Annotated in this window: 56 protein-coding genes, 1 pseudogene and 1 riboswitch (2 of these 58 running past the window's edge); of the genes and pseudogenes, 35 read left to right on the forward strand and 22 right to left on the reverse strand. The window is 68.7% G+C overall.

Annotated elements, in window-relative coordinates; all coding sequences use genetic code 11:
• The 3 genes in view from K8O92_10935 to K8O92_10945 are tightly spaced (each overlapping or abutting the next) and all read right to left on the reverse strand, a layout consistent with a single transcriptional unit that may run on beyond the window.
• Positions 1-202, reverse strand: the 5' end (the start) of a protein-coding gene (locus K8O92_10935; GenBank protein ID UAK34324.1) for a cyclase family protein. Its footprint begins 515 nt before the window's first position; the window shows 202 of its 717 coding nt (coding positions 1-202); its start codon is at positions 200-202; the stop codon falls past the left edge of the window.
• Positions 199-2,928: a protein kinase gene (locus K8O92_10940; protein UAK34325.1), complete on the reverse strand. Its 2,730-nt coding sequence runs from the start codon at positions 2,926-2,928 to the stop codon at positions 199-201. Before K8O92_10940 ends, K8O92_10935 begins: the two co-directional genes overlap by 4 nt.
• Positions 2,925-5,468, reverse strand: a complete 2,544-nt coding sequence (locus tag K8O92_10945) for a serine/threonine protein kinase (protein UAK34326.1) — start codon at positions 5,466-5,468, stop codon at positions 2,925-2,927. The genes K8O92_10940 and K8O92_10945 overlap by 4 nt, the downstream gene beginning before the upstream one ends.
• A gap of 180 nt (positions 5,469-5,648) precedes the next feature.
• On the opposite strand from K8O92_10945, the gene K8O92_10950 reads away from it, so the two are divergent.
• Positions 5,649-7,142 (forward strand): amidase, encoded by a 1,494-nt coding sequence (locus K8O92_10950; protein ID UAK34327.1) that lies wholly within the window; start codon positions 5,649-5,651, stop codon positions 7,140-7,142.
• On the opposite strand, the gene K8O92_10955 is transcribed toward K8O92_10950, so the two are convergent.
• The 3 genes from K8O92_10955 to K8O92_10965 all read right to left on the reverse strand — a co-directional run bounded on the left by K8O92_10955 (position 7,132) and on the right by K8O92_10965 (position 10,872).
• Entirely contained in the window at positions 7,132-8,019 is an 888-nt protein-coding gene (locus tag K8O92_10955) for a LysR family transcriptional regulator (protein UAK34328.1), read from the reverse strand. The two genes, K8O92_10950 and K8O92_10955, sit on opposite strands and share 11 nt — an antisense overlap.
• A 418-nt stretch (positions 8,020-8,437) precedes the next feature.
• Positions 8,438-9,271, reverse strand: a complete 834-nt coding sequence (locus tag K8O92_10960) for an SDR family oxidoreductase (GenBank protein ID UAK34329.1) — start codon at positions 9,269-9,271, stop codon at positions 8,438-8,440.
• Positions 9,268-10,872: an aldehyde dehydrogenase family protein gene (locus K8O92_10965; protein ID UAK34330.1), complete on the reverse strand. Its 1,605-nt coding sequence runs from the start codon at positions 10,870-10,872 to the stop codon at positions 9,268-9,270. The genes K8O92_10960 and K8O92_10965 overlap by 4 nt, the downstream gene beginning before the upstream one ends.
• A gap of 184 nt (positions 10,873-11,056) precedes the next feature.
• Here K8O92_10965 and K8O92_10970 point away from each other — a divergent pair, with 184 nt between their 5' ends.
• Positions 11,057-12,367, forward strand: coding sequence for a helix-turn-helix domain-containing protein (locus tag K8O92_10970; protein ID UAK34331.1), 1,311 nt, complete (start codon positions 11,057-11,059; stop codon positions 12,365-12,367).
• 8 nt (positions 12,368-12,375) lie between these two features.
• On the opposite strand, the gene K8O92_10975 is transcribed toward K8O92_10970, so the two are convergent.
• On the reverse strand, positions 12,376-12,642 hold the full coding sequence (locus tag K8O92_10975) for a DUF2277 domain-containing protein (GenBank protein ID UAK34332.1): 267 nt from the start codon (positions 12,640-12,642) through the stop codon (positions 12,376-12,378).
• A gap of 113 nt (positions 12,643-12,755) precedes the next feature.
• On the opposite strand from K8O92_10975, the gene K8O92_10980 reads away from it, so the two are divergent.
• A complete protein-coding gene (locus K8O92_10980; protein ID UAK34333.1) occupies positions 12,756-13,589 on the forward strand; it encodes a DUF1266 domain-containing protein in 834 nt (277 codons plus the stop codon).
• Here the strand turns inward: K8O92_10980 and K8O92_10985 are convergent.
• Complete coding sequence (locus K8O92_10985; GenBank protein ID UAK34334.1) at positions 13,569-14,513, reverse strand: hypothetical protein; 945 nt, start codon at positions 14,511-14,513, stop codon at positions 13,569-13,571. The two genes, K8O92_10980 and K8O92_10985, sit on opposite strands and share 21 nt — an antisense overlap.
• Positions 14,514-14,872: 359 nt before the next feature.
• Between K8O92_10985 and ftsH the strand changes: the two genes are divergently transcribed.
• The 20 genes from ftsH to K8O92_11085 all read left to right on the forward strand — a co-directional run bounded on the left by ftsH (position 14,873) and on the right by K8O92_11085 (position 34,989).
• On the forward strand, positions 14,873-17,260 hold the full coding sequence (gene ftsH, locus K8O92_10990) for an ATP-dependent zinc metalloprotease FtsH (GenBank protein UAK34335.1): 2,388 nt from the start codon (positions 14,873-14,875) through the stop codon (positions 17,258-17,260).
• A gap of 155 nt (positions 17,261-17,415) precedes the next feature.
• Positions 17,416-18,021 (forward strand): GTP cyclohydrolase I FolE, encoded by a 606-nt coding sequence (gene folE, locus K8O92_10995; protein UAK35613.1) that lies wholly within the window; start codon positions 17,416-17,418, stop codon positions 18,019-18,021.
• 152 nt (positions 18,022-18,173) lie between these two features.
• Entirely contained in the window at positions 18,174-19,031 is an 858-nt protein-coding gene (folP, locus tag K8O92_11000) for a dihydropteroate synthase (GenBank protein UAK35614.1), read from the forward strand.
• Positions 19,028-19,465, forward strand: coding sequence for a dihydroneopterin aldolase (folB, locus tag K8O92_11005; GenBank protein ID UAK34336.1), 438 nt, complete (start codon positions 19,028-19,030; stop codon positions 19,463-19,465). Before folP ends, folB begins: the two co-directional genes overlap by 4 nt.
• Positions 19,466-19,526: 61 nt before the next feature.
• Entirely contained in the window at positions 19,527-20,063 is a 537-nt protein-coding gene (gene folK / locus K8O92_11010) for a 2-amino-4-hydroxy-6-hydroxymethyldihydropteridine diphosphokinase (protein UAK34337.1), read from the forward strand.
• Complete coding sequence (locus tag K8O92_11015; protein UAK34338.1) at positions 20,060-20,536, forward strand: DUF3180 domain-containing protein; 477 nt, start codon at positions 20,060-20,062, stop codon at positions 20,534-20,536. The genes folK and K8O92_11015 overlap by 4 nt, the downstream gene beginning before the upstream one ends.
• 70 nt (positions 20,537-20,606) lie before the next feature.
• Positions 20,607-21,557, forward strand: coding sequence for a hypothetical protein (locus tag K8O92_11020; protein UAK34339.1), 951 nt, complete (start codon positions 20,607-20,609; stop codon positions 21,555-21,557).
• A 154-nt stretch (positions 21,558-21,711) separates the two neighbouring features.
• Positions 21,712-22,641 carry a DUF2520 domain-containing protein gene (locus K8O92_11025; protein UAK34340.1) on the forward strand — a complete coding sequence of 310 codons (930 nt, stop codon included), beginning with the start codon at positions 21,712-21,714 and terminating at the stop codon, positions 22,639-22,641.
• A complete protein-coding gene (panC, locus tag K8O92_11030) occupies positions 22,641-23,621 on the forward strand; it encodes a pantoate--beta-alanine ligase (protein UAK34341.1) in 981 nt (326 codons plus the stop codon). The genes K8O92_11025 and panC overlap by 1 nt, the downstream gene beginning before the upstream one ends.
• Before the next feature lie 13 nt (positions 23,622-23,634).
• Positions 23,635-24,054, forward strand: coding sequence for an aspartate 1-decarboxylase (locus K8O92_11035; GenBank protein ID UAK34342.1), 420 nt, complete (start codon positions 23,635-23,637; stop codon positions 24,052-24,054).
• A 17-nt stretch (positions 24,055-24,071) separates the two neighbouring features.
• The gene (locus K8O92_11040; GenBank protein ID UAK34343.1) at positions 24,072-24,869 is read left to right on the forward strand and encodes a type III pantothenate kinase; all 798 of its coding nucleotides are present in this window, start codon (positions 24,072-24,074) and stop codon (positions 24,867-24,869) included.
• Between the two features lie 262 nt (positions 24,870-25,131).
• Positions 25,132-25,656 carry a cysteine dioxygenase family protein gene (locus tag K8O92_11045; GenBank protein ID UAK35615.1) on the forward strand — a complete coding sequence of 175 codons (525 nt, stop codon included), beginning with the start codon at positions 25,132-25,134 and terminating at the stop codon, positions 25,654-25,656.
• 8 nt (positions 25,657-25,664) lie between these two features.
• Positions 25,665-26,087, forward strand: coding sequence for a sulfurtransferase (locus K8O92_11050; protein UAK35616.1), 423 nt, complete (start codon positions 25,665-25,667; stop codon positions 26,085-26,087).
• 261 nt (positions 26,088-26,348) lie between these two features.
• Positions 26,349-27,848 (forward strand): lysine--tRNA ligase, encoded by a 1,500-nt coding sequence (gene lysS, locus K8O92_11055; protein UAK35617.1) that lies wholly within the window; start codon positions 26,349-26,351, stop codon positions 27,846-27,848.
• 116 nt (positions 27,849-27,964) lie between these two features.
• Positions 27,965-28,324, forward strand: a complete 360-nt coding sequence (locus K8O92_11060) for an Lsr2 family protein (GenBank protein UAK34344.1) — start codon at positions 27,965-27,967, stop codon at positions 28,322-28,324.
• A 204-nt stretch (positions 28,325-28,528) separates the two neighbouring features.
• On the forward strand, positions 28,529-29,152 hold the full coding sequence (locus K8O92_11065) for an FHA domain-containing protein (protein UAK34345.1): 624 nt from the start codon (positions 28,529-28,531) through the stop codon (positions 29,150-29,152).
• A gap of 134 nt (positions 29,153-29,286) precedes the next feature.
• Positions 29,287-29,880: a DUF1772 domain-containing protein gene (locus tag K8O92_11070; GenBank protein ID UAK34346.1), complete on the forward strand. Its 594-nt coding sequence runs from the start codon at positions 29,287-29,289 to the stop codon at positions 29,878-29,880.
• A gap of 87 nt (positions 29,881-29,967) precedes the next feature.
• Positions 29,968-31,101, forward strand: a complete 1,134-nt coding sequence (locus tag K8O92_11075) for an IS630 family transposase (protein ID UAK34347.1) — start codon at positions 29,968-29,970, stop codon at positions 31,099-31,101.
• Between the two features lie 100 nt (positions 31,102-31,201).
• A complete protein-coding gene (locus tag K8O92_11080) occupies positions 31,202-32,122 on the forward strand; it encodes an alpha/beta fold hydrolase (protein UAK34348.1) in 921 nt (306 codons plus the stop codon).
• 311 nt (positions 32,123-32,433) lie between these two features.
• Complete coding sequence (locus K8O92_11085) at positions 32,434-34,989, forward strand: ATP-dependent Clp protease ATP-binding subunit (GenBank protein ID UAK34349.1); 2,556 nt, start codon at positions 32,434-32,436, stop codon at positions 34,987-34,989.
• Between the two features lie 589 nt (positions 34,990-35,578).
• Here K8O92_11085 and K8O92_11090 read toward each other — a convergent pair.
• Both K8O92_11090 and K8O92_11095 read right to left on the reverse strand, forming a co-directional pair.
• Entirely contained in the window at positions 35,579-37,234 is a 1,656-nt protein-coding gene (locus K8O92_11090) for a sensor histidine kinase (GenBank protein ID UAK35618.1), read from the reverse strand.
• A gap of 280 nt (positions 37,235-37,514) precedes the next feature.
• Entirely contained in the window at positions 37,515-38,135 is a 621-nt protein-coding gene (locus K8O92_11095; GenBank protein ID UAK34350.1) for a TetR/AcrR family transcriptional regulator, read from the reverse strand.
• A 107-nt stretch (positions 38,136-38,242) separates the two neighbouring features.
• Between K8O92_11095 and K8O92_11100 the strand changes: the two genes are divergently transcribed.
• The 3 genes from K8O92_11100 to K8O92_11110 all read left to right on the forward strand — a co-directional run bounded on the left by K8O92_11100 (position 38,243) and on the right by K8O92_11110 (position 39,803).
• Positions 38,243-38,890 carry an NAD(P)H-dependent oxidoreductase gene (locus K8O92_11100; protein UAK34351.1) on the forward strand — a complete coding sequence of 216 codons (648 nt, stop codon included), beginning with the start codon at positions 38,243-38,245 and terminating at the stop codon, positions 38,888-38,890.
• A 1-nt stretch (position 38,891) separates the two neighbouring features.
• Positions 38,892-39,212: a multidrug efflux SMR transporter gene (locus K8O92_11105; GenBank protein ID UAK34352.1), complete on the forward strand. Its 321-nt coding sequence runs from the start codon at positions 38,892-38,894 to the stop codon at positions 39,210-39,212.
• A 150-nt stretch (positions 39,213-39,362) separates the two neighbouring features.
• A complete protein-coding gene (locus K8O92_11110) occupies positions 39,363-39,803 on the forward strand; it encodes an OsmC family peroxiredoxin (GenBank protein UAK34353.1) in 441 nt (146 codons plus the stop codon).
• Positions 39,804-39,871: 68 nt separating this feature from the next.
• Here the strand turns inward: K8O92_11110 and K8O92_11115 are convergent, their stop codons facing one another.
• The 4 genes from K8O92_11115 to mhuD all read right to left on the reverse strand — a co-directional run bounded on the left by K8O92_11115 (position 39,872) and on the right by mhuD (position 41,944).
• Positions 39,872-40,354: a hypothetical protein gene (locus K8O92_11115; protein UAK34354.1), complete on the reverse strand. Its 483-nt coding sequence runs from the start codon at positions 40,352-40,354 to the stop codon at positions 39,872-39,874.
• A 35-nt stretch (positions 40,355-40,389) separates the two neighbouring features.
• Positions 40,390-41,181: a CbtA family protein gene (locus tag K8O92_11120; GenBank protein ID UAK34355.1), complete on the reverse strand. Its 792-nt coding sequence runs from the start codon at positions 41,179-41,181 to the stop codon at positions 40,390-40,392.
• Positions 41,172-41,366 carry a CbtB-domain containing protein gene (locus K8O92_11125; protein UAK34356.1) on the reverse strand — a complete coding sequence of 65 codons (195 nt, stop codon included), beginning with the start codon at positions 41,364-41,366 and terminating at the stop codon, positions 41,172-41,174. The genes K8O92_11120 and K8O92_11125 overlap by 10 nt, the downstream gene beginning before the upstream one ends.
• A 30-nt stretch (positions 41,367-41,396) precedes the next feature.
• Positions 41,397-41,549, reverse strand: a riboswitch (cobalamin riboswitch).
• 80 nt (positions 41,550-41,629) lie between these two features.
• Positions 41,630-41,944: a mycobilin-forming heme oxygenase MhuD gene (gene mhuD / locus K8O92_11130; protein ID UAK34357.1), complete on the reverse strand. Its 315-nt coding sequence runs from the start codon at positions 41,942-41,944 to the stop codon at positions 41,630-41,632.
• A gap of 58 nt (positions 41,945-42,002) precedes the next feature.
• Between mhuD and K8O92_11135 the strand changes: the two genes are divergently transcribed.
• Positions 42,003-42,749 (forward strand): alpha/beta fold hydrolase, encoded by a 747-nt coding sequence (locus tag K8O92_11135; protein ID UAK34358.1) that lies wholly within the window; start codon positions 42,003-42,005, stop codon positions 42,747-42,749.
• A gap of 71 nt (positions 42,750-42,820) precedes the next feature.
• On the opposite strand, the gene K8O92_11140 is transcribed toward K8O92_11135, so the two are convergent.
• Entirely contained in the window at positions 42,821-43,705 is an 885-nt protein-coding gene (locus K8O92_11140; protein ID UAK35619.1) for an A/G-specific adenine glycosylase, read from the reverse strand.
• Between the two features lie 123 nt (positions 43,706-43,828).
• Between K8O92_11140 and K8O92_11145 the strand changes: the two genes are divergently transcribed.
• Both K8O92_11145 and K8O92_11150 read left to right on the forward strand, forming a co-directional pair.
• Positions 43,829-44,452 carry a carbonic anhydrase gene (locus K8O92_11145; protein UAK34359.1) on the forward strand — a complete coding sequence of 208 codons (624 nt, stop codon included), beginning with the start codon at positions 43,829-43,831 and terminating at the stop codon, positions 44,450-44,452.
• A 123-nt stretch (positions 44,453-44,575) separates the two neighbouring features.
• The gene (locus tag K8O92_11150; protein ID UAK34360.1) at positions 44,576-45,226 is read left to right on the forward strand and encodes a hypothetical protein; all 651 of its coding nucleotides are present in this window, start codon (positions 44,576-44,578) and stop codon (positions 45,224-45,226) included.
• Positions 45,227-45,304: 78 nt separating this feature from the next.
• On the opposite strand, the gene radA is transcribed toward K8O92_11150, so the two are convergent.
• Complete coding sequence (radA, locus tag K8O92_11155; GenBank protein UAK34361.1) at positions 45,305-46,702, reverse strand: DNA repair protein RadA; 1,398 nt, start codon at positions 46,700-46,702, stop codon at positions 45,305-45,307.
• A gap of 58 nt (positions 46,703-46,760) precedes the next feature.
• Entirely contained in the window at positions 46,761-47,477 is a 717-nt protein-coding gene (locus tag K8O92_11160; GenBank protein UAK35620.1) for a hypothetical protein, read from the reverse strand.
• A 511-nt stretch (positions 47,478-47,988) separates the two neighbouring features.
• Here K8O92_11160 and carD point away from each other — a divergent pair.
• From carD to K8O92_11190, 6 genes are all read left to right on the forward strand, one after another.
• On the forward strand, positions 47,989-48,477 hold the full coding sequence (gene carD / locus K8O92_11165) for an RNA polymerase-binding transcription factor CarD (protein UAK35621.1): 489 nt from the start codon (positions 47,989-47,991) through the stop codon (positions 48,475-48,477).
• A 2-nt stretch (positions 48,478-48,479) separates the two neighbouring features.
• Positions 48,480-49,205, forward strand: a complete 726-nt coding sequence (gene ispD, locus K8O92_11170) for a 2-C-methyl-D-erythritol 4-phosphate cytidylyltransferase (GenBank protein UAK34362.1) — start codon at positions 48,480-48,482, stop codon at positions 49,203-49,205.
• Between the two features lie 2 nt (positions 49,206-49,207).
• On the forward strand, positions 49,208-49,675 hold the full coding sequence (gene ispF / locus K8O92_11175; protein UAK35622.1) for a 2-C-methyl-D-erythritol 2,4-cyclodiphosphate synthase: 468 nt from the start codon (positions 49,208-49,210) through the stop codon (positions 49,673-49,675).
• 64 nt (positions 49,676-49,739) lie between these two features.
• Positions 49,740-51,146 carry a cysteine--tRNA ligase gene (gene cysS / locus K8O92_11180; protein ID UAK34363.1) on the forward strand — a complete coding sequence of 469 codons (1,407 nt, stop codon included), beginning with the start codon at positions 49,740-49,742 and terminating at the stop codon, positions 51,144-51,146.
• The gene (gene rlmB / locus K8O92_11185) at positions 51,146-52,120 is read left to right on the forward strand and encodes a 23S rRNA (guanosine(2251)-2'-O)-methyltransferase RlmB (protein ID UAK35623.1); all 975 of its coding nucleotides are present in this window, start codon (positions 51,146-51,148) and stop codon (positions 52,118-52,120) included. The genes cysS and rlmB overlap by 1 nt, the downstream gene beginning before the upstream one ends.
• Before the next feature lie 275 nt (positions 52,121-52,395).
• Complete coding sequence (locus K8O92_11190) at positions 52,396-52,674, forward strand: DUF4190 domain-containing protein (protein ID UAK34364.1); 279 nt, start codon at positions 52,396-52,398, stop codon at positions 52,672-52,674.
• Between the two features lie 99 nt (positions 52,675-52,773).
• Here the strand turns inward: K8O92_11190 and K8O92_11195 are convergent, their stop codons facing one another.
• The 5 genes and pseudogenes from K8O92_11195 to K8O92_11215 form a co-directional block, all read right to left on the reverse strand.
• Positions 52,774-53,568 (reverse strand): enoyl-CoA hydratase/isomerase family protein, encoded by a 795-nt coding sequence (locus tag K8O92_11195; protein ID UAK34365.1) that lies wholly within the window; start codon positions 53,566-53,568, stop codon positions 52,774-52,776.
• A gap of 55 nt (positions 53,569-53,623) precedes the next feature.
• Positions 53,624-54,796: an acyl-CoA dehydrogenase family protein gene (locus K8O92_11200; protein ID UAK34366.1), complete on the reverse strand. Its 1,173-nt coding sequence runs from the start codon at positions 54,794-54,796 to the stop codon at positions 53,624-53,626.
• A gap of 231 nt (positions 54,797-55,027) precedes the next feature.
• Positions 55,028-55,897 (reverse strand): metal ABC transporter permease, encoded by an 870-nt coding sequence (locus K8O92_11205; GenBank protein ID UAK34367.1) that lies wholly within the window; start codon positions 55,895-55,897, stop codon positions 55,028-55,030.
• Between the two features lie 260 nt (positions 55,898-56,157).
• Positions 56,158-57,021, reverse strand: a pseudogene (locus tag K8O92_11210) (metal ABC transporter ATP-binding protein).
• A 4-nt stretch (positions 57,022-57,025) separates the two neighbouring features.
• Positions 57,026-57,321, reverse strand: partial view of a zinc ABC transporter substrate-binding protein gene (locus K8O92_11215; protein UAK35624.1) — the final stretch only. The gene runs 568 nt beyond the window's last position; the window shows 296 of its 864 coding nt (coding positions 569-864); its start codon lies beyond the right edge, outside the window — the gene reads right to left on this strand; the stop codon is at positions 57,026-57,028.

Here is a 57,321-nt window from a genome sequence, read left to right on the forward strand (position 1 = left end):
CGGCACGGAAATGGATCGGTGCGCCCCAATGTGTTCCGGTGTGTTCGCCTTGCTGGATGTAGCGCAGGTGATAGCCGTCGTTCGCGATCGTGGCCACGATGTCGGTGCGGAATTCCGGATCGTCCGGATACAGCGGAGTGGTGACCGGATCGTGGACGTGCGACAGGCTCACCAGCCGCCCCAGCGGCCGCGGTGTGGTCATCGCGCCCGCTGCGGAATCGCCCTGGCCAAAGCGAGCAGATCTGCTTCGAGGAGCCGGAACAGCCGATAGGTCAGCACGAATGCCAGGATGCCACCCACGCTGAGCACGCGCACCGGAACGATCACCAGCTGCAGGTCGGCGGGGTCGACGAAGGTCGCGGTCGCCACTCCCAGCAGGGGAACCGACGCCGCCACACCGAGGTAGAAATTGCCGCGCTTGGCCAGCGCGCGCAGCTGGCGTTCGTCGTCAGGGCCGATGCCACCGCGCAGGAGCAGTTGTGGATAGATCGAGCGCACCGAGTAGACCATGATCGGAAAGAACGGATAGGCCAGGGCTATCGCCGCGCACACCACCTGCGCCGCGAAGAAATGCAAGAAGGTCCCGCTCGGCAGGCTTACACCGGAGAAGGCCACTCCCAGCGGCCAGATGATGCCGGCGATCAGCCAGAAACCGAAGGGGATCCACACTGCCCAATCGCCCATCAGCAGGGTGTCGCGACGCGCTTTCGCGAGCATGCGCGCGGAGTATCCCCGGCCGTGGCCGAGCCGGTAGGCGATGGCGAGCGGCCGCCGGGTGATGAACAGCAAAAGCAGCGCGGCGACCGGAAACGCGATGAGATTGTTGATCAATACGACCGCCGCGAACTTCTCCTGGTCGGCGGCCGACATCCGGTCGATGATCAGAGTCTGGTTCAGCTGGATGTTGTAGAAGCTGGCCAGCACGTTCGGCACGCCGGCGCACAGCGCCGCTACCGGGAGCAGCCAGCCGCGGGCTCGGTGGGCGAGGCTGTCGGGCGGGGGATCGACCAGGTCGCGCGCGCGGGTGTCGAGGCACAGGTCGAGTTGTCCCGCGAGCTCCGCGCCGCTGCGCAAGCGCCGCTGGGGCTCCGCGTGTAAGCAGTCCAGCAGCACGCGGCGCAGCGTGGCCGGAGTGTCTTCGGGCAGGAGTGACAGGGCCGCCGCCGAGACGCCGCCACGGCGCACCGCGAGCATCCGCGCGTAAGTCTCGGGGACGTCGTCGGTGGGCGGCGGATCGTCGAACGGGGTTGCCCCCGTCAGCATTTCCCACAGCAGCACGCCGAGGGAGTAGATGTCGCTGCCGTTACCCGGGGCGGGCGCATCGGGATCGAGATAATGGGCCAGCTGCTCCGGGGAGCGATAGACCAGTGCGTCGGTCGCGCCGGGATGGTGCGGAGCGGGTGTGCGCGGCGCCGCCTCGCCGAGAGCGAAATCCGCGAGCTTCGGGATGCCCTCCGCGGTGAACAGGACGTTCGCCGGTTTGATGTCGTGGTGCAGCACGCCGTGGTGCTCGGCGTAATCCAGCGCGTCGGCCAGCCGCCTGCCCACCCACGCCACGGTTTCCGGCCAGGTGAGCCGCGCGATCTCGGTGCGCACGCTCGAATCCGCCGGACGGATCTCGCCTTTGTCCTCCATGGCGGTGTCCACCGCCCGCAGCAGCAGGGTGCCGCCGTCGGTCACCGGGCCGAGACGGCGTTGCTCGAGCAGCCCGACCGCGGTGCCGCCGGGGAGGTACTGCATGTAGACCAGGCGTGGGAGTGCGGGCAAGCGGGAGTCCGGGGCCAGTTGTGGGCCGGGCGCGGCGTCGGCCTGGTCCGGCGGGGCCGGGAGCGTGGCGTCCAGGTCGGTCGATTCGGCCTGCGTCGGATAGGCGAGGACCACGGCGCCGTCGGCCGATCCGGCGTATTGCCCGGCCTCGTGCTCGGGGATCGGCGTGCCGTCGCGGCGCGCAGGACGCGTGCGAGGCGCACTGACGGTGGTGTCGTCACTGCTGCTACCCGCGGCGGCGCTCGTTCCGGCGGCGACCGTCGCGTCGTCCGCGGTGGATCGTCGGCCGCCGGCTACGTCGGCTCGTCCCATGCCCGGAGCACCGGGCTCGGCGACTGCCGGATCGTCGCCGGTGTGGCTCGCGGTCGGGCGGGCCGGCGTGGCCGCGACCGTGGCGTCGGGATCGAACGGCTCGGAAACCGTGGCGTCGAGGTCACGCACCGCGATGGTCGCGTTCGGTTCAGCGGCCGTGGTGGTGCGGCCGCCGTTCGCGAGCGGACCAGCGACGGTCAGGGTGCGCGCGGCGTCGGCGCTGAGCACCCGCTGGTCGAAGACGCGCACGATATGGGAGTGGTCGAGCTGGGCCATCGTGTGCGGCGCGCCCGCGCGTCCCGCCGAGAACCGGACGGCGACCAGCCGCTGCATCGAACGTTGCCTGGCCAGGAAGACGCGGCCGAGCAGGCCCGAGCCCAAGTCGGTGAGCAGGTCGAAGTCATCTATCCGCAGACCGGGCGCGAGGTCGGCCAGCGCCGCGGCGGCTGCACGAGACTCGGCCGCGATGAGGTCGGCGTCGGCGGCGAGGACGGCGAGACGTTCGCGGATCGAGTCGGCGAGGTCCGGATACTCGGCGAGGAAGTCCTCCGGCGGCAGCGGTTCCCGTTCCCGGCGTGCGCGGAATTCCTCGCACACCAGATCGACCAGCTCGGGGCTGTCTTCCACCTCGGGGAATTCCGATCGGTATTCCGCGATCCGTTTACCGAGCCCTTCGCGCTCCCAGCGCCGCCATAGATCCACCCGGATCAGGTCGACGAGTACGGCCAAGCGCACCCGCGCGCCGTCGGGCACATAGTCGGAGATTCGGGGCGGCAACCGATCGTTGTGGAGGCTGCGCTGCCAGTCGGTGGCGAACCGGGCGACGGCATCGGTGCGCGAGGAGGTCACGTGCTGGTCTCCACTGTGGCCGTCGACACTCGTACAGGCTGGCCCGCGGGGGCCCCCATCGCGGCGGATTCGGGATCGACGACCCGCTCCAGCGCATGCAGATCCGCTTCCAGCGCACGGAACAGCAAGTAGGTGCCCACGAACGCGATTATGCCGCCCACACACAGCAGCCGGACCGCGAAGATCACCGACGGGATGTCGGGCGGGGGCAGGAAAGTGACTCCGGCCACCGCGAGCAGCGGCACCGAGGCGGCCACCGCGAGGTAGCGGTTGCAGCGCCGGTCCAGGCCACGCAACCACACCGCGTCCTCGGGGCTGATGTCGCCGTGCCGGAGGAACAGCGGATAGATGCACCGGACCATGTAGAAGGTCAGCAGGAAGAAGGGATAGGCGACCGCGATCGCACCGCACACCACCAGGGAAGAGAAGAAGTGCACCATGGCTGGTGTCGAAATGTCTCCGGTCGAGACCTGTAATGCGAGCGGGAAGATCAACCCGGCCAGTACCCACAGCGAGAATGCCACGGCCACGGCACGATCGCCCATCAGTAGCGCGTCCTTTCTGGCGCGCTGTAGGGTCTCCGGGTCGTATCGTCGTCCTTTGCGCAGACCGCGGGGCACCGTGAGCACGTATCTGGCCATGTACAGCACCAGCGCGATACCAGCCGGGAAGAAGATCGCGTTCACGGTGCCGGTGATGACGAGGAAGGTCCGCTGGGCATCCTCGGTCATGCGGCTGATGATCAGGTTTTCGTTGTGCTGGATGTTGTACAGCGAGGCGAGCACATTCGGCAGTGCCACCGCCACCAGCGCGACCGGCACTATGTACGGGCGCAGCCGCCGCCGCCAGCTGTTCGGCGCGGGATCGACCAGTTCGCGTGCGCGCTCGTCGAGGCACATCTCCAGCTGCCTGGCCAAAATGGTGCCGCTGGACCAGCGGTCGGCCCGCTCCGGCGCCAGGCAGGTCAGCAGCACACGGCGCAACGCGGCGGGGCAGTCGGGCGGGACCGCCTCCAGCGCGGCCGTGTCCACACCGGCGCTGCGCCGCTCCAGCATGGCTTCCAAGGTGGTGTCGTCGCCTTGGCCGCCCACGCCCGCCGTGCTGTCGTCGAACGGCTTGGCGCCGGTGAGCAGCTCCCACAGCACCACCCCGAGCGAATAGATGTCGGCGCGAGTGTCCAGGTCGGCGGCGCTACGGTCGAAACCGGGATGACAGGCCTCCAGTTGTTCCGGCGACATGTAGGCCAGCGAGCCGCCGAAGTAGGCCACTGGACTTGTGCCCTCCACGTTGCGGCTGAAGCTGATGTTGAAGTCGGCCAGTTTCGGCACGCCCTCGGCGGTGAGCAGGACGTTGGCCGGTTTGACATCGCGGTGCAGCACTCCGTGCGAGGACGCGTATTCCAGCGCCTCGGCCAGCCTGCGGCCCAGCCAGGCCACCGTCTCCGGCCAGCTCAGCGTCGCGATCTCGGCGCGCACGCTGGAGTCGGTCGGCCGGATCTCGCCCTTCTCCTCCATCGCCGCGTCCACGGCGTCGAGCAGGAGCCGGCCGCTGCGCTCGGCGGGCGGGGTGGCCCGCACCCGGCGCAGCAGGCCGAGCAGCGTGCCACCGGGAAGGAACTGCATGTAGAGCAGCCGCAGCCGGCGCGCGGCGCCCTCGGCGTCGTCGAGCAGGCGCTGGTCGAACACTCGCACGATGTAGTCGTGGTCGAGCTGGGCCAGGGTCTGCGGCTCGGTGCCGTGGTCGGCGGAGATCTTGACCGCCACCAGCCGTTGCAGCGTGCGCTGCCGCGCGAGGAAGACACGGGCGAACGCGCCACTGCCCAAACCGGTCAGCAGATCGAAATCATCGATCCGTTGCCCGACCTCGATGCGGTCGAGCGCGTTGTATCGGCCCGGTCCGGTGCCGATCGTCGTAGGCACGGCGGTGGCCGTTCCGGTCGGATCCGCTGCGGTCGTTCTGGTCATCTCCGAATCACGATCGGACTCGGCGGTTCGGTTCAACGCGGTGTCGGCGAGGAGGCCCTGGGGGCGCGCCACGACGGTCCGGGTGGAATCGTCCGGGGTCGCGCGGTGGGTGCTCTGGTCGATCTCGTCGGCGTTCAACAACTCGCGCAGTTCCTCGGCCTGTCGCGGATATTCGCGCAGGCATTCGCGCGGATCGACCCGCTCCCCGCTCTGGCGGCGGATGACGAACTCCTCGTACACCAGACCGGCAGGAAAATCATCGGATGTGAGTTCGGGAAATTCTGCGCAGTAATCGGCCAAGCGCAGGCGCGCGGCGGGTTCCGGCGCCGTGCTCGCGCGGGAACGGCGCAGCCAGCGATGACGCAAGTCGACGCGGATCAGCTCCAGCAATGCGGCGCGGCGCAAGGTGGCGGCGTCGGGCAGGTATTCGGCGATCGGCGGTGGGCGCCGGGTGGATTCCCAGGCCGCGGAGAATGCCGATACCGCGTCGGATTCGGCACGCGACAGGTCGCCACTCCTCGCACGGGTGGAAACACCTGTGTCGCGCTCGGAACTTCTCTCAGAGTTCGCACTCATGCTCGGACCTAGTGGCTCGGCGGACGCCGCGGAATCCGCAACGGTGGTTGGTCGGATGCGCCGAAAATTTCCCGCCACACCCAACACCATCATCCCCCGCGCCGTATCCGAAATGATAACTTGCGGCTCGACAGTGGATCACCCGATTTCGACAACGACGCGACGGGGGATGACCAGCACATGTCTGACGAGGCCGCGGTAGTGGCGAACGGCTCGATGTCGGCGAGAAACGCCGCACCGCAAACAACCATTCCGAATGCGAAGACCACCGAAACGGCGTTCGCGCGATTACTCGGGGCCGCTGCCGACGCGCGACCGGAGCGCATCGCAGAAGCCGAGTACGGCCTCGAACGCGGCCCGGCAGCCACCATCGCGGCGTGCGTGCGAGACGGACTGTTGCACCCCGGCCAGGTGGCCGCGGACGCCGGGACGCGGATCTCGGCCGCGGAGCGGGATGTCGACGCGTTCAGCGTCCTTCGCGCCGAGCAGGCCATGGCCGAGTCGGTCGGCCTGATGGAGCGCGACGACCTCGACGTGCTGCCGCTGGCCGGTGTTCCGGTCGCGGTCGAACACGGCGTCGCGATCGCGGGCGAGCCGGTGCCATGGGGTACGGCAGCCGCCGCGGATCATCCGGTGGTGGCCAGGCTGCGCGCCGCGGGCGCGGTGGTCCTGGGGCTCGTCGCGGCGCCCGAACTGGGCCGGTGGGTGACCACCGCGGACGGCGAGCGCGTCGTCCGCAATCCATGGAACCCCACACGCAACGCGGGAAGTGCGGCCGGCGCCGCGATCGCGGCCGGGCTGGTTCCGGTGGCGCACGGCTGCGACGGCTTGGGGTCGGTGCGGGTCGCCGCCGCATGCTGCGGGATCTTCGGGATCAAGCCGGGGCAGTACACGGTCCCCGGTGCGGGCGCCTGGTCCGGCTTGGTCGAAAGCGGTGTGCTCGCGACGAGTGTTGACGACGCCGCGCTGGCGCTGTCGGTGCTGGCGGCGCGGCCCGACCTAGCCGAGGTGGATCCACCCCCCCGACTACGCATCGGTCTGGCCGTGGATCCACCCTCTGGCCTGATGCGTGTCGACCGGCACTGGACGGCGGCGGCCCGCAGAGCGGCTTCGGTGGCCGCGGCGGCGGGCCATCTGGTCGAACCGACCGCGCTACCGTATGGGAACGCTCTGTTCGCGGCATCCCTACGCTGGCTGGCCCTCGGCGCACGCGATGCCCCCGAACTACCCGAGCCCGACCAGCTATCGCGTAGAGCCCGCCGTCGACTGGCCCTCGGCCGGACAGTGCATCGACTGCGGCTCGCGCGCCCCGCCCAGATCGACCGGGTCGAGGCGCGACTACTGGAGTTCTTCGAGCGTTACGACGTGGTGATCACTCCCACGCTCGCCGCCCCGCCACCCACGGCGCGGGCCTGGCACTTCCGCAATCGACCGGCCACTCTGCTCGCCGGCGCGCGGTTCGCACCCTTCACCCCGATGTGGAATCTGGTGGGCTGGCCCGCTGCCTCCGTCCCCATGGGCATGCACCCTCGGTCGGGCACACCGGTGGCCGCCCAGCTCGCGGGACCGCCGGGCAGCGAATCCACTCTGCTGCGACTGTCCGCGCAGTTGGAGGCACGCCACCCGTGGCGGCGCACCGCGCCCGCGGCCCCGCCGGGCCGATTCAGACGCTGACCGGCGACTGCTGCGCGGCGAACCCGCCCTCCACGGCCCGCCCGGCGAACTCGAGGATGGTCGGCCGGTTGTCGTCGGCCCGCCATGCCACGGCGAGCTCGCACGGCGCGAGTCCCGACACGGGGCGCGCGGTCAGGCCGGGCCAGCGGTACATCGGCACGTTGTTCTCGGCGAGCAGGCACACGCCCAGGCCGAGACTCACGGCTTCCAGCTTGTCCTCGGCGGTCGCGGCCTCCGCGCCGATCTTCGGCGGACGGCCGCCGCGTCCGTCGTTGCCGAGCCAGAAGTCGCGCACCGCACCTGCCTCGGTGGGCAGGGCGACGAAGGGCTCGTCGAGCAGATCGGTGAACTCGATGGTCTCCGAGACGGCCAGCGGGTGGTTCTCCGGGAGCAGCACCCAACGCGGCTCGGTGCGCAGCACCTGCCACCGGTAGCGGCTCTGATCGGGCAGCGGCAACCAGACGAGCGCGAGGTCGGCCTGACGGCCGGCGAGCCCGCTGGAGGGATCGGTCCACGAGGCCGCGTGCAGCGCGAGGCGGTGTCCGCTCGCGCTCTCCAGGTCGCTGAGCAGGCCGCGGCCGAGAGCGGACTGGATGCCGACGCGCAGCACCTCGCCCGCCTCCTGCAGCGAGACGTTGGTGACCTCCCACAGCTCCAGGATCTTGCGGGCGCCTTCGAGCAGCTCCTTGCCCGCGACGGTCAGCGCGACACTGCGCTGGTTGCGGTCGAACAGGACCACGTCGAGCTGGCGTTCCAGCTGACGGATCTGACGCGACAGGGTGGGTTGAGCGATGTGCAGCCGCTGAGCGGCGTTGGTGAAGTGAAGTTCCTCAGCGACGGCGACGAAATACCGCAGATCGCGCAAGTGCGGGTCCATAGCCCCTTGCTATCAGAATCGGTCCGGAATTTCCAGCCTTATCAGGCCGAAAAGTTCGGATACTGGCGCCGAAACAGTCGGCAGGTTTGTTAGAGACAGCATATTGCTTCCGGTGGTGCTCCGCACTAGGCGGTTGGCGAATTTCCGGCATGCATCGAGCGTTTCCGGCCGCATCCCCGCAATTGGGCGGTTGACCAGCATGGATGAGGGCCGGTCGGGAGTGCGGGTGGCGGATAGTGGACGCCGCCGCGATTGCCGCCTGCGGGCTGAAAATTTGCCGCTGACCGGCTACGCGGTGTAAGCGACAGCTCGCGTGATTTTCCTCACAAGTTGTTCGTCACGTAGCCGGAGCGGCCGCACGGCGAAGCGCCGCGGCCGAAAGGAATCCCGGCCGCGGCGCCCTGGCTCGGCGCCGAGTTCACACCCCGCGGGCGCGCTCCTCGTACGCTTTGCGCTTCTCGGCGTCGACGTCGTCGAGGAAAGCCCGCCCGGACCCGAGCGCCCGGCCGATACCGTCGCCGAGCTTTTCCGGCAGCAAGCCGACGAACTGTGAGATGAAGCCGGCCACCGCGGTCACCCGCACCTTCGACTTCGGCCTGACGATCAGCTCGGCGACGGCGTCGGCGATCTCCTCCGGCTCGGCGGGGCGCAGCAGCTTGGGCGCGGTGACACCGGAGCCCAGCTCGGTGTTGGTCAACGTGGGCAGCACCGAGGAGAAGCGCACGCCGGTGCCGCGGTACTCCTCCCGCAGCGTGTCGGTGAACCCGAGCACCGCGTGTTTGCTGGCGTTGTAGGTGGCCAGCCCGGGGATGTGGGTCTCGCCGGCCAGCGAGGCGATGTTGATGATGTGGCCGCTGCCGCGCGGCAGCATCCGGCGCAATACCAGTTTGCACCCCAGGATCACGCCGTAGACGTTGATGTCCAAGATGCGCCGGGTCAGCGGGTCCGGCTCGTCGACCAGCTTGCCGGTCGGCATGATGCCCGCGTTGTTGATCAGCACATCGATCGGGCCGAGGGTGCGTTCCACCTCGTCGAGGAAGCCGTCGAACGAATCCTGGTCGGTCACGTCGAGCCTGCCGTAGAGCTCGAAATCACGCGCCGTCCCCGACTCCTTGACCGTGGTTTCGTCGATGTCGCCGATCGCGATCCGCGCGCCGAGGGCTTGCAGCGCGGTCGCGGTTGCGAGCCCGATGCCGCGGGCGCCACCGGTGATGACGACGACCTTGCCGCGAATCTGCTTCGCTTCGGTCACTTGTCGCCTCCTCTGAGCTTCAGCAGGGCCGGAACGTCGAGACGACGCAGGCCGCGCGCGCCCGCCGCGCGCATGGCGCCGAGTGCGAACAGCAGCTTCGGCATCGAATACGGGTACCAGAACAGTTCCTTCTGCTGGGTCGGCAGAATCGGCGTGGTGATCGCCTGCTGACGGCAGTACTTGCGCACACCGTTGGCTCCGCCCCAGCGGGCGCCGACACCGGAGAGGCCCCAGCCGCCCATCGGCAACGCGTAACTGAACAGGTTGGCGAAGACGTCGTTGATGTTGACCGCGCCCGCGTTCAGTTGCCGGGCGATCCGCTCCCCGCGCTCCTTGTCGCCGGTCCACACCGAGGCCGACAGGCCGTAGATGGAGTCGTTGGCCAGTCGAACCGCCTCGGACTCGTCGGCCACCTTCATCACCGGCAACGTCGGGCCGAAGGTCTCCTCGGTGACGCAGGACATGGTGTGGTCGACGTCGACGAGGACGGTCGGCTCGAAGGCGGTGCCGAACCCGGCCCGCTTGCCGCCGGTGAGCACCTTGGCGCCGGCCGCGACGGCCTCCTCGACGTGGCGCTGCACGATGGCCACTTGGTTCTCGTTGGCCAGCGCCCCGACGTCGTACTTCGAGTCGCGCCCGTCCAGCCCTTGGCGCAGCGCCTTGACGTTGGCGGTCAACTTGGCGACGAACTCGTCGTACACGGGCGCCTCGACATATACCCGCTCCACCGAGATGCAGACCTGGCCGGAGTTGAACATGCCGCCGAAGGCGATGCCGTGCGCGGCCCGGTCGAGGTCGGCGTCGGCCAGGACGATGGCCGGGTCCTTGCCACCCAGTTCGAGGCTGTAGGGCACCATCCGCTCCACACACGCGGCGGCGATCTTGCGGCCGGTAGCGGTGGAGCCGGTGAACTGGATGTAGTCGGCGTTGCCGACCACGGCCGCTCCGGTCGCGCCCGCGCCGGTGACCACGGAGAAGACCGGCGGCGCGCCGATCTCGGCCCAGCCCTTCGCCAGTTCGAGCGCGGACAGCGGAGTCACCTCGGACGGCTTGAGGATGACGGCCGCCCCGGCGGCGAGCGCGGGGAACACATCCATCACGGGCATGGCCAGCGGGAAGTTCCACGGCGTGATGACGCCGACCACCGGATAGGGCCGGTACACCGTGGTCAGTCGCTTGACCCGAGCCAGCGGACTGTGCGGCGACGGGTGGTCGTCGGCCAGGAACTCGGCCGCGCGGCGCGCGTAGTAGCCGATCAGGTCGGTCGCGAACCCCGGGTCGATCAGGGCATCCACCCGAGGTTTGGCGGTTTCCGACTGCAGCACGGTGGCCAGCCGGTCGGTATTGTCGATCAACCAGTCCTGGAACTTCAGCAGCCAGACTTTGCGACCTTCGGGACCGATCGCCTCCCACTCCGGCTGGTACAGCCGCAGTTCACGAACCTTGGCGGCGACCGCGTCGGCGGTCTCGTCCGGCACCGTGCCGACGACCTGACCGGTGCCGGGATTGCGCACCTCGATGACGGCGGGGCCGTCCTTCCGCGCGGTCGTTTCGTCTGCCCGCGCTTTCTCGTTCGCGGGCGCTGGTTCGGTGTTGGTCACTGCTGTTCTCCCACTGACGTCGTGTTGAACCGCGGTCTGCTGACTGCTGTGAGGCAGGCCACTGAACTATGATCGTGACACAATCCGAACAGACTTTCTTGGCCCATTCGGTCAAGTAGGACGGGCGAATTTGTTCCCTCGGAACAAACAGTGACGCGCATCCGCCGAGCCGAAGGAGGTGGCGATGAACGTTCGGCCATCTCCGGGCGCCGCCCGGCCGAGCCCCGCTCCCGACGAAGTGCGCGACTGGCTCGCCGAGTACGTCTACGAGACGATGCGCGCGGACACCCTCGAGCAAATTGTCGGCCGGCTCGACGACGTGATCATCGCGCGCATCCCCGAACTCGCCGATCGCGATATGCGCCGTGACCTCGCGGCCAGCACCCGCGCGCACGCGAGGATCGTGCTCAGTCGCCTGACCAGCGACACCTTCGAATTCTCGCTGCCGGAGGAGGCGCACGCCTTCGCACGCAGCGTGGCCAGGCGCGGATTCGAGCTGCGGTTGCTGCTGCGGGTCTATCACGTGGGCATGGAGGCGGTGCTGGACTACATGACCGAGGTCGTCGAGCAGCGGCAGGCGACGCCCGCACTCGAGCGAGTGGTGCTGCTGCGGCTGTTCGAGCGGGCCACCAAGTGGATGAACACCTCGGTCGAATTGCTCACCGACACCTACATGGAGGAGCGCGAGCAGGTCCTGCGCGCGGCGCTCAACCGACGCGCCGAGACCGTGCGCGCCCTGCTGGACGGGGACGACGTCGACATCGAGCAGGCATCGATGCGGCTGGGCTACCGGCTCTCCCAGCAACATCTGGCCTTCGTGCTGTGGACCGACGAGCCGACCGGAGAACCCACCGGTGCGGAGGCGGAGGCGACCGGACTGCTGGATCGGGTCGCGGCGCGGCTGGCCGCGGCGCTCGGCAGCGCGCGCGTGCTCACCGTTGCCTCCGGCGCCAGCGCGATGTGGGCGTGGTCGGGTTGGGACGAGGCGGAACGCGGCGCCGAGATCGCGGCGCCGGGACAAGTGGAGCGGCTGGCAGCGGCGCACGTCCAAGCCCCGGTGCGGGTCGCCTTCGGTGTGCCGGCCGGGGGGATCGCGGGCTTCCGCCGGAGTCATCACGAGGCGGTGGCCGCGCGGCAGGTCGCCGAGCGCGCACCCGTCGGCGGCCGACGGGTCACCGGGTATCGAGCGGTGGAGATCGCTTATCTCGCCGGCGCGGACGAAGCGGCCATGCGCGGATTGGTCGAGCGCGAACTGGGCGCGCTGGCGGGCCGGGATGCGAACGCCGCGCGATTGCGCGAGACGCTGCACGCCTATCTGCGCAGTCACCGCAGCCCGGAGGCGACGGCAAAAGTGCTGGGTGTGCACAAGAACACGGTCCGCTACCGGGTGCAGCGGATCGAACAACTCCTGGGATATCCGATCGAAGAGCGTGGCTTGCCGCTGGAGATCGCGCTGGTGTGCGTCGCCGTCTACGGCGTGGACGCCCTGCCCTGAATGCCCGGCTACTCGCCCGCCACGGCTTCGCGGGCGGCGATGCGGCGCAGCGGCGGCTCGGTGGGCGGCGCCACCCTGCGGTCGGGTAACTCGGCGAGCAAGGTGGTGGTCGCCTCGGCGATGGCCGCGACGGCCTTGTCGACGGCCGATTTGGTGGTCGAGCTCAGGCCGGACACGCCACCGACCTTGCGCACGTACTGCAGTGCGGCGGCATAGATCTCCTGCTCGGTTGCGGCAGGTTCCAGACCACGCAGGACGGTGATGTTTCTACACATGCGAGCACACTAGCCCCAGATCACGACCTGCGTCAGGGTAAGAAGTCATCGAACATTCGCCGCCATCGGTGAATACCGCGCGTTCGCCGGGACCGATGGGGAACAATCGGGGCATGTCCTCGCGCGGTGTACCCACCTTGACCACGTTTCCGTACGCGGAGCTGGACGAACGGGAGCAAGACCATTGGTCCGGCGCCGCGATCTCCGACGACGAACTGCGAGCGCTGGCCCTCGGCGCCTTCTACTCGGCGCGCTGGGACGCCTTCCACGACGCGCTGCTGCTCGGCCCCGAGCGCGCGCATCCCCTCGGTGACCGACGTGAGCTGGCCATAGACACCCTCACCGGAGCGTGGGGCATCACCGACGGTACCGAGGCGCAAGCATCGATGGAGCAGTTGCTGGGTGGCATGCACGCCCCGCTCTACGCGCTGGTGCACCCGCTGGTGACGGCGTCCATCAACGCCAGTGAGCGCGACCGTTTCGGTGAGCGGGCCGACCGGCATCGGGCGTTCCTTCGGCAGGTCGGCGCGTTCCGCGGGATGGACAACCCCGAGGCGCTGGTTCGTGACTACGACATCTGGTCGCAGGCGATCAAGATCGGATTCACCGACCATCTGGCCCGGCCGCTGCCCAGTGACATCCATGCCTGGGATCTGGCCAGGGTGGTCGCGGTGGCCAGGATGGCCTACACCGCCGGGTACCTCGATGCCGAGGTGGCTTGGAGCTATCTGGCGCGCGCCCTGCCGCTGGCCCAGAGCAAGTACCGCAACTGGCGTCAGTTCGGCGACGCCTACCTCACCGGCTGGACCTACTGGCAGGCCTGCGAGGACTTGGCGGAACTGAAGAACGGCGGCGTCGACCGCCGCAAGGAGTTGCTGCGGCTGTGGCTGCGCCCGACCAGCCCGTGGCGGCGGGTCGCGCTGAACTCAGTTCCCGTCGGGGAGTGAGCGCAGGATGCCGCGGCCGTAGCGCTGGAACTGCGCGTCGTCCACCATGCCGAGGGAGTGCCGCTCGACCAGCAGTTCCCACTCCGAATACAGCTGGGCCACACCAGGGTCGGCGAAACCCGCGGCGCCGTCGGCGGATTCCCGGCGCACCGCGAAGTTGACCGCGCAGGTGACCCGTTCGGTGTCGGCGTGGTCGGCGCCGGAGAAGTGCAGCGTCCGGCTGCCGTCGTGCACCTCGATGCCTGTCGCGCCGCGCCCGGGACCGATCTCGCCGCGCCCGGCGGTGGGCGTATCCGTGGTGCGCGCCCACAAGACCACGGGAATCGGGAGTTCGTGCGCGTACCGGTCGTCGCCGATCGAGATGAACAGCAGTCGCGCCGTCGTCGCGGCGAGCAGGCCGGAGCCGGTCCCCGCGGGCGGATGCGCGACCGCGATCGCGGTTTCCAGAACGTACTCTTCCGGCGTCACGTAACGATGCAGAGCCGCTATCGCCTGCTTCGCCTCGCGGCGCGGGGACATCCTGCGCGTCGCCCGATCGACGTCCGCGCGAGTGGGACCGCCGCGGCCCCAGGTGGGGGCGGGTGGCTGCAGATCCGGCGCCGCGATATCGATGCGCTGGGTGGCCAGGATGTGCGCGTTGATCCGGTCGATGATCTCGGTCGCCGCCGGTACGTCGTGCTCGGCGATCAGGACCGGCAGCGGGGTGCGGTCCGCGGGCACGCCGGTGAGCACGGGCGTGGGGTAACGCAGATAGATCTCGATGACGACGGCGTCGTCCGCGCGCCGGTTCAGCCGGACCTTGAGCAGGTCCGAGACCGGAACATCCAGTACGCGCTCGCCGTCGGACCCGGGCCGCAGGACGATCAACCTGCCGCGGCCGTGGCGCAGTATCGCTGTAGGTGTGCGTAACTCGACTATGTCCATACCCCCTGCGCTCGTGTCTGGTCTGCGGCGCTCCGGGGCTCTTCGTGGTTTGCGAGCTACCGCTTACGTGCCCGTCGCTCGCGCCGCCATGTTGTGTCGTCGCTCACGATAGGCCGAACATGCCATGATTGTTGCCACTTGGAGGAAGCCGGACCGGGAACATCGGGAACCACCGTCGATCCCCGGCCGTTTACCTCATTAACTGCACCTGCAGCCGAACTGCGCGATGTATCGAGTAGACCGTACGCGGTAACGTGGCATGTCCGCATCCGAACCCCCGCGGAACCGGACGCGCCAGACGCATCGCTAGGCAAGAACCGGAGACACCGGAAAGGACTGGCCGCCCCGGCCGACGCTCTATGAACCGCAAGACAGTGTTTCGCACCCTGGCCATAGTCTCGGGCATTTTGCTCGTGATCTATGCGTTCAGCTACTTCGGCAACGACACGCGGGGCTGGAAGAGCGTCGATACCTCGGTTGCCCTCAGCCAGCTCGAGAACAAGAGCAACGTCGAGAACGTGCAGATCGATGATCGCGAGCAGCAGCTGCGCATCGAACTGAAAGACGGCAACGACGCCACCAGCGGGCAGAACAAGATCATCGCGAAGTATCCGGGCGGCAGCGAGACCTCCGCTCAGATCTTCGACGCCGTGAAGAATTCCGGCGCGCCCTACAACACCGTGGTCAAGCAGGAGAGCTGGTTCACCCAGATCCTGCTGTTCGTGCTGCCCATGGTCATCCTGCTCGGCCTGTTCATCTTCGTGATGGCCCGCATGCAGGGCGGTGGCCGCGGCGGCATGATGGGCTTCGGCAAATCGAAGGCCAAGCAGCTGTCCAAGGACATGCCCAAGACCACGTTCGCCGACGTGGCCGGAGCCGACGAAGCGGTCGAGGAGCTCTACGAGATCAAGGACTTCCTGCAGAATCCGGTGCGCTACCAGGCTCTCGGCGCCAAGATCCCCAAGGGCGTCCTGCTCTACGGCCCGCCCGGCACCGGTAAGACGTTGCTGGCTCGTGCCGTCGCGGGTGAGGCCGGTGTGCCGTTCTTCACCATCTCCGGTTCGGACTTCGTGGAGATGTTCGTCGGTGTCGGCGCCTCCCGCGTGCGCGACCTGTTCGAGCAGGCCAAGCAGAACAGCCCCTGCATCATCTTCGTCGACGAGATCGACGCGGTCGGCCGCCAGCGCGGCGCCGGCCTCGGCGGCGGTCACGACGAACGCGAACAGACCCTCAACCAGCTGCTGGTCGAGATGGACGGCTTCGGCGACCGCACCGGCATCATCCTGATCGCCGCGACCAACCGTCCCGACATCCTCGACCCGGCGCTGCTGCGTCCGGGCCGCTTCGACCGTCAGATCCCGGTCGGCAATCCGGACCTCGCCGGTCGCCGCGCGATCCTGCGGGTGCACTCCCAGGGCAAGCCGATCTCGCCGGACGCCGACCTGGACGGCCTGGCCAAGCGCACCGTCGGCATGTCCGGCGCCGACCTGGCCAACGTGATCAACGAGGCCGCCCTGCTCACCGCCCGCGAGAACGGCGCGATGATCACCGGTGAATCGCTGGAGGAATCGGTCGATCGCGTCATCGGCGGCCCGCGCCGCAAGAGCAGGATCATCAGCGAGCACGAGAAGAAGATCACCGCCTATCACGAGGGCGGTCACACGCTGGCCGCCTGGGCGATGCCCGACATCGAGCCGGTGTACAAGGTCACCATCCTGGCGCGCGGCCGCACCGGCGGCCACGCCATGACGGTGCCCGAGGACGACAAGGGCCTGATGACCCGCTCGGAGATGATCGCCCGCCTGGTCATGGCTATGGGTGGCCGTGCGGCCGAGGAGCTGGTGTTCCACGAGCCGACCACCGGCGCGTCCTCCGATATCGATCAGGCGACCAAGATCGCGCGCGCGATGGTCACCGAGTACGGCATGAGCGCCCGGTTGGGCGCGGTCCGCTACGGGCAGGAGCAGGGCGACCCGTTCCTCGGACGCTCGATGGGCATGGGTTCGGACTACTCGCACGAGGTGGCCGGCGCGATCGACGAGGAGGTGCGCAACCTGATCGAGGCCGCGCACACCGAGGCGTGGGCCATCCTGAACGAGTACCGCGACGTGCTCGACGACCTGGCCACCGCGCTGCTGGAACGGGAGACCTTGCACCGCAAGGATCTCGAGCAGATCCTCGCCTCGGTGGAGAAGCGCCCGCGGATCACCGCGTTCAACGATTTCGGCGACCGCGTCCCCTCGGACAAGCCTCCGGTGAAGACGCCGGGCGAGCTGGCCGCCGAGCGCGGCGAATCGTGGCCGCCGGAGCCGGTGGCGCAGCCGGTGGCCGCCTCCGCGCAGCGCGAGCCGCAGACCTCCAACGGCTACCCGCCGCACGAGAGCGGTTACGGCGCGCCGCAGTACGCGCGCCCGGCCGCGCCCGGCTACCCGCTGCCGCAGGCGCCCGCTCCGGCGTATCCACGCCAGGGCACGCACGGTTCGCGGCCGGACTACGGCGCTCCGGCGGGATGGTCGGCCCCCGGCTGGCCGCCGCGGGACGAGCCGCAGCAGCAGGGTCAGCCCGGCTGGGGTGACCAGCAGCAGTCGCGGCCCGGCTACCAGCAGTGGGGTCCGCAGGGCACGCCGGAAGGCGGCTACGACCGGGACGGGTACGGCGACAACGGCGGCTATGACGAGCCGCGCCGGACCAACCCGAACGGCGAGGGCGACAACGGCGATTGGGATGGACCGAACGGTCGTCACTGACGAGTGACGATTAGGCTCGACCATCGTGGGGGTGCCGAGAAATTGCCGGTGCCCCGGGAGTTTGGAGGTGTCCTCGATTGTCGGCCAACGAGCATGGCGGTGGTTACACCCTCGCCGAAGCGGATGACGCTGAGTACGACGGTGTCGACATCGGCATGACCGACCCCGGCCTCGTCGCCCTGGAAACCGGCAGATCGTTCGATCAGGCGCGGGCCGAAGCGGCGGTTCGGGAGTTGCTGCTCGCCGTCGGCGAAGACCCGGATCGGCCCGGCCTGCGGGAGACGCCCGCCCGCGTCGCCCGCGCCTACCGGGAGACGTTCGCCGGGCTCTACGTGGAACCGGATTCGGTGCTCAACACCACCTTCGACGAGGGCCATCAGGAACTCGTGCTGGTTCGGGACATCCCGATGTACTCCACCTGCGAGCATCACCTCGTGTCGTTCCACGGCGTGGCCCATGTCGGTTACATCCCGGGCCCGCACGGCCGGGTCACCGGTCTGTCCAAGCTCGCCCGGCTGGTGGACCTGTACGCCAAGCGCCCGCAGGTGCAGGAGCGGTTGACCAGCCAGATCGCCGACGCGGTGATGCGCAAGCTGGACCCGCGCGGCGCCATCGTGGTGGTCGAAGCCGAGCACTTGTGCATGGCCATGCGCGGTATCCGCAAGCCGGGCGCGAGCACCACCACCTCCGCCGTGCGTGGACTGCTGCAATCCAACGCCGCCTCGCGTGCCGAGGCGCTCGATCTGATCCTGCGGAAGTGAGCGGGCCCGCGGTGTCCGAGCTGAAGGGCGCGGGGCGCGCGGCGACCGGGGAAGACACCGCCACCGAGGCCGCCGCACGCCCGGACGGGCGATCGATCCCGGCGAGCGGACTCGAGAACGTCGGCGCACGCGAGGGGCGCTCCTGCGTGGTGATGGGCGTGGTCAACGTCACCAGCGATTCGTTCTCCGACGGCGGGCGATATCTCGACCCCGAGCTGGCCGTCGCGCACGGCGTGCGACTACACGCCGCCGGCGCGGACATCATCGATGTCGGCGGTGAGTCGACCAGGCCGGGCGCGGTGCGCATCGACGCGGCGACCGAGGCCGCACGGGTGACGCCGGTCATCCGCGGACTGGTCGCGGCAGGGGTGCCGACCAGCGTGGACACCATGCGCGCCGCCGTGGCCGCCGCGGCGATCGAAGCCGGGGTATCGGTGGTCAACGACGTCTCCGGTGGCCGCGCCGACCCCGATATGGTGCGCGTGGTCGCCTCCGCGCAGGTCCCGTGGATTCTCATGCACTGGCGGGCGGGCGCGGACTACCGGCACACCGGACCGGCCGACCACTACGACGACGTGGTCGCCGAGGTACTCGCAGAGCTGACCGCGCAGGTGGACTCGGCTGTCGCCGCGGGCGTCGACCCCTCCCGGCTGGTCCTCGATCCCGGCCTGGGCTTCGCGAAGAACGCCGAGCACAATTGGACCCTGCTGGGCGCTCTGCCCGAACTCGTCGCGCACGGGTTGCCGATCCTGATCGGCGCCTCACGCAAGCGTTTCCTGGGTTCGCTGCTCGCCGACGAGACGGGGCCACGTCCACCGGACGGCCGCGAGACGGCCACCGCGACCGTGTCCGCGCTGGCCGCGCTCCACGGCGCGTGGGGAGTGCGCGTGCATGACGTGCGCGCGTCGCTGGACGCCATCGCGGTCACCGACGCGTGGCAGAATGCCGCACGGCAGCGCGCCGCGCAGCACGACACCATCCGATCCAGTGCGCAAGGAGCTCACCGATGAGCCGGTCCCCGGTCCACGCCGAAGAACATGCGCCGCCGCGCGATTCGGCGATCCGGCGCGGCGCGGACCGGATCGAATTGCGCGGCCTGCGTGCCTACGGGCATCACGGAGTGTTCGATCATGAGCGTCGCGACGGTCAGGAGTTCTCGGTCGACCTGACCGTGTGGGTGGATTTCGGCGTGGCGGCGGCGTCCGACGACTTGGTGGCGACCGTGGACTACGGCGCGCTCGCCGAGCGCGCGGTGCGGATAGTTCAGGGCCCGCCGCGCAATCTCATCGAGACCGTGGCCTCGGAGATCGCCGACGACGTGATGACCGATCCGCGGATCACCGCGGTCGAGGTAGTGCTGCACAAGCCGTCCGCGCCGATCCCGCACACGTTCGCCGACGTCCGGGTGATCACCTCGCGGCACCGGGGGGAGCCCGCCGAATGAGCGAGCGGAACTGCCGCGCGGCCCTTTTCCAGTGCGGGCCGGGCGCCGCGGAGGCACGCCGATGACCCGTGCCGTCCTATCCATAGGGTCGAATCTGGGTGACCGGCTCGCGCATTTGCGTAGCGTCCTGGACGGGTTCGGGCATCGAGTACTTGCCGTCTCCGCCGTGTACGCCACCGCGCCCTGGGGTGGCGTCGCGCAAGAGGACTATCTCAACGCCGCTGTGCTGGTGGAAGATCCAGCTTTCGGCTGCGCGGACTGGCTGCGTCGCGGCCAGGAACTGGAGCAGGCCGCGGGACGGGTGCGCGAGGTGCGCTGGGGCGCACGCACACTCGATGTGGACGTGGTGTGGTGCGCCGAACTGCGCGACGGGGAGCCGGTGGCGTGCCGCAGCGCCGACCCGGATCTGCTCCTGCCGCACCCCCAGGCGCACCGGCGCGCCTTCGTGCTCGTGCCGTGGCTGGACGTGGTGCCGGACGCGGTGCTGGAGGTCGACGGCTCGCCGCGCGCAGTGGCGGATCTGCTGGCCCGGCTCGATCCGGCCGAGCGCGCGGGCGTGCGCCGCACCGAATTCTCGCTGACGGGCACGCCGTCGTGAAACTCAAGCCGACTCGCGTCCTCGACCTCGTGGCGAACGTGCTCATCGCCGCGATAGTCGCGTGGATCGCCACCCGCGTGGCCTATGACAACTTCCCGCCGATCTCGCTTTTCGCGGGCGCTTCGCTGTACCCGGTGGCCGCCATCGAGGCGGTGCTAGCTTTTGTCATCCGGGCCAGGGTGAACGACCACGAGATCGGCGACGGGCGCCACCAGTTGCATCCGATCACCGCGGCCCGCGCTGTCGCGTTGGCCAAGGCGTCGGTGCAGGTCGGTTCGATCGCGGCGGGCATCTGGCTCGGCTTCTTGTGCTGGGTCTTCCCGCAGCGCGGCACTCTGCGCGCGGCGGCGGCCGACAGCCCCGGCGCGATCGTCGGGATGCTGGCGGGATTCGCTTTGGTTGCTGCGGCCCTCTGGCTGGAGTACTGCTGCCGGGCTCCGGAGGACCCCCCAGACGATGCGGCAACTACATAGCTAGTGGAACGAACGGAATCACAAAACCGGAATCTGGGCGCGGCACCACCTATTGGCTACCCTGGCTGGCATGGTTTCACCCTCCCGTAGCAGCACTTCCCGTCGACGGCGGGACGACGCGGGAAAATTATTCGTCGGCGTCTTGATCCTGCTCGGTCTGGTTGCCAGCGTTTTCCTGATCTTCAGTAACAGCGTGGAGTTCGTACGGGTAGGTCTGGTTGTGGCGCTGTGGGCGGCCGCAATCGGCGCTCTTACTGCGACGAAGTACCGCAAAGAGGCGACCATCGACAAGGCGAAGGTCCGCGATCTGCAGACCGTCTACGAGTTACAGCTGGAGCGTGAGGTCACCGCGCGGCGCGAGTACGAACTCGGCGTGGAGGCGCGGGTGCGCCAGGAAGTGGGCGCCGACGCGGCCGAGATGGCGGCCTTGCGGGCGGAACTCACCGTGCTGCGGCAGAGCCTGCAACGACTGTTCGACGGCGATCTGCCGATGGACCGCCCGGCGTTGCGGGCCGACGCGACCCGGATTCAGGAGCTGACCAGTTCCAGCGCCGAATCGGGGAACAATAGCTCGGCGAATGCCGGGATGTGGTCGGTGTTCGCCGACCAGCAACCCCGCAGCAGTATGACGCCGATCTTCGAGCCCGATCACCCCGAGCCGCCGGTCTTCGCCAGCCCCTTCGACGATCCGGTCACCGCTGAGACCGCGGTCGTCTCCGCGGACGACGACCCCGCCGACCAGGCCGACACGGAGCGGGCGCGCTACGCCCGGCCGCGCGGCTGGGCCGACGCGTTCACCGAGACCGTGGACGAGCAGGTCGACGAGCCCCCGACCCAGCCCGCCGTGCGGCCCCAGCCGGACCCGGAACCGGTCACACGGCCGGCCTCCGTGCCCACCGTGGGCACGCCCAGCGCGCGCAGGCGGCGCCGGGCCGAGAGCGACGACGAGTCGCCGTCGCGACGTCTGTCGGTAGCGGAGATCATGGCCAACCTGCAGTCCGAGGAGCGCGAAGGTCGATGACCCGGGGCGGGGCCCGGCCCGCACTGCGTCATAGATCACGCGGGCACCCCGTGGCGGCGGCGAGCCACCTGCCGATATTCTCTTGGCGTACCGTCCGGTACCCGCATGGCGGGACTGGAACGACATCGAGAGGACAACGTTGACCTCGAGAAGCGTGAATTCCGATAACGCTACTTCGGGCTACGACCCCGCGCCCGCACGCCTGACGGTGGGAATCGTCTCGGCGGGACGCGTGGGTTCGGCATTGGGCGCCGCACTGGAGCGGGCCGGACACGTGGTGTTCGGCGTCTGTGCGATCTCCGACGCCTCGGTGCGCCGTGCCCGCACCCGGCTGCCCGACTCGGAGATCCTGCCGATCGAACAGGTGGCCGCCCGCAGCGAACTGCTGCTGCTCGCCGTGCCCGACACCGAACTGGCGGGCCTGGCCCGTGGCCTGGCCGGTGCGGGAGTCGTCCGGCCCGGCACCATCGTGGCCCACACCTCCGGCGCCAACGGCGTCGGCGTGCTGGCCCCCCTCGCCGAGGTCGGCGCCCTTCCGCTGGCCATTCACCCCGCCATGACCTTCACCGGCCACGACGAAGACGTGACCCGTCTCGGCAACGCGTGCTTCGGCATCACCGCCGCCGACGAGGTCGGCTACGCCATCGCGCAGTCGCTGGTGATCGAGATGGGCGGCGAGCCGGTCCGCGTCCCGGAGCAGAACCGGGCGCTGTACCACGCCGCGCTCGCGCACGGCAGCAATCACCTGGTCACGGTGATCGTCGACGCGGTGACCGCCCTGCGCGCCGCCTTGGATGGCCCAGGCCTGATCGGCCAGCAACTGGTCGACGACCAGCCCAACGGTCTGGCCGAGCGTCTGCTCGCCCCGCTGGCCTCGGCCGCGCTGGACAACGCCCTGCGCCGCGGTCAGTCCGCGCTGACCGGTCCGGTGGCCCGCGGTGACGCGGACGCGGTGGCCGTGCACCTGCGCGCGCTCGAGTCCGTCGATACCCGGCTGGCCGAGGCTTATCGCGCGCTGTCGCTGCGCACCGCGGAGCGGGCCGGCACGGCTCCCGCCGTCATCGAGCTGCTGGAAGGACGCTGATGTTCGACCCGAAATTGCGCGGCGCGTATCGGCCCGGCACGCTGACCGTGCACCACGATCCCGCGGTGCTCGGCGCGGTGTCCACTGCCCTGCGCGGTGTCGGCCGCACCGTCGCGCTGGTTCCGACCATGGGCGCGCTGCACGAGGGTCATCTGGAGATCGTGCGGCTGGCCAAGCGGACCAACCAGGTCGTCATCGTGTCGATTTTCGTCAATCCCCTGCAGTTCGGGGCGAACGAAGACTTGGACAAGTACCCCCGAACGCTGGACGCCGACGTCGAACTGCTGCGCGCGGAGGGCGTGGAGCTGGTGTTCGCGCCGAGCGTGTCCGACATGTATCCGGACGGTCCGCGCACCACGGTGCATCCCGGTCCGCTCGGGGCGGAACTGGAGGGCGCCAGCCGCCCGACGCATTTCGCGGGCATGCTCACCGTGGTCGCCAAACTGCTGCAGATCACGCGGCCGACCGAGGCGTTCTTCGGCGAGAAGGACTACCAGCAGCTCACGTTGATCCGGCAGATGGTTCGCGACCTGAATTTCGACGTCCGGATCACGCCGGTGGTCACCGTGCGTGAGCCCGACGGCTTGGCGCTGTCCTCGCGCAACCGCTACCTCGACCCGGTGCAGCGCGAGTCGGCGCTCGCCCTGTCCGCGGCTCTGTCGGCGGGCAAGCACGCGGGCGGACGCGGTGGCGAGGCGGTACTCGCGGCCGCCCGCCAGGTTCTCGACGCCGCGACCGGCGTGGACGTCGACTATCTGGAGCTGCGCTCGGCCACTCTGGGGCCCGCACCGGCGTCCGGCAACGCCAGATTGCTGATCGCCGCCAGGGTCGGCGCGACCCGGCTCATCGACAACATCGCCGTCACGCTCGGCGCTCCGATCGACGGTCATCCCACCGTCTCCGAGTCGCGGTCCGTCGCGGACTCCTCCCAGCCCGTCACGGCGGTGTCCGATCCCGCCCTGCTCCCTCCCGCCAACTAGAAAGGGCGACGCAATGCTGCGCACCATGATGAAGTCGAAGATCCACCGTGCCACCGTGACGCACGCCGACCTGCACTATGTCGGTTCGGTCACGGTGGATCAGGACCTGCTCGACGCCGCCGACCTGCTGGAAGGCGAGCAGGTCTGCATCGTGGACATCGACAACGGCGCCCGCCTGGAGACCTATGTCATCGCCGGCGAGCGGGGTTCCGGGGTGATCGGGATCAACGGCGCCGCGGCGCACCTGGTGCACCCGGGCGACCTCGTCATCCTGATCGCCTACGGCCAGCTGAACGAGCAGGAAATCGCGGAATACGACCCCAAGGTCGTGTTCGTCGACGAGCGCAACCGCCCGGTCGAGCTCGGCTCCGACCCGGCTCACGCGCCGGAGGGCTCGGGCCTCACCTCGCCGCGCTCCCTGTCGTTCGTCTGAGGGCCGGCGATCCGGACATGTTGCTGACCATCGATGTTCGCAACACCAGTATCGAACTCGGTTTGTTCTCCGGTTCCGGAGCGCATTCGAAACTCGTGCGGCACTGGCGGATGCACACCAATCCGTTGCTGACCGCCGACGAATTCGCCATGCAGGTGCGCGGGTTGGTCGGCGCGCAACTGGATGAGGTGATCGGCGTCTCCGCGCTTTCGACGGTGCCGCCGGTGCTGCGCGAACTGCGCGGCATGCTCGGCCAGTACTGGGGTCATGTTCCGCACGTGTTGGTGGAACCCGGTGTGCGCACCGGGATTCCGTTGCTGGTGGACAATCCGAAAGAAGTCGGGGCGGACCGCATCGTCAATTGCCTGGCCGCCTATCAGCGGTATTCCGCACCCGCGATCGTCGTCGATTTCGGCACGGCGATCTGTGTCGATCTGGTGTCGAAGAAGGGCGAGTTCCTGGGCGGGATCATCGCGCCCGGTGTGGAGATCTCCACCGAGGCGCTGGTGGAACGCAGCGCGCTGCGGCGGGCGGAGCTGACCAGGCCACGCTCGGTGCTGGGCAAGAACAGCATGGAATGCATGCAGTCCGGCGCGGTATTCGGTTTCGCCGGGCTGGTGGACGGCCTGATCGATCGGATTCGGGACGAGTTCGACGCGTTCGCGGGTGACGATGTCGCGGTGGTCGCCACCGGCGCGAGCGCACCGCTGATCGTCCCGGAATCGGAAACCATCGAGGACCACGATCCGCACCTCACGCTGACCGGCCTGCGGCTCGTATACGAACGCAACCAGCGGCGCAAGGGAAGTGTCTGATTTGCGCGGTGTTGTATTCGTCGCAGGCCGGATGGTTGCCGTCACCGTGTCGCATGCTGTTAAACTCCCTCTCGTGACATTTGTCGTGAGCACCCAGGAGTGTTGTCGAGGCTGACTTGCCTCGACCGATCGAGGCTGAGTACCCGCCCTCGACCGATACCTTCCTCCTGGAGATTCGCTCATGCGTTCTTCCGTTCTTTCCCTTTCCTCCGCTTCCTCCGCGCGTACCGCTTTCTCGGCTACTCCGCCGGTCGAGCGCTCGGTGGCGCCCGCGCTGCCCACTCGGCTACGTCCGGCCGATTTGCTCCGGTTGACCGACGAAGGCGCCGAGGACGTGCTCGCCGGACGCTACGACCACCTGCTTCCCGGGGGTGGGACGTGGCCGGAAGACGAGCGCTGGGCGGCTCGATTGCTCGCCGACGACGAGGTCGACGTCTGGTTGATCAGCTGGACGCCGGGTAAGTCGACGGAGCTGCACGACCACGCCGGTTCGCTCGGCGCGCTCACCGTGCTCAGCGGGGCGCTCTCCGAATACCGATGGAACGGAACGGAACTGCGTTGCCGCACGCTCGCCGCCGGTGACCAGGCCTCGTTCCCGATCGGCTGGGTGCACGACGTGATGCGCGCGCCCGCCGCCGTCGAATCCGCGGGTCCACTCGACCCGACGCTGAGCGTGCACGCCTACTCCCCGCCTCTCACCGCCATGTCGTATTACGAGGTGACCGGTCACGGCACCCTGCGGCGCACCCGAACCGTCCTCACCGACCAGCCCGAAGGTGATATGTGATGACCCGTTTGACCATCGATCAGATGCTGGAGAACGCACGGGCCCAGCTCGACCGGATCTACGCCTTCGAATTGCCGGAAGCCATCGATCGCGGCGCCATTCTGGTGGATATCCGGCCCCAGGCCCAGCGCGGACGCGAGGGTACCCTGCCCGGCGCTTTGGTGATCGAGCGCAACGTACTGGAATGGCGGCTGGACCCCACCAGTTCCGCACGCTTGGCGCTGGCCGCCGATCACGACGTGGAATGGATCGTCGTCTGCTCCGAGGGCTATACCTCCAGCCTGGCCGCCGCCGCGCTGCAGCAACTCGGGCTGCACCGGGCCACCGACCTGGTGGGCGGATACCAGGCATTGAAGGCGGCGGGACTGTTGAACGTCGCGGTAGGGGCGCCGCACTTCGCACGGGAGCTCGACGCGCTGGCGTCGCTGTAAATCCCCGCGAACACTTCCATCCTGAAATAGCCGGGCGCGCAGGTGTTTTCGGACATCGCCTGATGCGCACCGGCTATTTCGCGTCTCTGGAGCGCCGCTGCGCCGGTCCTGGATGGGATGAGGCTTCGATACCGTTTCGTTACTCCGAGTCAGAGGCCGGGCGGCGCGCAAAACGATTTCCGGTGCACGCTAGGGTTGTTCGATGTGAGCACCCCGAACTCTGCATCCTCCAGCGCATCGTCATCGGATTCGCGGCCCGCCGTGTCGCTCGACGCCGACGATGCCCCGGAGCAGATACGGATTCGGCGGGAGAAGCGGGAGCGGCTACTCGCGGCCGGCGGCGAAGCCTATCCCGTCGTCGTGCCGCGCACGCACACCCTCGCGGAAATTCGGGCCGCATATCCGGACCTCGCCGCGGACACGGCCACCGGACAAGAGGTGGGCGTCGCGGGCCGCGTCATATTCCTGCGTAATACGGGCAAGTTGTGTTTCGCCACACTGCAGGAGGGCGACGGCACCAAGTTGCAGGCGATGATCAGCCTGAACGGTGTCGGCGCGGACGCCCTCGGCGCTTGGAAGACCGATGTCGACCTCGGTGACTTCGTTTTCGTGCACGGTGAGGTCATCTCGTCGCGGACCGGCGAACTGAGCGTGCTGGCCGATTCCTGGTCCATGGCGGCGAAGGCCCTGCGGCCGCTGCCGGTGGCGCACAAGGAGATGAACGAGGAGTCGCGGGTCCGGCAGCGCTATGTCGACCTGATCGTGCGTCCCGAGGCCAGGGAAATGGCCCGTACCCGGATCGCGGTGGTGCGCGCGCTGCGCAACGCGCTCGAGCGCAGGGGATTCCTCGAGGTGGAGACGCCGATGCTGCAGACGCTGCACGGCGGCGCGGCGGCCCGGCCGTTCGTCACCCGTTCCAATGCCCTCGATATGGACCTCTACCTGCGCATCGCGCCGGAGCTGTTCCTGAAGCGCTGCGTGGTCGGCGGCTTGGAGCGGGTCTTCGAGATCAACCGGAACTTCCGCAACGAGGGCGCGGACTCCACGCATTCCCCCGAGTTCGCGATGCTCGAGACATACCAGGCATACGGCACCTATGACGACTCGGCGGTGATGACCCGGGAATTGGTGCAGGAGGTGGCCCAGGAGGCGTTCGGCACGCAGGTGGTGACCCTGGCCGACGGCACCGAATACGATCTTCGCGGTGAGTGGGCCACCGTCGAGATGTACCCCTCGCTGTCGGACGCGCTGGGTGTGCGGGTCACCCCGGAAACGTCGGTCGCCGAATTGCGCGCACTCGCGGATCGGGTCGGTCTGGAAATTCCGGAGGGCAAGGGCTACGGCCACGGGAAACTCGTCGAGGAACTCTGGGAACACCAGTATGGCGACAAGCTGTACGCGCCGACTTTCGTGCGGGACTTCCCGGTGGAGACATCCCCGTTGACCAGGCAGCATCGCAGTACGGCAGGCGTCACGGAGAAGTGGGATCTGTATGTGCGCGGCTTCGAGTTGGCCACGGGCTATTCGGAGTTGGTGGACCCGGTGATCCAGCGCGAGCGCTTCCTCGATCAGGCCCGGCTGGCCGCGCAGGGTGACGACGAGGCTATGGTGCTGGACGAGGACTTCCTCGCCGCGATGGAGCACGGCATGCCGCCGACGACCGGAACGGGTATGGGAATCGATCGGTTGTTGATGGCGCTCACGGGATTGGGAATCCGAGAAACGATACTGTTCCCAATTGTGCGTCCGGTCACCAGGTGACCAACTGGATTGCAAAGCAGCGACTCCGTCTTGGAATTTCCGGAATTCGAGGTATTCTTGCCTCGGGTAATCGGCCTAGTATGCGGGTCGCACGATTTCGAGAGGACGTTCATCTCATGGCAAAGAAGGTCACCGTTAGCCTGATCGACGATGTCGACGGTGAGTCCATCGCGGACGAGACCATCGAGTTTGCGATCGACGGTGTGTCGTACGAGATCGACCTGTCGTCGGCAAATGCGGCGAAGCTGCGCGACGGTTTGGAAGAGTGGGTTTCGAATGCGCGCCGGGTCAGCGGCCGGCGCCGGGTCAAGGCCGCCGCGGCTGCTGCGGGCGCTCCCAAGAGCCGGGTCTCCATCGACCGGGAACAAAGCGCCGCAATTCGGGAGTGGGCGCGTCGGAATGGACACAAGGTGTCCGCGCGGGGCCGCATCTCCGCCGACATCACCGACGCGTACAACAAGGCCGCGAAGGGATAGTTCTTTTTCGGCCGCCGTCCCGGCGAATCGTGCGACGCCGGGGCGGCGGTCTTGTTTGTGATAGGGCTTCGATATAGCAACGAAACCTGATCACGCGGTGCCCGTCGCGGCGGGGTGGATCGATCTTGCTCGTGGTACCCGAACGGGGCACCATGGAACCGTGCGACGGTCACTGGCGGTATGGAGAGGTGAGGTATCGGCGCAGTGACAGGATTCGTCGGATCATTCTTGCGGTTCACCGATGACGCAGGTCGGCAGCAGGAGCTCACGCTCACGCCCGATCGCGGTCGCGTCACCATCGGCCGCTCCCCGCATGCCGATCTCGCCCTGAGTTGGGACGCGGAGGTCTCCCGGCTGCACGCGGCGGTCGAGTACCTGGGTGCGCACTGGACCATCGTGGACGACGGCCTCTCCCGCAACGGCACGTTCGTCAACGGGGACCGGCTCGTCGGCCGCCGCAGGCTGATGGCGGGCGACGTCATCCGGGTCGGTACCTCGCGGGTGTCCTTTCACGACTTCGGCGGCGTGTCCGACGACATCACCCGCACTTCCACCGGCTCGATGCCCACCGCGCGGTCGCTCACCGAAACGCAGCGCTCGGTCCTGATCGCGCTGTGCCGCCCGTACAAGCACGGCGCGGGCTTCGCCACTCCCGCATCCAATCAGCAGATCGCCGAAGAGCTGTTCCTCAGCGTCGACGCCATCAAGACCCATCTGCGCGCCTTGTTCGCCAAGTTCGGGGTGGAGGATCTGCCGCAGAACCAGAAGCGGGTGCGGCTGGCTGGACTGGCCATGCAGAGTGGGCTCATTTCCGATCGGGACCTGTGAGACCTCCACCGTAGACGCTCGCTCAAGTAGTCGAGCTTCTCGACCATGGAGAGTCCCGGCGGCAACGGCTTGACTTGGAGACACAGCCGGAACCACGACGACTCCGGCCGGGTTTTCCGAGCAGGAGGAAGTTCATGACCGCCACACGTCTCGCCGCATTGGTGCTCGCCACGCTGGCGACGGGCCTGATCGCGGGCCTTTTCTACGCGTACGCCAATTCGGTGATGCCCGCGCTGGCCCGGACCGACGACCGCGCGATGATCGATGTGATGCAGAAGATCAACGTGGTGATCATCAATCCGTGGTTCATGATCGGCTTCCTGGGCACGGTCGGGTTCACCATCCTGGCCGCCGCGCTGCATCTGGGGCGCGAGCACCGGGCCACGCTGGTCTGGATCGGGCTCGCGCTGGTGCTGAACGTCATCGCCTTCGCGGTGACCTCCGGCCTGAACGTCCCGCTCAACGACCAGCTGGCCGCCGCTGGAGACCCGAGCTCGATCGCCGACCTCGCCGCGGTGCGCGCCGATTTCGAATCCGTCTGGGTGCGTTGGAACATCGTGCGCGGCGTCTTCCACACGCTGGCCTTCCTGGCGCTGTGCGGCGCGCTGTTCGTCGCGGGCGTCCAGCAGGGTAAGACCACCGCCGCGGCGGGAACGCAGGGCCACCCGGCTGCGGGGCAGTACGCGGTGCCGGACCGGTCCGGCGCGCCTGCCTTCGGTCAGAGCTAGTGCCGCGCCCGGGAACCTTTGCCCTGTTGTAACCGACACGCCGACAGGTTGCGGCGTGCCGGTCAGGGCATCGGTCAGCCTGGTCGGGTGGCAGAACGAGTACGGGTGCGAGAGCTCGACGACGATGAAGGCAGACGGTTGGTGCGGATCATTCGCCGCGGTACCGGATCGGTGGTGACCTGGCGGCGCGCTCAGATGATCCTGCTCTCCGCTCAGGGCATGCCGGTGCCCAAGATCGCCGAGGTCAGCTTCACCAGTGCTGACCGGGTCCGCGATGTGATCCACAACTTCAATGCCGACGGATTCGATTCGCTGTACCCGAAATACGCCGGTGGCCGACCGAAGACGTTCACGCTGCCCGAACGCCGCGAGATCAAGAAGCTCGCCAAATCTGCCCCGACCGAACACGATCTGCCGTTCTCGACCTGGAGCCTGACCAAACTCGCCGAGTTCCTGGTCGCTGAGGGGGTGGTCGACGACATCAGCCACGAGGGTCTGCGCGTGCTGCTCCGTGAGGAGGGTGTCTCGTTTCAAAAAGTGAAAACCTGGAAGCGGTCGAAAGACCCGGACTACAAGGCCAAGAAGGCCCGAGTCGAGCACCTGTACGCCATCGCCGACGGTGAGGTCGTGCCCGACTCCGATGAGCCACAGGTGATCTTCTGTCTCGACGAGTTCGGGCCTTTGAACTTGCAGCCGCATCCGGGCCGGCAGTGGGCCGAACGCGGTGGCAAGCATAAGGATCCGGATCGCGAACCCAGGCGCCGTCGGCGGGCAACCTATACCCGCCCGCACGGGGTACGGCATTTGTTCGCCGCGTACGACCTCGGTAAGGACAAGCTGTATGGGCATGTCAAGGCCACGAAGAACCGCACGAAGTTTCTCGAGTTCTGCCGGTACCTGCGCACCTTGTATCCGGCCGAGGTCCGCATGGCGATCGTGTGCGACAACTTCTCGCCGCATCTGACGACGAAGAAGTGCCAACGGGTCGCCCAGTGGGCCGAGGAGAACAACGTCGAGATCGCGTACACGCCGACGAATAGTTCATGGTTGAACCGTATCGAGGCGCAGTTCACCGCGTTGCGGTACTTCGCGCTCGACGGCACCGACCACGGCAGTCATCGTGAACAGGCGTCCATGATCCGGCGCTACATCATCTGGCGGAACAAGCACGTCGAAGACCAACGGCTACACGAAATCGTCAACAGGGCAAACGTAGCCTGATGCGGCACTAGTTTCCGCAACGACCCGCCGGAATGTGCCCCGTCTGGGCCACTGCGTGCGGTAGCTTCCCCGGAAGACGAGACCGGACCGGGAGGCTATCGTGCGGCGTGTCCCAGGCTTTTCGTTGTTCATCGTTCTGCTCGCCGCGGTGTGCGCCACCGCGGGCGCGGCACACGCGCAAGAGCGCTATCCGGTCGACTACAACTTCTTCGCGGGCATCCCCGCGGAGCTGGCGAATCCGGGCGGTTCGCTGCCCGGCACCAACGACTGGTCCTGCCGGCCCGGTTCCGCGCATCCGAATCCGGTGGTTCTCGTGCACGGTACGGGGGGTGGCGCACAGACGAATTGGGGCGTGTTCGCGCCGCTGCTGGCCAACGAGGGCTACTGCGTGTACGCGTCCACCTTCGGCGCCTACGACCTGCCGTGGCCCGCGTCGGCCGTCGGAGGCATGCTTCCGATCGAGCGGAGCGCGGCGCAGCTCTCCGCTTTCGTGGACCGGGTACGCGCCGCGACCGGCGCCGCGGAGGTCGACCTCATCGGCCATTCTCAGGGCAATTTCATCGGCAACTACTTCGTCAAGCGGCTCGCGGGCGCGGCGAAGGTCGACAAGATGGTCGGGCTGGCCCCGCCCTGGCTCGGCTCGAACGCCGCAGGCATGGCGGACCTGAACGAATTCGGCACGCGGCTGGGTCTCGGCCCGTTCTTCGACGCCGTGGCCGGGTCGCCCTGCATGGCCTGCCGCCAGGTGCTGCAAGGCTCGGAGTTCGTGCGCGCGCTCAACGCCGACGGTGTGTACCACCCGGATGTGACCTACACGAACATCGCGACCGTGCTGGACGAGTTGGTGGTGCCGTACACCTCGGGGCTGGTAGCCGGGCCGCGAGTGACGAATATCGTGGTTCAGGACGGCTGCGCGACGGACTACTCTGGGCATACGGGCATAGCGGGCAGTCGAAGGGCCGCGACCTACGTGCTCAATGCGCTCGATCCCGCACATCAACGCCCCGTGCCCTGCGGTTAGGTCGACCCATACACCGGGTAGGCAGCCCAGGTCGTACGTGTGCGGTGGAGTTCCGGTCGGCGAGTGTTCTGTTCGCTGAGGGCAAAACCCGGCCGGAAACGAATCCCGCGCCGCCCACGTTATGAGTGAATGACCGTGCTGCTGCCGGTCGGCAATAGGGTGGACTGGCGGCGGCGGCATCTCCCGCCAACTAGAGTGGAGGCGGGGGCCGCAACCCCCGGGCTTCATGGCAGGCTGACGCCCACGGTTGTTGTACACAGCACACTGCGGCGTCTGTTGCCAGAATGTCGGAGCAGGAGAGTGAGGGAGCGATGTTCGAGAGGTTCACCGACCGCGCGAGGCGTGTCGTCGTCCTGGCCCAGGAAGAGGCCCGGATGCTCAACCACAACTACATCGGCACCGAGCACATCCTGCTGGGGCTGATTCACGAGGGTGAGGGCGTCGCGGCCAAGTCGCTGGAGTCGCTCGGCATTTCGCTGGAAGGCGTGCGCAGCCAGGTGGAGGAGATCATCGGCCAGGGCCAGCAGGCCCCGTCCGGGCACATCCCGTTCACCCCGCGCGCCAAGAAGGTGCTGGAGCTGAGTCTTCGCGAGGCGCTGCAGCTCGGGCACAACTACATCGGCACCGAGCACATCCTGCTCGGCCTCATCCGTGAGGGCGAAGGCGTGGCGGCGCAGGTGCTGGTGAAGCTGGGCGCCGATCTCAACCGTGTGCGCCAGCAGGTCATCCAGCTGCTGTCCGGGTACCAGGGCAAGGAACCGGTGGAATCCGGTTCGCGTGGCGAGGCGGGCACCCCGTCCACCTCGCTGGTGCTCGACCAGTTCGGTCGCAACCTGACCCAGGCGGCGCTCGAGGGCAAGCTGGACCCGGTCATCGGCCGCTCGAAGGAGATCGAGCGCGTCATGCAGGTGCTCAGCCGCCGTACCAAGAACAATCCGGTGCTGATCGGCGAGCCCGGCGTCGGCAAGACCGCCGTCGTCGAGGGCCTGGCACAGGCCATCGTCAACGGCGAGGTCCCGGAGACGCTGAAGGACAAGCAGCTCTACACCCTGGACCTGGGCTCCCTGGTCGCAGGCAGCCGTTACCGCGGTGACTTCGAAGAGCGCCTGAAGAAGGTGCTCAAGGAGATCAACACCCGCGGCGACATCATCCTGTTCATCGACGAGCTGCACACGCTGGTCGGTGCGGGCGCCGCCGAGGGCGCCATCGACGCGGCCTCGATCCTGAAGCCGAAGCTGGCCCGCGGCGAGCTGCAGACCATCGGCGCGACCACCCTCGACGAGTACCGCAAGTACATCGAGAAGGACGCCGCCCTCGAGCGCCGGTTCCAGCCGGTGCAGGTGGGCGAGCCGACCGTCGAGCACACCATCAACATCCTCAAGGGTCTGCGCGACCGCTACGAGGCGCACCACCGTGTCTCCATCACCGACGGCGCCTTGGTGGCCGCGGCGACCGTGGCCGACCGCTACATCAACGACCGGTTCCTGCCGGACAAGGCGATCGACCTGATCGACGAGGCGGGCGCCCGGATGCGCATCCGTCGCATGACCGCTCCGCCGGACCTGCGCGAGTTCGACGACAAGATCGCCGAGGCGCGCCGGGAGAAGGAGTCCGCGATCGACGCGCAGGACTTCGAGAAGGCCGCGCGGCTGCGCGACAAGGAGAAGCAGCTCGTCGCCAAGCGGGCCGAGCGGGAGAAGCAGTGGCGCTCGGGTGACCTGGACGTCGTGGCCGAGGTCGACGACGAGCAGATCGCCGAGGTGCTGGCGAACTGGACCGGTATCCCGGTGTTCAAGCTCACCGAGGAGGAGACCACCCGTCTGCTCCGCATGGAGGATGAGCTGCACAAGCGGATCATCGGCCAGGAGGACGCGGTCAAGGCCGTCTCCAAGGCCATCCGCCGCACCCGTGCCGGCCTGAAGGATCCGAAGCGTCCGTCCGGCTCGTTCATCTTCGCCGGTCCGTCCGGTGTCGGTAAGACCGAGCTGTCCAAGGCGCTGGCGAACTTCCTGTTCGGCGACGACGACGCGCTCATCCAGATCGACATGGGCGAGTTCCACGACCGTTTCACCGCCTCGCGGCTGTTCGGTGCCCCTCCGGGCTACGTGGGCTACGAGGAGGGCGGCCAGCTCACCGAGAAGGTGCGCCGCAAGCCGTTCTCGGTCGTGCTGTTCGACGAGATCGAGAAGGCCCACCAAGAGATCTACAACACCCTGTTGCAGGTCTTGGAGGACGGCCGTCTCACCGACGGCCAGGGCCGGACCGTGGACTTCAAGAACACGGTGCTGATCTTCACCTCGAACCTCGGTACCTCGGACATCTCGAAGGCCGTCGGCCTGGGCTTCACGCAGAGCAATGCCGAGGGCTCGAACTACGAGCGGATGAAGCTCAAGGTCAACGACGAGCTGAAGAAGCACTTCCGGCCGGAGTTCCTCAACCGCATCGACGACGTGATCGTCTTCCACCAGCTCACCACCGACCAGATCGTCCAGATGGTGGATCTGATGATCAACCGCGTCGCCAAGCAGCTGAAGAACAAGGACATGGCGATCGAGCTCACCGAGAACGCCAAGAACCTGCTGGCCAAGCGTGGCTTCGACCCCGTGCTCGGTGCCCGGCCGCTGCGCCGCACCATCCAGCGCGAGATCGAGGACCAGCTGTCGGAGAAGATCCTCTTCGGCGAGATCGGCCCGGGCCAGACCATCTCGGTCGATGTCGAGGGCTGGGACGGCGAAGGCTCCGGCGAGGACGCCAAGTTCACCTTCACCGGCAAGGCGAAGCTGACCAAGGCTCAGACCGAAGAGAAGCCGGAAGTCGTGCTGACCGGCGCGACAGAAGGCCCCACCGAGGCCGCCGCAGGCGAGTAAATCGCAACCGAAGAGCCCGTGTCCACCTGGTGGGCACGGGCTCTTCGTATTCCGAGCTGAAATCCGGACCGTCACTCGCCTCCATGGCGGTCGCCAGGAAACTCACAGCTTCGGGTCGAGTGAAAATATTCATGCGGAAAAACTGCGCCGATAGGGACGTATTGGGGGCGTTGGTCGTGCGTCGTCACTCGCTATGCGCCGGAAAACGTATCCTGCGGGGTCTCGAGCGCCCTGCGGAATGTTAACCAAATAATTGCTAACACTCGTTCGTGCCGCATCGGAAATGTTCGCTGAAAAATTGCTGTATCTCGTATATCGGGCGCGGCGGTGTCGGGCGGCCTTTGTGGAGATCGAGTGGGTGACGGGGCGTAGTTCTTCCTGCCTACCGGGGCTCTCGAGTCCGGATTCGTAGGCCACCAGTTGGGCGCCGTCCTGCGCATTCAGTTTCGCGAGGATACGGCTGACATGGTGCGGGCGATCGCGGGCTCATGTAGGGGCGTTTCCGATTTCGGCAGCTGTGAGGCCCTCGGCGACCGGGATTATCACGTCCCGCTCGCGGCCCTCCTGTGGGCTTGGTCGCGTCGCCCGGTCAGTGGCGCGGGTGAACGGCCGGTGTGCCGGGCAGTTCGGCCGCGTCGGCGGACCGTGCCCGTGAGACGCCCGGCGTCGGACGCGCCGGGGCTGTGGTGCCCCGATTCTCGGCGGCCGTGGTGGGCGCTGCCTCGGCGCCTGCCGCCGAGACGTCCGCCGCCGCGGTGCTCTGCTGCGGCGTACCCGATGCCGCGGAGTTATGCGACGGTCTCCCCCCTGACGCGGTCCTCTCCGTCGACGCGCCCGCGGTCGTTGCGTCGCGCCCACGCGTTCCCGCTGACGCGGTGTTCTGCGCCGGTGTCCCCGGGAGGGCAGCCCCGGTCTCGTTCGCCGCGGATTCGGGAGCCCGTGTGGGCAGCCTGGCCGCGACCCGGAACCCGCCGCTGGGGCGCGGACCCGCGGTGAGTGCGCCGCCGAGTGCATGAGTGCGGTCCCGCATGCCGATGATCCCGTTGCCGCCGCCGGCGCCGGAGCGCGATGTGGCACCGGTGGGGCGGGTGTTGTCGACAGTGATGTCGACCGAGTCCGGGGTGTAGCGCACGGTCACCGTGGCGTCGGCGCCCGGTGCGTGCCGGAGCACGTTGGTCAGCGACTCCTGGATGATCCGGGCCGCCGCCCCGTCGATGACGCTGGGCAGCTGTTGCGGGGTGCCGAGTACGCGGGTCTCCACCGTCAACCCGGTGGCGCGGGGCCGCTGCAACAGGTCGTCCAGGTCGCCGATGCTCGGCGCCGGAGCGCGCGGGGCGGGTGGCGGCTGGACGGTGGCCGCGGCCTCCTCGGGGAGGTCGTTGTCGGTCGAAGCAGGCTGGGCCGGAGCCGAACTGCGATTGGTGCGGGGGGATCGGCGGGTCCGGCGGCGGCCGGTGTCCTCCGCGCTCGCCTCGGCCGCGAGGTGTTGCCCGTCGGGCTCCGCGGTTCCGGCGCGGATTGTGTGCTGCAGCGCGTGCACTTCGGCGAGAGCGTCGCGGCTGGCATTCTTGATCGCGGTGAGCGCCGTCTCGGCCTGCTCCGGGCGCTTGTCCAGCAGTTCCAGCGCCACCGACGACTGCATGTCGATCATCGACAAGCTGTGCGCGAGCACGTCGTGCAGCTCCCGCGCCATGGCGAGGCGCTCCTCGCCGGCTCGCCGCTCACGCTGCGCTTCCTCGTCTCGGCGGGCGGCCTCGGCGTGTTGGCCGCGCGCGAGGAGCGCGGCCTTGCGCTGCCGGATCGCCTCGGCCACCAGCAGCAACGCCGAAAGCCACGCCATCAGCGCGAATACCTGCCACGGGTCGGCAGGCCGCTCCAGCAGGGTGGGCAGCGGCCAGACCAGCGCGAGACAGCCCAGCAGGACGAGCGGGTAAGTCCACCAGCGGGATCCGGCGCTCGCGGCGGTGAGGAAGGCGATGACCAGCGAGACGAAGATCGGCCCGTACCCGTAGTCCCGGAAGAAATACGCCACGCACACGGCGAGCACCACGATCAGCACGGGCCCCGGCTGCGCACGCCGCCAGATCAGCGCTACCGGCCCGGCCAGCAGCAGGAGATACCCGAGGACGTCGAGGGAGTGCACTCCCGTCTGCCGCGTGTTCGCGAAGGTGCCTCCGACCAACTGAACCGCGGCCACGACGAGCGCGACTCCCCAGTCCAAGCCGACCGAGCTGCGATCCGTAATCCCTGCCACCCGCACCCACGTAGCCTATGCGGCCCGGCCCGGATTCACGTCTGCCTGAGAACGTATTTCGGGAGAATTGCGCCGATTCGGCGTCTGCGGTGCGCTCGACGGCTGTGCGCCGACGTCCGTCCGGCAGGTCTGGCCGTGCCGGCCGGTTACCTTGTTCTGTCCGGGGCGCGGTGATCTGGCTGATGCGCGAACGCGGCCTGGTGTGAGCCACGGCAGGGAATCGACACGGTTGGTGGGCATTGTCCGTCAACGATGTCGTTTCGCGGATCGGTCACGACGCTCGGCCGTCAGCGAGAACGGTTTCGGCGATTACGCGAAGGGCGTCGGTGATCTGTTCGCAGGTCAGGCCGCGCGAGCGTTGTTGCTGATAGACCTCGGCGGCCAGCGGCGCGAGGAGTGCGTCGACCATCGCGGCCGGCTCCCGAATCCCCGCTGCCGTCAACAGCGCTCGCACATGGGCATACCAGAATCCGTAGGCGCCGGTCGCGAAGCGCGCTCCGCCGATTTCCGCGCCCAGCACGAGATGCGCGTGCGCGTCGAGCAATTCGACCATCGCCGCGTAGAACGCGGCCAGCCTTCGCGCGGGAGGAGCTCCGGGCCCGAGCGGCGGCGGGCCGGAGAGCAGTCGCTCTTGCAGTGCCCGCTCATGCTCGTCGAGCAGGGCTACCGCGACCGACGTGGTATCCGGATAGCGCCGGTACAGGGTGCCCCTGCCGACGCCCGCGGCCTTCGCGATGTCGTCCATCGTCACCGCCCGTGGGTCCCGCGTGGCGAAGAGTTCCGCGGCGGCGGCGAGCACTTTGGCGCGGTTGCGTGCCGCGTCCGCGCGTTCGGGCGGGGCCGCCGACGGGTCCGGCCCGGTGGCGGCGAGCAGGTCGGATCGGGGTTCCATGCCCCGACTGTAGCGGACTGGGCAATAAGTGGACAACATGTCCACTTCTATTCTATCGTCGATTTCGGATGATTCGGACAGCGTGTCCACTTACTCGGAGGTTGACCATGAGCACTCTGTTGCACCTCGACGCCAGCGCCCGGCGGCACTCGATCAGCCGGGAGTTGAGCGCCGCCTTCGCCGAGGCGTGGCGCGTACGCCATCCGGACAGCGACTACCGCTACCGCGACCTCGCGGCCGAGCCGGTGCCGTTCATCGGGGAGGCGTGGACGCAGCTGTGTGACGCGGTGCTCGCCTTGCCGAGCACGGACGCGCGTCGGATCGGTGAGTTGGTTCGTACCCCGCAGCAGGCCGCCGCGTGGGAGATCGTCGAGCCGCTGCTGGCGGAGTTGCTCTCGGCGGACGTGATCCTGATCGGAACCCCGATGTACAACTACTCGATCCCGGCCTCGCTCAAAGCATGGCTGGACCAGGTCACCTTTCCGCGAATGTCGCTGGAGCACCGAAGGTTCATCGTGACGAGCGCCCGCGGTGGCGCGTACTCGCCGGGCGCTCCCAAAGCGGCCTACGACTACCAGGAGCGCTTCCTGCGAGACTTCTTCGCAGGTCATTTCGCCGTCTCCGACACCGTGTTCGTACACGCGGAACTCGCCAATTCCCGCCAAGATCCGGTGCTTGCGAATCGGCGTGCCGAGCACGACGAGTCCTACGCCCGAGCGTTGGCGACCGTTCGGGATCTGGCCGGGGAGTACTGAGATGAACTGGGTAGTCCTCGCCGTCGCCGGTCTGGTGGAGATCGCTTGGTCGCAAAGCATCAAACCGACCGAGAACTTCACCAAACCAGTGCAGACCCTGATCTGCTTCGTTCTGGGTGCTTCCGCCGTGTACCTGCTGTCCCGGGCCATGCAGACGTTGCCGGTCGGCACCGCCTACGCGGTGTTCACCGGGATCGGCGCCCTCGGGGCGATCACCCTCGGTGTCCTCGTCCACAAGGATCCGCTCGGTGCGGGCCGCGTGCTGGCGCTCGCGTTGATCCTCGGCGGCATCGTGCTGGCCAGGCTCACCAATCCGGCGTGACGGCACGGATTCGCTTGGTGCGCCCGGGGTTTACCGGCGTGTGCGAGCATGCGCCGACGCGCGAGTGATCGGCGAACCGGTAGGCCGGGGCGAGGCGGCCGGGGTAGGTTCGTGCTGAATCGTCAAACGATCATCGGCGAAAGGACCGTGATGCCCACACGTACCGCGCGTACTGCCTGGACCGGCACCCTGCAGGAGGGTTCGGGACAGGTCGAACTGGCCAGTTCGGGGGTCGGAAAGTACGACGTGTCGTTCCCCAAGCGTTCCGCGGAGGAGGCCGACGGCACCACCAGCCCGGAGGAGCTGATCGCGGCCGCGCACTCCTCCTGCTACGCGATGGCGCTCTCGGCGCAGATCGGCAATGCCGGTGGCACCCCGGAAAGCTTGGACGTCACGGCCGACGTGACGCTCGGCCCCGACCCGGCGGGCGGCTTCCGGATCACCGGGATCAAGTTGACCGTCCGCGGTCGCGTCTCCGGCATCGACGCCGACGCCTTCCAAGCCGCCGCCGAGGCCGCAAAGGCGGGGTGCCCGATCAGCAAGGCACTGGCCGGGGTCGACCACATCACCCTCGACGCCGCTCTCGACTAGTTCTCGCACCACCGCTTCGTGCCCCGCGCCTTCGGTCGGAGGAGCGGGGTACGAACGCGTGAGGGGAGTCAGCGCCTGCGGAAGTAGCGGCGGGCCGGGCGGGTGTAGAGGGCGGGTACGGCGATCAGCACCGCGATGACGTGGACGCTGCGGAGACTCGCGAGCAGCACGGACGCCGGTGACGCGTCCCGGAAGAGGTCGCGCAGTTCGTTGGCGGACATGGCCGCGGCAAGCGGTTCGACGATCAGTGACAACAGGCCGAATACGCCGATGCCGACGGCGATCAGCAGGCGGGCCCAGCGGTCGCCGCGGGTCATGCGCACCGCCACGACCAGCACCAGAAGGTAGATCGCCGTGCGCACCGCCAGTCCGGCGGCAATGGTCGTCCGGTCGGTTTCGGGGAAAGCGAGCGCGGCCCGCACGACGGCTTCGGCGATGCCCGCCGCCAAGGCGACCGCCAAGGCGGCGAACGCGACGCGAACGGGGCGCGGTGGCGCAGCGGGGTGGTCACGCGACGATGCGGGCCAGACGGAAAAGGCGGTGCCGGTCATGGGGCCGACACTGCCTCAGCGTTTCCGGACGCGAATCACTCCGCGGTAGCGACGGCTGCCCCTACGGCGGTATCGGTGCGCGTAGCGAACTCGGTGAGGGCCGCGAAGCCCAAGGCCAAGCAGGCCCACAGCGTCGCCGTCTCGGCCAGTGACGCCACCCGGAACTGCCACAGCAGGGTGGCCGGGAAGTCCGCGCCCACCTCGTTCACACCGGGAAGCAGGACATAGCCGAGCGCGGTCGCCAGCACGAACGCCGCGACGCCGCCGATCAGCCGGACCGTGGGAAGTTGGGCGCGCAGCGCGGTGAACACCGCCACCGCCGTGCCGACCGCCACGATCCCCAGCAGCACCGCCGCCAGCCACAACAGGGTGCGCTCGTCGACGGTGTCCGGATCGCCCACCGCGGGCGGGTTCGCCGGGTACTTGAAGAACGGGACCGCGACGATCGCGGCCCATCCCGCCAGACCGAGCAGCAACGTGAGCCGCGGCCCGGACAGCGTGGTGTAGCGCCGCGCGAAATGTGCGACAGAGGCGAAGACGGCGCCGAGCGCGACCCCGGCCAGTCCGAGCGCGAGGAATTGGCCGAACTTCTGGCCGCCGCGGCTCACCAGCGGTTCTTCCTCGTCACCGTGGGAATGCCCGCCCGGGGATTCGGCATGCTCGCCGTGTGTGTGCCCGGCGGCGGAACCCGCTTCCTCGATGGCGATGGCGGCGTCGAGTTTTGGTTCGCCGACGAAGTAACCGACTGTCGCGGCCAGCAGTCCGGCGATGAGGCCGGCCAGCAGGCCACGAAGCAGCAGTGTTCGGAGCGAACCGATCAGTGGCACGGAAGCCCCAGCAGGTGGCGTCCGTCGTGCATCAGCTCGTGCAAATACATCCCGCTGCGCGAGATGAGGCCCTGGTCGAATCCGACCAGGTAGAGCGTGAGCAGTGCGAGAAGAACGACACCGACCGTGACGAGCACGGTGGCCAGGGAGTCGGTTGCCCGGCTTGGTGAATGCGCGATGGCCATTCGAGTCCTCCTTGGGATACGCGTCCCGTCGGGTGGTGGGCGCGACGGTGCCGGTGTCTGGCTTTCCGGCACCGGACTCGGTGCATGGAACACAGTGGCGCGACCGCTCCGGAATCTCACCGGAATTACCGCATCACCCTCGCGTTTGTCCTTCGAACTGTGACATCTCACCGACCTCGGCGTCAACAGTGTCCGGCACGGGCGTACCACGGTGCCGGGCGAGTCGCCGGGCAGGCGGACCTGCCCGGCACCGAGTATTCGGCTCAGTCCGCCGGTTTCGCGTCCACGTCCAGCACGACCTCGAACTCGAGCAGGGACGCGCCCGTCGAGACCGGCTTCTGGCGCTCGCCCGCGTGCGCCTCGCGGGCGGGCCCGTCCCGCCAGGCCGCGAAGGACTCTTCCGAATCCCACTGGGTCACAACGAAGTACCGCTTCTCACCGGCGACCGGGCGCAGCAGCTGGAAGCCGAGGAAGCCGGGTGAGCCCTCGACCGCGTGCGCACGGTGGGCGAACCTCTTCTCCAGCTCGGGGCCGGCGCCCTCGGGAACCTCGATCGCGTTGATCTTCACAACAGCCATGCGTCCAAGCTAGCGGCTGACGCCCAGCAGATGCTCGGTGCCTCGTATTGTCGAACCGATGTTGCACGACGAAGGCGGAGCAGGCGCGCCGATCCTGCTGCTGCACGGACTGATGGGCAGCGCCCGCACTTGGCGCGATCACCTGGGCTGGCTGCGCGAATACGGTCACGTCTACACCTTCGACGCCGCCGGGCACGGCAGGGCGGCGCCTGCGGAACTGACGACCGAGGCATTCGTCGCCGACCTCGCCGCGGGCACCGCCGCGATCACCGAGCCGATGGTGGTGATCGGACATTCGATGGGCGCGCTGCACGGCTGGGTGTTCGCCGCGACGCACCCGGACCGGGTCCGGGCGCTGGTGATCGAGGACATCGCGCCGGATTTCACCGGACGCACCGCCGCCGGATGGGCGGCGATGATCGAGGCGTGGCCGCAGCCGTTTCCCGACGACGAGGCCGTGCTGGCCTTCTTCGGCCCGGTCGCCGGGCGGTACTTCCTGAACTCGTTCCAGCGCGGGCCGCGGGGATACCGGCTGCACGGTTCGGTCGCGACCTTCCGCGACATCTCCGAGGAGTGGGGTACGCGCGACTTCTGGCCGCAATGGCATGCGGTGCGAGTGCCCGCCTTGCTGCTGGAAGGCGAGCACAGCATCACTCCGCCGGGACAGATGCGGCAGATGGCCGCCGCGCATCCAGGCGCCGACTACGTCCTGGTCCCCGGCGCGGGACACCTCGTGCACGACGACCAACCGGAGTTCTACCGGGCCGAGGTCGAGCGGTTCCTGCGGCGCGTGCTCGGCGGCTAGGGGCGAAGCGACCGGCGACGAGTAGTTCGGCCGCGGGGCTGCGGCCGAACCGGCTCGCGGGCGGTTCCAGCTCAGCTGTTCGCCGCGGGGTTGCCGCCCTCGCCCGCCAAGGCGAACAAGCCGTCGGGCGTCTGTTCGATCAGGCCGTCCACCAGCAACGAGTCCAGCGCGCGGTCGCGCTGGCCCGGGTCGCGAGTCCAGGCCAGGTCCAGACGCATCCGCTCCACCGGTCCGGTGGCGTGGCGCAGGACGTCCAGCAGGCGACCGCGTGCTTGGCGGTCGGTGCCCTCGTATTTCTGGGTGCGGCGGACCACCTCGCTCACCGGCCTGCCAGCGGTGACCCACGCGCAGCTCGGCAGCGGGCAGCGCGAGCAATCGGGGGTGCGGGCGGTGCACACGGTCGCGCCCAGTTCCATCAGGGCCGCGGAGAACACGGCGGCGCGGTCGACCTGGAGCGGCAGCAGCGCTTCGGTTTCCGGCAGGTCCCGGGAGGACGGGCTGCCCGCTTCCGCGCGGCCGTGCACCGCCCTGGCAACCACACGGCGGACGTTGGTGTCCACCACCGGAACCCGTTGACCATAGGCGAAACAGGCGACGGCGCGCGCGGTGTAAGCGCCGATCCCCGGCAGATCGAGCAGCACGTCCACGTCGGCGGGCACTTCGTCACCGTGCTCGGCCGCCAGCACCCTGGCGCACTCGTGCAGCCGCAGCGCTCGACGTGGATAGCCCAGCTTGCCCCAGGCGCGCAGCACCTCCGCCTGTGCGGAGGCGGCCATCGCCGAGGGGACCGGCCAGCGTGCCACCCACTCCCGCCAGATCGGCTCGACCCGCACGACCGGGGTCTGCTGCAGCATGATCTCGCTCATCAGGATCTGCCACGCGGTGACGCCGGGCCGCCGCCACGGCAGATCACGCGCGGTCTCCCCGTACCAGTCCAGCAACGTGTCCGCGTCGATGCCCTTCGGCACGCCCTTCCGCACTGCCCTCACTATTCCTGTCCTACTGCCGCCAGGCGGTATTTGCCCACCTGTAACCAATCGAACTCGCTGGTAACGCAAGTGTTGTGCACAATGGTCGGTATGCCGGATTCCAACCCGATCAGTGCCTGGAAGTCCTTGCGTGAAGGCAACGAGCGTTTCGTCAGCGGTGCGCTGCTGCATCCTAGCCAGGGTGCCGCGCACCGGGCCAAGCTCGTCAGCGGCCAGCATCCGCAAGCGATCTTGTTCGGTTGCGGCGACTCCAGGGTCGCCGCCGAATTGATCTTCGACCAGGGCCTCGGCGACATGTTCGTGGTGCGCACCGCGGGCCATGTGGTCGACAGCTCGGTCCTCGGTTCGATCGAGTACGGGGTGCAGGTGCTCAACGTGCCGCTCATCGTAGTGCTCGGGCACGACAGTTGCGGAGCCGTGAAGGCCACCATCGACGCGCTGGACGGCGGCGAGGTGCCGGGCGGGTTCATCCGCAGCGTGGTCGAGCGGGTCACGCCGTCCATTCTGATCGGACGACGCGAAGGCCTGTCCACCGTCGACGAGATCGAGGCCAGGCACGTCGTGGAGACCAGCCGCCTGCTCATGCAGCGGTCGATGATCATCTCCCAGGCGGTGGCGACCGGTGAGTGCGCCATCGCCTCCGTCACCTACAAGCTGGCCGAGGGCAAAGTGCAGCTGCACCGCGTCGTGGGCAACATCGGCGAGGAGGTCTGACCGGCGGCGCGCCCGCGATTCGCCCAGCGTGCCGGCGGAATGTACTCGTCGCTGCTGGGGGCGGGTGGCCGACACGCCGTGCCCCTGAGACGATGCGCCCGATTCTGCCCTTACCGTTGAGGCGTGCTGGAACCGAATGGACCGCTGCCACCGGAGATCTATTGGCGTCGCCGCGCGTTCGCCATCGGAGTTCTGGTGGTCGCGCTGGCGCTGGTGATCTGGGTCGTGCTCGCGGTCGCGCGCGGCGGTGACTCGCCCGGTGACACCAAGTCCGCCGGGTCCAGCTCGGTCGTGGCCAAGCCCGCCGACGCGGCGGCCAAGCCGTCGGGGGATTCCGGCGCGGCGAAGTCCTCCGCGGCGAGCACCAGCGCCGCGGCGGCGGGCCCTTGCCCGGACCAGTCGCTGGCGATCAAGGTGACCGTCGAGCAGCCCACCTACAAGACCGGTGAGCAGCCGGTGTTCGGCATCGTCATCACCAACATCTCGTCGGTGGCGTGCACCCGCGACATGGGCTCGGGTCTGCAACAGGTTTCGGTGCACACGCTCGACGGCCAGCGGCGCCTGTGGTCGAGCACCGACTGCTACCCCGACGGGCAGCCCGACGTCCGCACGATGAATCGCGGTGAGCAGGCGGCGTTCACGGTGACCTGGTCGGGCTCTACTTCCCAGCCCAATTGCGCGGGCGAGCGTGTCCAGGTCCCGCCGGGGGCCTACAACGTCGTTGCGCAACTGGGGTCGGTACGCAGTGCGGCCGAGCCGTTCAACATCGCCTGAGTCGTCTCGGTTCCAGCGGCTACGACGCTGGGTGTTCGGAATGGCTCATGATGGTGACGTGCCCGGCAGCCGGTCGAATCAGCTGGCGGCCTCTTCCGGGGCGGCGCGGAGTTTGCGTAGACCGGCTATGCGGATGGCGGAGCGGAGGTCGGTGACCTCGTGGATTCTCATGGTGCTTTTCACCGGGGTGAGTCCGGGAGGCACCAAGGCGGTGGTGAAGCCCAGGCGTTCGGCTTCGGCGAGTCGGCGGTTGAGGCCGGTCACCTTGCGGACCTCGCCCGCGAGTCCGACCTCGCCCAGGATCACCCAGCCCGGCGGAATCGCGACGTCGGACTCCGCGCTGGCGATGGCGAGCGCGATGGCCAGGTCGGCCGACGGCTCGACCAGCCGCATACCGCCGACCGTCGCGGCGTAGACGTCGCTCTTGCCGAGGAATACCCGGCCACGGCTCTGCAGGACCGCAAGCACCATGGCGACCCGGTTGTAGTCCAGTCCGCTCACCGCGCGCCGCGGCTGCGGTATCTCGGTCTTCACGGTCAGGCCCTGCACCTCGCCGACCAGCGGGCGCTTGCCGTCCATCGCGACGGTCACCGCCGTGCCGGGCACCGAATCCGTCCGGTGGTGCAGGAACAGGCCGGACGGGTCGTCGACACAGGCGATGCCGTCCTCGTGCAGCTCGAAGCAACCCACCTCGTCGGCGCTGCCGAAGCGGTTTTTGATGCCGCGCACCATGCGCAGCGTGGAGTTCTTGTCGCCTTCGAAGTGCAGGACGACGTCGACCAAGTGCTCGAGCGTGCGCGGGCCCGCCACGCTGCCGTCCTTGGTGACGTGCCCGACCAGCAGCACCGCGATCCCGCTGGCCTTGGCCAGCGAGGTCAGCGCGGCGGTCACCTCGCGTACTTGGGTGACACCGCCGATCACGCCGTCCACCTGCGGGGCGAGCATGGTCTGGACCGAGTCGACCACCAGCAAGGTCGGACGCACCTGCTCGACGTGTCCGAGCACGATCGACAGATCCGATTCGGACGCCAGATAGACCCGGTCGTGCACCGCGCCGGTGCGATCGGCCCGCAACCGGACCTGCCCCGCCGACTCCTCCGCGGTGACGTACAGCGCCTTCTCGTCACGCTGGGCCGCCCAGCGATGCGCCACCTCGAGCAGCAGCGTCGACTTGCCCACCCCCGGCTCGCCGGACAGCAGCACCACGGAGCCGGGCACGACCCCGCCGCCGAGCACTCGGTCCAGCTCGGTGACGCCCGTCGGCCTGGCTCTGGTGACCTTCGAGTCGATCTGGGAGATAGGCGCGGCCGCGGTGCTCGGCAACATCGCCTTGCGTCCCGGTGAACCGACCGCGCCCGCCCCGACGACTACTTCGTCGACGGTGCCCCATGCGCCGCACTCAGGGCACTTGCCGACCCACTTGGCGACTTCATGGGAGCAGGCGGAGCAGCGGAAGGTCGGCTTGGTCTTGGCCACACCGGCACCATACGCACCGCCGCTGACAGTGTTCGTCTTCCAGCGACTGCGCCGGGACTCAGTGACCGCCGCCGTGTCCGGCTTCGGCCGGGCCGGACTTGTCGGACTGGTGGCGCTCGGTGTGCAGCCCCGCGTCGACGGGGACCTGGACCTGGACGGTGCCGTTCTGCTTGAAGTTGAACGAGACGTTGTAGGTCAGGCCGGGAGTGATGTCCCTGGTCAGGCCGGTGATCTCGATCATGATCGGCTCGGCCTCGGGGTCGGCGGCGGGCTGGGAGCCGTGCGCGTCCGAACCGTGCGAATCGGCGGTGGTGGTCGGCGCGGTGGTGGTCGGCGCGGCGGGGCGCGCAGTGGTGGTGGGTGCTCCGGCGGTGGTGGTCGGCGCTGCGGTGGTGGTCGGCGCGGCCTCGCGCTTGACCGGGTGATCGGCTGCGACGACGGTCTGCTGGGGGGCGATCTCGACGACGGACTTGCCGGCGGCCGAGGTGATCTTGACGGTGCCGAGGTCGGTGGTGATGCTGGTCAGCTCGTCGCGAACGGACTCGCTGTTGTTGATGACCGACAGCGCGATGAGCGCCTTGCCGCCCTTCGCGTTGTTGTAACCGGTGCCCTCGGCCGGGTACACGATGTGCACGTTGCGCAGCGCGATGCGGCCGACGTCGGCGTAATTGCCGTTCACGGCGGCGACCTGGTCGGCGGTCTGCGAGATCTGGCCCGCGCCGCAGCCGGACAGCGCGATCGCCGCTCCGGCGGCGAGTGCGGCAACCGTCACCATGCGACGTCGCGCCCCCTTCGGGGCGGTCACAGCTTTCAGGGCAGTCACGGGTTGTCCCTCCATGTCGACCGGGCTCTGCTCCGCGCGGGAGCGTAGTAACTAGGCAGCGTAGTAGTTCCCTCGGCGGCGCGGGCGCGGGGGCTGTGTCAACTCCACCTCCGGTGGCTGGTCGACTCAGCCACCGGCGGCTGGCCGACTCCGCCTCCGGTGGCGTGCGCGGGACATCCTGAGCGCGGCGGCGTGCGGCAGGGCAGGGGAGCGGTCCCCGACACTCGGCGCTTCGATAACAGTTCGGTCGAGGTTCGGGAGATTGCCACGAAGGTGCCGGGCCACCACGGGCGGGCGACGCCGGTAGAGCCGGGAGATAACTCGTTCCGGCACAACGTAATGCACACCGCCTGGCATCTGTCAAGCCCCGCGGTTGCCTCGTTGTGGCCCTGACCTGCACAGTTGATCGCGCCGTTATCGAGTCGCATGTTAAACTGTGAACATCGAAAGGGGCACGGGACACATGATTTTTAAGGTCGGAGACACCGTCGTTTACCCCCACCACGGAGCGGCGCTGATCGAAGCAATCGAGACTCGCACCATCAAGGGTGAGCAAAAAGAGTATCTGGTCCTGAAGGTCGCCCAAGGCGATCTCACTGTTCGGGTTCCCGCGGAGAACGCCGAATACGTCGGCGTGCGTGACGTCGTGGGTCAGGAGGGTCTCGATCGGGTCTTCCAGGTGCTTCGTGCGCCGCATACGGAGGAGCCGACCAACTGGTCCCGCCGCTACAAGGCCAACCTGGAGAAGCTCGCCTCCGGCGATGTGAACAAGGTGGCCGAGGTCGTTCGCGATCTGTGGCGCCGGGAGCAGGACCGCGGCCTCTCCGCGGGTGAGAAGCGCATGCTGGCCAAGGCTCGGCAGATCCTGGTCGGTGAGCTCGCGCTGGCCGAAGGCACCGATGACGGCAAGGCTGAGACCCTGCTCGATGAGGTCCTCGCAGCGGCTTCCTGACCGTGAACACACCTGACAACGGTGTCCGTTCCACCGACGGACCCGTCGTTGCTCTGGTGCCTGCCGCCGGCCGTGGCGTGCGTCTGGGTGAATCGAAACCCAAGGCGTTCGTCGCGGTCGGCGGCACACCCATGGTCCGGCTCGCCGTCGAAGGCTTGATCGCCTCCGGCGTGGTCGACCGGATCATCGTGATGGTTCCCACCGAACTCGTCGACAGCGCCGTTGCCCTGCTGCCGCCCTCGGATTCGGTGCAGGTGGTCGTCGGCGGCGCCGAACGCATCGACTCGGTGCGAGCGGGTCTCGCCGCCGCGCCCGACGCCGCCTACTTCTTGGTGCACGACGCCGCCCGCGCCCTCACGCCGCCCGAGCTCATCGCTCGCGTCGCGGCGGAGTTGCGTGCGGGCCGTCCTGCCGTGGTTCCCGGGCTTCCGGTAGCCGACACCATCAAGTCCGTCGACGCGGCCGGTGCGGTCACCGGCACTCCCGACCGCGCCCGGTTGCGCGCCATCCAGACGCCGCAGGGTTTCGCGGCCGATCTGCTGCGCTCGGCCTACGCGACCGAGGGCATCCAGGCCACCGATGACGCGGGGCTGGTGGAGCGGCTCGGTGTCGGAGTCCACACGATTGCCGGCGACCCGCTGGCCTTCAAGATCACCACTCCGCTCGACCTCCGGCTCGCCGACGCGGTGCTCGACGGTGCGAGCGTCGGACGGGCGGTGACGCCGTGACCATGCGCGTCGGCATCGGCAGCGACGTCCATCCGATCGAAGCGGGCCGGCCCTGCTGGATGGCCGGTCTGCTGTTCGACGGTGACGACGGCTGCGCGGGTCATTCGGACGGTGACGTCGCCGCGCACGCGCTGTGCGACGCGCTGCTGTCCGCGGCGGGCCTCGGCGATGTCGGCGCGGTGTTCGGCACCGGACGCCCGGAATGGGCGGGTGTCTCCGGCGCGGCCATGCTGAAGGAAGTGCGCAGGCTGCTGGGCGAAGCGGGCTTCGAAGTGGTCAACGCCGCGGTGCAGGTGATCGGCAATCGTCCCAAGATCGGGCCCCGGCGCGCCGAAGCGCAAAAGGTGCTCGGCGAGCTGCTCGATGCCCCTGTTTCGGTGTCCGGCACCACCACCGACGGCCTCGGTCTGACCGGCCGCGGCGAGGGCGTCGCCGCTGTGGCGACGGCCCTGCTGCAAGCCTGTCGTTGATCCTGCTCCGGCGGACCCGAGCCCGTCCGTGAACGACCGTATACACCAGCTAGGATCGACTGCCGTGACGCTGCGCCTCTTTGACACCGACACGCGGACCGTGCGCGATTTCGCGCCCTTGGTCCCCGGCCGTGCGTCGGTGTACCTCTGTGGCGCCACCGTGCAGGGTGAACCGCACATCGGCCATGTGCGCAGCGGAGTCGCGTTCGATGTGCTGCGACGCTGGTTGCTGGCGCACGACTTCGACGTCTGGTTCATCCGCAATGTCACCGATATCGAGGACAAGATCCTGACCAAGGCCGCCGAGGCGGGCAGGCCGTGGTGGGAGTGGGCCGCCACGCACGAGCGCGCCTTCGACCGCGCCTACGAACGGCTCGGCGTGCTGCCACCGTCCGCGGAGCCCCGTGCCACCGGCCACATCACCCAGATGGTCGAGATGATGCGGCGGCTGATCGACCGCGGTCACGCCTACGCCTCCGCGGGGAATGTCTACTTCGACGTGGTCAGCTTTCCCGACTACGGCAAGCTGTCGGGCCACCGGCTCGATGACGTGCACCAAGGTGAGAGCGCGGGCGAGGGCAAACGCGACCCCCGCGACTTCACCCTGTGGAAGGCGGCCAAGCCGGGCGAGCCCAGCTGGCCGTCGCCGTGGGGCCCCGGCCGCCCCGGCTGGCACCTGGAGTGCTCCGCGATGGCCGGGTTCTATCTCGGCCCGGAATTCGACATCCACTGCGGTGGCATGGACCTGGTGTTCCCACACCACGAGAACGAGATCGCCCAGTCTAAGGGCGCGGGCGACGGATTCGCCAGGTACTGGCTACACAACGGCTGGGTGACCATGGGCGGGGAGAAGATGTCCAAATCACTGGGCAACGTGCTCTCCGTGCCGAACGTCCTGAAGCAGGTGCGTGCCGTCGAGCTGCGGTTCTACCTCGGCAGCGCGCACTACCGCTCGATGCTGGAGTACTCCGACAAGGCGCTGCACGACGCGGCGCAGTCCTATCAGCGCATCGAGGCGTTCGTGAACCGGGTGGTGGACCGGGCCGGCGAGATTCCGGTCGGCAAGTGGACCGACGCGTTCGCCGCCGCCCTCGACGACGACCTCGCGGTGCCCAAGGCCCTGGCGGAGATCCACCGCGCCGTGCACGAGGGCAACAAGGCGTTGGAGGTCGGCGCGATCGACTTCGCGCGCGATCTGGCGAGCCAGGTGCGCGCCATGCTCGGTGTCCTCGGTGTCGACCCGCTCGACCCGCACTGGTACGCCCCGAGCGATTCCTCCGCCGCGCTCGACGCGCTGGACGTGCTGGTGCGCGCGGAACTCGACCGCCGTCAGGAGGCCCGGGCCACCAAGGACTGGTCGACCGCCGACGCCGTGCGCGATCGGCTCCAGTCCGCGGGCATCGACGTCACCGACACCGCCAGCGGTCCCGAATGGGCCCTCGGCGCACCGCAATCCGGAAAGGCCAAATGATGGCAGGCAATTCGCAGCGCCGAGGTGCGGTTCGCAAGAGCGGTAGCAAGAAAGGCGCCGTGGTCGGCTCCGGCGGCAAGCGCAGGCGCGGGCTGGAGGGGCGTGGCGCGACTCCGCCCGCCGAGATGCGCACCAAGCATCCCGCCGCCAAGCGAGCGGCGGTGAAAGCCAAGAGCGCGCAGGCTCGTTCGTCCGCGCGCGGCGGGGCCAGGCCCGCGGGACGCAAGAGCGATGACGGTCCGGAGTTGGTGCTCGGGCGCAATCCGGTGGTCGAGTGCCTGCGTGCGGGTGTGCCCGCGACGGCGCTGTACGTCGCGGTGGGCACCGAGAACGACGACCGGTTGACCGAGAGCGTGCGGTTGGCCGCCGACACGGGCATCTCGATCCTGGAGGTGCCGCGCACCGACCTGGATCGAATGAGTTCCAATGGATTGCACCAGGGCGTCGCTCTTCAGGTGCCGCCGTACCGCTACGCCCACCCGGACGACCTGCTCGACCGGGCACGTGGTTCCGCGGAGCCCGCGCTGCTGGTCGCGCTGGACAATATCTCCGATCCGCGCAACCTCGGTGCGGTGGTGCGTTCCGTGGCGGCCTTCGGTGGGCACGGCGTCCTGATTCCGCAGCGGCGCAGCGCGAGCGTCACCGCGGTCGCCTGGCGTACCAGCGCGGGCGCCGCCGCTCGGCTCCCGGTCGCCCGCGCGACGAATCTCACGCGCACACTGAAGGATTGGGCGGCTCAGGGAGTTCAGATCGTCGGCTTGGACGCGGGTGGCGACACCACCTTGGACGACTTCGACGGCCGCGAGCCGATCGTGATCGTGGTCGGCTCGGAGGGCAAGGGCCTTTCCCGCCTGGTCCGGGAGTCGTGTGACTCGATCTTGTCGATTCCGATGGCGGGCCCGGTGGAATCGCTGAACGCGTCGGTCGCCGCCGGAGTGGTGCTCTCCGAAGTCGCCCGGCAACGCCGCGCCTGAGGACGTTGCGCCGCTCGTCCGGCCTGCCTGCCGTCGACCGCGGGAGCGTGTGCTGCCTGCCGACGGCGGCGATGGCCAGGTGCGAGCCGCTCTCGGGGACCCCATGCCCTGTTCCCTTGCGCGACAACTTGTTTCGCAGGAACGCGGGTAACTCACCGCGTGGTCCTAGAACCGGATCGGGCGCCGAACCCAAGACCTGCAAGGGAATCCGGCGATACCCGACTCGTATGGCCTAAAGACCCGGAGAGGCGGACGAGCCCAGTAGAATTCGGCTGGTGGTGATACCCAATCAGCCCATCGGTTCGCCGGTCGAGCATCCGAACGCGACGGCGGTCTTGTTTCTCGGCGCGGTGAGCGTCTTCTGCTGCGGCGTGCTGGGGCCGGTGGCGTGGGCAATGGGGCGGCGCGCGCTCGACCAGATCGAGGAATCCGGCGGTGCGCTCGGTGGTCGCGCCCAGGTGATGGTCGGCTACATCCTCGGCGTCGTCGGCACCGTTCTGATGATCATCTTCGCGGTGCTGTTCCTGCTCATTCTCCTCGGCGGCAACGCCTGAGCCGCGCAGCCGGACGGAGGCCGTCCACCGCGGTCGAGACAGTCGCACAGCGGGCGAGTGCGGCGCGACTGCGCCGAAGCTCCGCGCCGGGCCGAGTGCCTAATCCAGGCTGGGCCGCTCGCGGTCCGCGGCATCCCAGGCGGGCCATTCCGTGCTGACGCTGCCGGACCAGCTGGGCTGTCTGCGATCCCGGAAGGCTGCCATGGCCTCGCCGCCGTCGATGCTCTTGGTCGCATGCTGGTTGAGTTCGGTCTCCAGTTGACCGACCACGGTGGGGCTCATTCCGAGCCCCTCCCAGAGCAGCCGCTTGGATAGCGCCACCGGTAGCGGGGCCGAGCCGTTCGCGATGTCGTGCGCAACGGCGAGGGCGGTCGGTAACACCTCGCTCGCGGGCAGCGAGCTGTTGGCCAAGCCCATCGCTTTGGCTTCGTCACCATCGAACGTGCGCCCGGTCAGCATGATGTCGGCGGCGTTGGCCATGCCGACGAGCCTGGGTAGCGTCCAGTGCGCGTAGCCGTCGGCCACGACGCCGCGGCGGACCTGGTTCAGCCCGTACACCGCGTCGCGCGCCAGGTATCGCAGGTCGCATTGCAGGGCCAGCGCCAAGCCGATGCCCACCGCGTGGCCGTTCACGGCCGCGATCACCGGTTTGCGCACTCGCCACGGAGGCGGGTCGATCGTGGCGCTGACCTCCCCGACTCGATTGGATAGGTCCGCTCCCGCGCAGAACGCGGGCGGGGTGCCGGTGACGATCACGGCACGGATGGCGTCTTCCGCATCGCAGCGTTGCAATGCGGCGCCCATCGTGGGAGTGAACGCGTTCTGCTGCGCGGGCCGGTTGAGCGTGAGCACGGCGACGCCCCGGGAGACATCGACGTGCAGTTCCGAACTCATGCCTCAGGATGTTAGCCGACGGACGCGGACCTGACGTGGGGCCGAAAGTCTTCCGCTATCCGCGCAGGACCTTTCGCCCGATGGCGTACTTGTGCACCTCGGTCGGCCCGTCGTAGAGCCGGAAGGCGCGCATGTCCCGGAAGATCATCTCGACCACCGTCTCGTCGCTGATGCCGATGCCGCCGAGCACCTGTACACACCGGTCGGCGACCTTGAACAGTTCCTCGGAGACGAACGACTTGGCGATCGAGCTCTCGTGCCGCGCCTTCGCCCCGTTGTCCATCAGCCAGCAGGCGTGCCAGATGGTCAGCCTGCACTGGTGCAGCGCGATCTCGTTATCGGCCAGCATGAACGACACGCCCTCGTGTTCGCCGATCGGCTTGCCGAACGCGGTGCGGGTGCGCGCGTGCTCGACCGCGATGCTCTGGGCGCGTTCGGCGGCGCCGAGCCAGCGCATGCAATGGGTCAAGCGGGCCGGGGCGAGCCGGAGCTGGGCGTAGCGCAGCGCCTGGCCCGCCTCGCCGAGCAGCGCCTCCCTGGGCAGGACCAGGTTGTCGAAGCGGACAACACCGTGCCCGGCGACGTAGTTGCGGTCCATCGTGTTCATCGTGCGTTCGATGACGATGCCGGGCTGATCGCCGTCGGTGAGGAACAGCGTGGGCCCCTCGGGCAAGTGCGGGTTGGCGGCCAAACGCGCCATGATGATCCAAGTCTTCGCGCCGTTGGCGCCGGTGATCAGCCATTTGCGCCCGTTGACGGTGAAGTTCTCGCCGTCGAAGGTCGCTTCGGTGGTCAGCTGGGCGGGGTCGGAGCCGGCGCCGTCGGGCTCGGTCATGGCGAAGACCGAGCGCTGGTGGCCCGCGACCACCGGGGCCAGATGACGCCGCACCTGGTCGGGGTCGGCCACCTTGGACAGCAGGAACATGTTGCCCTCGTCGGGCGCCGCGCAGTTCATCGCGACCGGGCCGAGCGTGGACCAGCCCGCCGCTTCGTAGATCACCGCCTGCTCGACGTGGGTCAGTCCGCGCCCGCCGAGCGCTTCGGGCGCCTGCACGGTGAGCAGCTTCTCGGCGCGCGCGAGTTCGACGAGTTCCTGGCGCAGCTCGTCGGTCGGGCCGTGCGCGGTCAGGCGCGGGTCGCGCTCGTAGGGGACGATCTTGTCGATGACGAATCGGCGTACTCGATCGCGTTCGGCGGCGAGTTCGGCGGGAATCGCGAAGTCGATCATCGTTGGTCACCATTCGTTCGGGGGCGCGATGCGTCGAGCATACGAAAACCCTGGCAAGCGACTGAAGGCGGCCGCCATCAAAGTGATGCCGGCGTGGCGCTGCCACGCTGAACTGCGCGGGATATCCAGGAGCGCGGCCTTCCTGTACGCATCTGCCTACCCGTCCGGCCTGCTATCGCCGCGAGTCGAGGTCCGCAGCGGCCAGCGCCCACCGGGTCTGGTGAGCGGTCTTCAGCGGGCGGGGGCGAGGCGGCGGTTGCGGGCGCCGAGCAGGCGGCAGGCGAGGTAGATCAGGAACGAGATCGTGGTGACGAAGGTCGAGACGGGGACACCCGGCGCCAGCGACAGCAGGATGCCGCCCACCGCGGCCACTTCCGCGAACACCACCGCGAGCACCGTTGCCCGGACCGGGTTCGCGGTGAGCTGCGCCGCCGCGGCGGCCGGGGTGATCAGCAGGGCGAGAACGAGCAGCGCGCCGACGATCTGTACCCCGAAGGCCGCCGTGATGCCCAGCAGCACGGCGAACACGATGGACAGCGCCCGCACCGGAACCCCGCGCGCCACCGCCACCTCCGGATCGGAGCTGGCGAACAGCAGCGGCCGGTAGACGAACGCGAGCACCGCGATCACTCCGGCGGTGCAGACCGCGAGCAGGCCGATGCCGTTGTTGCCGACGCTGACCACCTGTCCGGTGAGCAGCGAGAACTTCGAGCCCGCGCGATCGGGGCCGAGCCACAGGAACAGCACCGAGAGCCCCAGCCCGAACGAGAGCACCACCGCGATCACCGAATCGCGTTCGCGTGCCCGGGTACCGAGCAGCCCGAACAACACCGCGGCGACGACCGACCCCGCGATGGCGCCGACACCGACCCCGATACCGGCCAGCAGCGCCGCAGCGGCGCCGGTCAGGGATAGCTCGCTGGTGCCGTGCACCGCGAACGACATCTGCCTGCTGATGATCAGCGGACCGATCACCCCCGACAGCAATCCGAGCAGGGCCGCGGCGAGCAGCGCCTGCTGGACGAACCCGTAGGAAAGCAGGTTCGCCGTGGTACCGAAATCCAGCATCTTGTCGAGGACGCCGGAGAGCTTGTCGGTCACGAACGCACTCCGCTCTGATCCGGGTCAGCGGCCGGCCGGGCCGGGCCGCCTCCATCGCCGTCCACGGTGGCGGCCGGCTCCACGGAAGGTCGTCGGGCCGGGGCAGCGCCGTTGGTGTCCGACGACTCGCTCGAAGCGGAAGCGGTCGTTGCCGGGCCGGCGGAGGATGTACTGTTCACCGGCGCATCGCCCGTTGCCGCGGTTACCTCCGGCGTGGCGACGCCGTGTGCGAATTCGTCGCCCGCCGGTCCGTGGCAGTGGCCGCCCGCCGTGCCGAGCGCGTCCATGGTGTCGCCGGTGCCGACGACCACCAGACGCCCGCGTACCCGCAGGACGTCCACCTCGGTGCGGTACAGCTGCGACAGCACCGCGGAGGTCATCACCTCCTCCGGCGTCCCGATCCGGAACCGGCCGTCGACCAGGTACAGCACGCGATCCACCAGGGGCAGAACCGGATTGATCTCGTGCGTCACGAAGAGCACCGCGGTGTCGTGGGTGCGCCTGCGGCGATCGATCAGTTCGGCGACCAGCCGCTGGTTGGCCAGATCCAGGCTGAGCAACGGCTCGTCGCACAACAGCACCTTCGGATCGCCGACCAGCGCCTGCGCCACCCGCAGGCGCTGCTGCTCGCCGCCGGACATGGATTCCAATGGCGCGTAGGCGAAATGTTCCGCACCGACGTCGGCGATGGCAGCGGCCACCTTGCGCTTGCGCTCGGCTCGGTAGCGTAGTCCGAGCCCCCAGCGATGCCCGTCGACCCCGAGCCCGACGAGATCGACGCCGCGCAACTGCACTCCGGCGTCGATCGTCTTCTGTTGCGGCACATAGCCGATGTCGGGATTGCCCGCGCGCGCGGGCGAGCCCGCGATCCGGGCAGTGCCGGAACTCAAACCGAGTTGACCCAGCAAAACCTTCAGCAGGGAGGTCTTACCCGACCCGTTCGGGCCGAGAACCGCGACGAACTCCCCGCGGGCGACAGTGAGATCCAATCCGTCCCACAAGGTTCGGTCGCCGAACGACAACCGCGCCGACTCCAGCCGCACCGCGGCCGAGTCGTCGCCGATGCCCGACCGCCGCCGTTGCGCCCGGTCGGTGTGCTCGGTCAGCGCCGCTGGCTCGGTCATCCGCTCAGGCCAACGCGGCGGCCAAGGCCTGCGCGTTCTTCGTCTGCCACTGAATGTAATCCTCACCCTCGGGCAGGGTCTCGGTCACCTCGACGACGGCGATGCCCGCGTTCTGCGCGGTGTTCCGCAGGTCTTTGGTGATCTTGTCCTCGGTCTGCACGTTGTAGATCAATGCGCGGACGCGCTTGCCGGTGAGCAGGTCCTGGGTCGCCGCGACGGCCGCGGGCGCCGGGTCGGTCTCCTGCTCGATGGCTTCCTGGAACTCGTGCGGCGTCAGATCGTCCGCCGCGGCGGCGGCCA

Source organism: Nocardia asteroides (assembly GCA_019930625.1).
In the GTDB taxonomy this organism is placed as follows: domain Bacteria; phylum Actinomycetota; class Actinomycetes; order Mycobacteriales; family Mycobacteriaceae; genus Nocardia; species Nocardia sputi.

Bases quoted from the DNA above. Each gene is read 5' to 3' on its own strand.
- K8O92_10970 (UAK34331.1), top strand. From the start codon at position 11,057: ATGAACGTTCGGCCATCTCCGGGCGCCGCCCGGCCGAGCCCCGCTCCC.
- mhuD (UAK34357.1), bottom strand. From the start codon at position 41,944: ATGGCTGTTGTGAAGATCAACGCGATCGAGGTTCCCGAGGGCGCCGGC.
- folE (UAK35613.1), top strand. From the start codon at position 17,416: ATGACCGACCCCGGCCTCGTCGCCCTGGAAACCGGCAGATCGTTCGAT.
- K8O92_11195 (UAK34365.1), bottom strand. From the start codon at position 53,568: ATGAGTTCGGAACTGCACGTCGATGTCTCCCGGGGCGTCGCCGTGCTC.
- K8O92_11135 (UAK34358.1), top strand. From the start codon at position 42,003: ATGTTGCACGACGAAGGCGGAGCAGGCGCGCCGATCCTGCTGCTGCAC.
- rlmB (UAK35623.1), top strand. From the start codon at position 51,146: ATGGCAGGCAATTCGCAGCGCCGAGGTGCGGTTCGCAAGAGCGGTAGC.
- K8O92_10980 (UAK34333.1), top strand. From the start codon at position 12,756: ATGTCCTCGCGCGGTGTACCCACCTTGACCACGTTTCCGTACGCGGAG.
- K8O92_11145 (UAK34359.1), top strand. From the start codon at position 43,829: ATGCCGGATTCCAACCCGATCAGTGCCTGGAAGTCCTTGCGTGAAGGC.
- K8O92_11020 (UAK34339.1), top strand. From the start codon at position 20,607: ATGGTTTCACCCTCCCGTAGCAGCACTTCCCGTCGACGGCGGGACGAC.
- folB (UAK34336.1), top strand. From the start codon at position 19,028: ATGAGCCGGTCCCCGGTCCACGCCGAAGAACATGCGCCGCCGCGCGAT.
- K8O92_11060 (UAK34344.1), top strand. From the start codon at position 27,965: ATGGCAAAGAAGGTCACCGTTAGCCTGATCGACGATGTCGACGGTGAG.
- K8O92_11070 (UAK34346.1), top strand. From the start codon at position 29,287: ATGACCGCCACACGTCTCGCCGCATTGGTGCTCGCCACGCTGGCGACG.
- K8O92_10950 (UAK34327.1), top strand. From the start codon at position 5,649: ATGTCTGACGAGGCCGCGGTAGTGGCGAACGGCTCGATGTCGGCGAGA.
- K8O92_11040 (UAK34343.1), top strand. From the start codon at position 24,072: ATGTTGCTGACCATCGATGTTCGCAACACCAGTATCGAACTCGGTTTG.
- K8O92_11125 (UAK34356.1), bottom strand. From the start codon at position 41,366: ATGGCCATCGCGCATTCACCAAGCCGGGCAACCGACTCCCTGGCCACC.
- K8O92_11095 (UAK34350.1), bottom strand. From the start codon at position 38,135: ATGGAACCCCGATCCGACCTGCTCGCCGCCACCGGGCCGGACCCGTCG.
- K8O92_11110 (UAK34353.1), top strand. From the start codon at position 39,363: ATGCCCACACGTACCGCGCGTACTGCCTGGACCGGCACCCTGCAGGAG.
- ispF (UAK35622.1), top strand. From the start codon at position 49,208: ATGCGCGTCGGCATCGGCAGCGACGTCCATCCGATCGAAGCGGGCCGG.
- panC (UAK34341.1), top strand. From the start codon at position 22,641: ATGTTCGACCCGAAATTGCGCGGCGCGTATCGGCCCGGCACGCTGACC.
- folK (UAK34337.1), top strand. From the start codon at position 19,527: ATGACCCGTGCCGTCCTATCCATAGGGTCGAATCTGGGTGACCGGCTC.
- folP (UAK35614.1), top strand. From the start codon at position 18,174: ATGGGCGTGGTCAACGTCACCAGCGATTCGTTCTCCGACGGCGGGCGA.
- K8O92_11085 (UAK34349.1), top strand. From the start codon at position 32,434: ATGTTCGAGAGGTTCACCGACCGCGCGAGGCGTGTCGTCGTCCTGGCC.
- K8O92_11200 (UAK34366.1), bottom strand. From the start codon at position 54,796: ATGATCGACTTCGCGATTCCCGCCGAACTCGCCGCCGAACGCGATCGA.
- K8O92_11115 (UAK34354.1), bottom strand. From the start codon at position 40,354: ATGACCGGCACCGCCTTTTCCGTCTGGCCCGCATCGTCGCGTGACCAC.
- K8O92_11160 (UAK35620.1), bottom strand. From the start codon at position 47,477: ATGGTGACGGTTGCCGCACTCGCCGCCGGAGCGGCGATCGCGCTGTCC.
- ftsH (UAK34335.1), top strand. From the start codon at position 14,873: ATGAACCGCAAGACAGTGTTTCGCACCCTGGCCATAGTCTCGGGCATT.
- K8O92_11035 (UAK34342.1), top strand. From the start codon at position 23,635: ATGCTGCGCACCATGATGAAGTCGAAGATCCACCGTGCCACCGTGACG.
- K8O92_11100 (UAK34351.1), top strand. From the start codon at position 38,243: ATGAGCACTCTGTTGCACCTCGACGCCAGCGCCCGGCGGCACTCGATC.
- K8O92_10985 (UAK34334.1), bottom strand. From the start codon at position 14,513: ATGGACATAGTCGAGTTACGCACACCTACAGCGATACTGCGCCACGGC.
- K8O92_10945 (UAK34326.1), bottom strand. From the start codon at position 5,468: ATGAGTGCGAACTCTGAGAGAAGTTCCGAGCGCGACACAGGTGTTTCC.
- K8O92_10955 (UAK34328.1), bottom strand. From the start codon at position 8,019: ATGGACCCGCACTTGCGCGATCTGCGGTATTTCGTCGCCGTCGCTGAG.
- K8O92_10975 (UAK34332.1), bottom strand. From the start codon at position 12,642: ATGTGTAGAAACATCACCGTCCTGCGTGGTCTGGAACCTGCCGCAACC.
- K8O92_11105 (UAK34352.1), top strand. From the start codon at position 38,892: ATGAACTGGGTAGTCCTCGCCGTCGCCGGTCTGGTGGAGATCGCTTGG.
- carD (UAK35621.1), top strand. From the start codon at position 47,989: ATGATTTTTAAGGTCGGAGACACCGTCGTTTACCCCCACCACGGAGCG.